This window comes from Streptomyces sp. NBC_00028 (genome assembly GCF_045041065.1).
Classification (GTDB): domain Bacteria; phylum Actinomycetota; class Actinomycetes; order Streptomycetales; family Streptomycetaceae; genus Streptomyces.
Map to the genome: position 1 here is coordinate 4,911,485 of NZ_CP108293.1, position 57,671 is coordinate 4,969,155.

The window sequence follows — 57,671 nt, forward strand, 5'->3', positions numbered from 1 at the left end:
ACGGCTGACGACAGGGCCCGTGATGGAGCACTCCCCATTTCTGCCGTTTCGGTGATAATTGCGATATGAGTACGGCAGCGTTCGTAGAAGCGGCCGCGGGGAGCGATGTGCTCAACGTGATCGCCGCATTCGTCGGTGGCGCGGTCATCGCCGGGGCACTGATCTGGGCCGTACAGTTCGGCATGCGGGTCCGGGACCGGGAACTTCCCCGGCCGCGCCCCGAGGACCAGCCCAGTCTTCCCAGCACCGGCGCGATCCACGAGATCAGAGAGATGCGGGAACCGGACGAGCTCCCGCTCGCTGAGCAGGAACGGCTCATGCCGTACCAGCTCCATCATTCGGGTACGAGACGCGGAAAGGACCAGAACCGCAAACGCTGGCTTCCGGGGTCCAGTGGAGGCTTCGGCAGCGGCGGCATCGGACACGTCTGACACCTGGCACCTGGAATCGGTGCGAAACATGAGCCAGCCTCCCCGCGTCACGCCGTGTGACGGGGGAGGCCGGCGGTGTTCTCAGGCGGTGCGGCGCGGGGGAGCGCCGGGCGCCGTCGCCAGGGCCCAGATCACGAAGAAGTCGACGGCGATCATGATCCCGGACCAGACGGGCTGGTACGGCAGGAACAGGAAGTGCAGCACCATCGCCGCCGACGCCAGGAAGATGCCGGTCATCCGGGCCCACCAGGCGCCCTTGAGGACGCCGTAGCCGACGCCCACCAGGACCGCGCCCAGGACCAGCATGATCCAGCCCCAGCCGGTCAGGCTGATCTTGTAGATGTAGTCGCCGATCCGGTCGTACACGTCGTCCGCGGCCAGCGCCGAGATGCCCTGGAGGATCGCCAGCACACCGTTGACCAGCATCAGCACACCGGCGAAGACGAGCCCGCCGGTGGCCCACTCCCCGCCGGGGCGGCCGGGCGGCGGCGCGGGCTCGGCCTGCTGGTGGCCCTGGTCCCACACGGGCGGCGTGGTGGGCGTGCTGGGCGGTGTCCTGTGCGGCTGCTGGGTCATGTCCGTACCCCGTCTCTCGCGCGGGTCCGCGCATCGGTGTCGGTGATGCTTCGACCATCCGCGCGAGAAGGGTGCGGCGCCCACGGGGGCTGAGCCGTTCGGGTGACGGCCCGCATGCGGCGGCGGGCGCGAGGACCTTCACTGGAGGACATGACCGGTCACCGGACCCACCGCGCCCCCCTCACGACCGTCGCGCTGCTCGCCGCGCTGACGGCCCTGACCGCCCTGACGGGCTGCTCCGACGACGACACGCCCTCCTCGGTGGCGAGCAAGGCGGCCTCCATCGCCTCCCAGGCCACGGAGGTGTTCGCGTCGGCCACGGCGGAGGCGGGGCAGAAGTTCGACGACGTCAAGAACGGCGTCGACGTCAAGGACGACGTGACCCTGGGCACCCCCGCAACCGGCTCCGACGGCCGCACCACGGTCGAGGTCACCGTCAAGAACACCGCCGACTCGCGGAAGTCCTTCCTGGTGCAGGTGAACCTCAAGAACGGCGACGGCGACCTGGCCGACGCCGTCGCGGTCACCGTGAGCGACGTACCGGCGGGCGGCTCGAAGAAGGCCACCGCCCGCGGCAACCGCGACCTGTCCGGCGAGGTGAAGGCCGAGGTCGCGCGGGCCGTCCGCTACTGAGCACGCCCTCGGGAACGGCTCAGGCCATCCAGAAGAACACCGCCGTCATCCGCTTCTCCTCCAGCGTCGTACCGCAGTAACCGGTCGCGCTGTGCACGAGGTTGGCGTTGTAGAGCAGCAGCCGGTTGAAGCGATGCGGGACGCTCACGTCCTCCTCGAAGGCGTCCGGCGCCACGAACCGGGTGCCGAGCGCCTCGACGAGGTTGTTGTGCGGGGCCTGCACGACATTGCCGCCGAGCCGGCCGCCGGGCAGGGACTGGCGGTAGAAGCTGGTCCCGCAGTCCTTGGGGACGTTCGGGTTGAGGTAGAGCACCGCCGCGTACCGGCACAGGGCGCGTGAGTCGGTGTGCGGGCGGGGCGTGCTCTCGCCCTCGCCGACGACCTGGACGCAGTTGTGGTTGAGGGTGCCGCCGCCGGGCGCCGACTGCACCCACAGCTCCTTGGCCCCTGTGGCCTGCCGTACCAGCCGCTCGACCCGGGCCAGCTCGCCCGGCTCCAGGCCGGGCATGGCCCGCAGCCCCGGCCAGCTCTCCGGCCGGTGCGGGTAGCCCTCGACCCAATCGTCCTTGGCGAGACACCGCTCCCGTACGGCGTGCGCGTCGGGCAGGACGTCGTCCAGGACCCAGTAGTCGCGGCCCTTGGTGGGCTTGCGGTACGGGAGAACGGGCAAGGTCTGGGAGGGGTGTGGGGGCATGCGCCGAATGTAGGGCCGGGCCGGTTATCGACTCGCCCGCGAATCGGTCCGGAGTCTGCCGCGAACTGGTCAACCGACGGTCAACCGGTGTACGGAATTCGGGAGATCAAACACCGGATTGTCCGTATTCCGGAGCCAAAGACTCGGTAATGCGCCAGTAACGCCCGCTGCCTAAGGTCGTTCCCTCGGCCCTGTTCCGAACATTGGCCAGCAGCAGGGCAGGGTCATGCCCCTCGGGACGGGAGCCGCCGTATCCCTCCTGTGGGGGGTAGGGATACACCCGGGGGTCCCGTGCGCCGATGAGGTTGCTCTTCGAGCAAGTAATGCGGGACCCCCACACCTCACTCCCGGCCACGCATCCGGCCGCGATCTCGCCGGAACAGGAAGCCGGGCTAGAGTGCCGCCCTCATGAGCAGCGGAAATGCGGGAACAGCGGACGGCACGGGCCGGCGTACGGCGCCGCCCATGCTGCGGCTGCACCTGCTCGGCGGCTTCCGTGCCGAACGCGAGGGCGGCGCCCCCGTCGCCGACCGCTGGCCCCGGCCCAGTGCCCGCCGGCTCGTCGAATTGCTCGCCGTCTCCCCGGGCCGAACCCGGCACCGGGAGGAGATCATCGAGATGTGCTGGCCGGAAACGGCCGGCACCCCCGCCGCCCTCGGCAGCCTCCGCGTCGCCCTGCACGCCGCCCGCCGCGCCCTGGAACCCGAGCTGCCCCCGCGCGCGCCCTCCGCCTACCTGGTCTCCGAGGGCGCGCTGCTGCGACTGCCGACGGAGACGGTGTGGATCGACGCCGACCACGCCGAAACCCTCGCCGAACAAGCCCTCCACACCACCGTCCGCCCACCGCACACCGAAACCCCGCCCAGGCCGACACCCCGCACCGAACACACACCACGGACAGAGAGCCTCGCCGGACGCACACCGCACTCCAGAGGCCTCACCGAACAGGAACCCCACGCCCGGAGCACCACCGCACGGCCCCCACACAGCGGCACCACCGACCAGACACCCCCTGCCGGACCCCCCGCCGACCAGTCACCCCACACCGGAAGCCCCACCGAGCGTGCACCACGCGCCGGGAGCCCCACGGAGCGTGCGCCACACGCCGGGAGCCCCGCCGAACAGACACCCCACGCCGGGAGCCCCACCGAGCGAACACCACACGCCGGGCACCCCACCGAACGCGCACCACACGCCGGCAGCAGCCCCGCGCAGACGTTCCCCGCCGGACCCCCCGCCGAACAGACACCCCACACCGGAAGCCCCACCGAGCGAACACCACCCACCGGACACCCCACCGAACGCGCGCCACACGCCGCGAGCAGCCCCGCGCAGACGTTCCCCGCCAGACCCGCCGCCGAGCGGACGCTCTACGCCGGCACCGACGCTGCCGAGCGGACGCCGTGGGCCGGGAACACTGTCGAGTTGGCGCGGGCGTTGGAGGCGTTCAGGGGTGAGTTGTTGCCCGAGCATCGGTACACCCCCTGGGTGCAGGCCCGTCGTGAGCGGCTGGACGCGTTGCGGGACTCCGTGCGGCTCGCGCTCGCCGAGGCATGGCTGGCCGACGGTGAGACCGAGCGGGCCGCGGCCGTCGCCCGGGCCGTGCTGGCCGACAGCGCGGCCGAGGAGCGCGCCCACCGGGTGCTCATCGGCGCCTCGCTCCGCCAGGGCATGCGCCGCCGTGCCCTCGCCCAGTACCACCAGTGCCGGCGCGCCCTGGACGCCGAGTGGGGCGTCCTGCCGGGCCCCGAGACGGAGGCCCTGCACCGCGCGGCCCTCGGCACGGACATGCCCCCGGTGCGACACCACCCGGCCCCCGTGCGGCCCACACCCCCGCCCGCGGTCCTGCGCTCCCTCTCGGAGGCGCCGTTCGTGGGCCGCCGGGCGGAGCTGGAACGGCTCCTCAACCCCGCCCGTCCCGCCCTGTCGGTGGTCGGGGGCGAGGCCGGCATCGGCAAGACCCGGCTGGCCGCGGAGGCGGCGCGGCGTGCGGCGGCGAAGGGCGCGGCCGTGCTGTGGGGTGCGGGCCACGACGAGGGGCCGCAGGCGCCGTACGGGCTGTTCGTGGAGGCCCTGGAGGGCTGGCTCGCCGGGCGTTCCACGACGGACCGGGCCAGGATCGCCGCGGAGTATCCCGAGCTGGCGGCGCTGCTGCCGGCGCTGGGGCAGGTCGGTCCCGGACCGGGGCGGGCCGGTGGCCCGGAGTACGAGCGGGAACGTATCTTCTCGGCGGTCTCGGGGCTTCTGACGATCGCGGCGGCCCCGGGGACCGCGGGCGGTGCCGGTGCCCTGGTCGTCCTCGACGACGTCCACGCGGCGGACCTGGCCTCACTGCGGCTGCTGGCCCGCCTGGCCCGGCGTACGCCCTCCCCCTCGGCGCCCCGGCTGCGGTTCCTGGCGACGTACCGGCCCGAGGACCTGCCGGAGACCGATCCGCGCCGCGCCCTGCTCGACACCCTGGTCCGGCAGGGCACGGCCCACCGGCTGCGGCTGCGGCGGCTCGGCCGTGGGGAGTGTCTGACGCTCGCGGCGGAGGTGATGCCTGCGGCGCCGGACACCCAGGCGGCCTTGCAGCGGGTGTGGGAGCTGTCGCTGGGCCACCCCCTGTTCGCCCTGGAGCTGGCCAAGGCCCCTGCGCAGTCACCCGCCGCGCACGAGGACCTCACCGCGCCGGAGGGCATCCGGCTGCTGGTCAACGCCCGGCTGTCCCGGTTGAGCCCCGCGGCCCGACGGGTGATCGAGGTGGTGGCGGTGGCCTCGGGCGGGGTGGCGACCCTGGCGGAGGTGGAGGAGCTGGCGGAGGCGGGAGCACCGGGATCCGCGACCGTGACGCCCTCCGCCCGCGTCGTCGACGGTATCGAGGCCGCTCTCGCCGCCGCCGTGCTGGAGGAGCGGAGTGTGCCCGCCGACGGGGTCGCCGTTCCCGGCCTGGGGTTCCGGCATCCGCTGATACGCCTGGTGTGCCGGGAGGGGCTCTCGCAGGCGCGACGGCGTCAACTGCACGCCGCGTACGCCGAGTCACTGCTGCGTCGGCGGCCCGGTGCCGTGGACGCGGTGGCCGCGCATCTCGCGGGCGCCGACGATCCACGGGCCGCCGACCATCTGCACCGGGCGGCACGCCGGGCCGCGGCGGTCGGCGCCGACGACAGCGCCGACCACTACTACGGCGAACTGACCGCCCGCCTCGACGCGGTGGCCGTGGAAGCCGCCCGCATCCGCCTCGACCACGCCGCCGTACTGCGCCGCATGGCCCGCCACGAGGACGCCGTACGGGTCCTCCACGAGGCCCTGACCGACCTGCGCCGCCACGGCACCCCCGCCGAACAGGCCTCGGCGGCGGCCCAGTTGGCGGAATGCCTCGCCAAGACGGGCGCCCCGCAGGAGGGTCTGCGCCTCCTGGACACCCACCGCCCGCCCCAGGACGCGCCTCCGCCGATCCACGCGGCCCACCACCTGGCCCGCGGCCTCCTGTGCTTCGTGACCGGCGACTACGAAGGCTCCCTGACGGCGGCGAGAACGGCGGAGCGGACAGCCGCGGCCGACGGCGAAGCCGGGGCGTCGGCCCATCTCGCCCGCGCCCTCGCCCAGCAGTCCACGGCCCTCGCCCTCACCGGCCACCTCCCCCAGGCCCGCGTCGCCGCCGACGCCGCCCTCCCGCACGCCGAGGCCCACGGCGACCCCCGCCTCCTCGCCGCCGTCCTGTCCATCCTGCGCGAGCACGCCCGCCGTTCCGGCCGTCTGCACGAGGCCGTGGCGACCGGCCGCCGCGCCCTGGACCTCGCCGACCGCTGCGGCGACCCCGAGGCCGCCGCCTTCGAGCGGGCCAACCTCGCCGAAGTCCACCTTCTGCTCGGCGAGTTCACCGAGGCCGCCGCCCTGGCCACGGAGGCGGTCGACGAGGCCCAGGCGCACGCCGGCTGGTGTCTGCCGTACGCGTTGACCGCCCTCGCCCGCGTGCAGCTGCGCGGCGGCCCCCGCCGCCCGGGCCTGCCCGGCACCAGAGAGCTGCTGACCCGCGCCGCGCACTGTCTGAGCCGCCGCCCCGACCGCCAGGCCGAGTACGAGGTCCGCACCGCCCAGGCCGAGTTGGCCCTGCGCGACGTACGCCCCGACCGCGCTCTCACCCTGCTGTCCGAGGTGTCCGGCACCGGTGTCCCCGTGCTCGCCGCCTGGGCCCACCTCACGGCCGGCGAACCGGCGCGCGCCGCCGAGGTCGCGGCGGCGGAGGCCGCACGGGCCGCCGGTGCGGGCGAGGCGGTCACCGAGTGCGAGGCCCGTACCGCCCAGGCCGCGGCGCTCGCGCTCCTGGGCCGCGCCGAGGAGGCCGCCGGCTGCGCGACCCGGGTCCGTGAGCTGGCCGAGACGCTGCCCTACCCGACGGTGCTGCGACGGGTGGCCTACGCGAAGCCGTAGCGCCGCCTCCCGTCGGCCGCGCTCACCGCCGCTTGCCCACCACCACGTAGATCTGCTCGCTCACCGCGGCGACCCCGTTGTAGGACGCCGTCGCCTGGAGCCGTCCCGGGCCGGACGGCAGCGCGGTGGCCGGTGTGCAGGACCATGTGCCGTCCCGGCCCGCCGTCGCCGTGCACACCTCGGTCCCCAGGTCAGGGCCCTGCCCGGTCACCCCGGCGTCCTGCGTGTCCTCGTAGCGGACGGTGATCTGCGCGCCCGGGTAGGCCGTGCCGCCCGCCCCCGGCCGTGCGCCGAGCGCGACACCCGAGGCGGGCCGGGTCAGGGTCGGCTCGGGCAGGCCGACGGTGACCGCGCAGCTCCCCCGTTCCTTGCGGGTGCCGCGTACGTCGGTCAGCCGTACCGCGCAGCCCTCCAGCCGGGTGCCGGGCACGGCGTCGGCGGGCACGGCCAGCACGAAGGGGAACGAACGGCCGTGCCAGGGCCGGCCCTCGACCGCTCCGGTCCAGGTGTACGACGCGCTGTCGCGGTCGGTGTCGACGGTGCCGCGGTAGCCGCCCGCCGTCAGGGGGGTGTCGGTCACCTCGGTGCCCTCGGGCGCCGTCAGGGTCAGCCGGGAACCGGGGCCGAGCCGGTCCCCCTCGTACCCGGCGATCTGCACGATGCCCGCGCGGCCGGGCAGGATCGTGACGTCGCCCCACAGTTCACGGGCGTGGGCGGTGGCGGGTGTGATCGCGCCGAGGACGGTGAGCGCGACCGCCGCGACCGCCGGGGCGAGGGTGTTCCTGAACCTGCTCATGGTGTGCGGCTCCCTGTCGAGACGAGATCGGTCGGTCGGTGCCACCCCTGGCTGCGATTGTCGCGGGCCGTCGCCGCCGGGAACGTGCGCTGTGCGGCCGTATGGCGGAAGCCGTCGCCTGATTGATGGGGGTGCCGTCCGGACGGGCGTCGGTCGTGGCCCCGGTCACAGCGTGAACAACCGTGGCTCCTCGTCCGTACACAGGGTCGTACGACCCCCGACCGGACAGGAGCCACGGTGCGCTTTTCGCGGAACGCGACGGGAACGCTCTTCGTGGGCGGTGCGCTCAGCCTGACGATCGTCGCGCTCGCCTACCCCACGATGCTCGGATTCAACAAGGTGTCCACCGCCCAGGACCGCGTGATCGCCCAGACGCAGTGGGGGCCGTTGACCGAGCAGGACCGCGACTTCGTGGTGAAGGTGCGGGCGGCGGGACTGTGGGAGTACCCGCTGGGCAAGATCGCGCAGGAGAAGGGCACGACCCCGGAGGTCAAGGAGGCAGGCCGCCACCTCATCGACGGGCACGCGGCCCTGGACGCCGCCTGCCGCAAGATCGCGCCGATGCTGAACGTCACCCTGCCGAACGTGGCGAGCCCGCAGCAGCAGGGCTTCGTGAACACCATCGAGACCAGCTCAGGCAAGCAGTTCGACTCGAACTTCGCCAACATCCTGCGCACGACGCACGGTTCGATCTTCAACACCATCGCGAAGATCCGCTCCACCACCAAGAACTCGCTGGTGCGCTCGCTGGCGGACATGGCCAACAACACGGTCCTGGACCACATCACGGTCATGGAGAAGACCGGCTTCGTCAACTTCGACCAGGCCCTCTTCCAGCAGACCACCCCGCCGAAGCTGCCCGACACCGACCTGACCCCGCCGGCCCCCCAGCCCGGCGCCCCCATGGTCGTCCTGAGCCCACCGGCGAACCCGACGTCCACCCCGATCGCCATCCCGGGCGAGGGCACGGGTGCGGGCGCGACCCCCAGCCCGACGATCGGCTGACCGTTCCAGACGGGCCTTTTCTAGGCCAGCCACACCGTGGTGTCCGGTCCCAGCAGCCCGTCCTCCAACGGGCCGCTGGCGACCAGCACTTCACTCTCCGGCAGCGCGACCGCCGTCTGCGACAGGTTCGTCACGCACCGCCAGCCGCCGTGCCGGGAGAAGTCCAGCACCCCGGCCGGGCTGTTGTCGGCCCAGGTCAGCTCCTCCCCCTCCAGCAGCTTGCGGCGCAGCTTCAGGGCCGTGCGGTACAGCTCCAGGGTCGAGCCCTCGACGCCTTCCTGCGCCTCGACGGCGTAGGCCGCGAAGCTCTCCGGCTGCGGCAGCCAGGCGCCGCCCGCGCCGAAGCCGTACGACGGACCGGTCCGCGTCCACGGCAGCGGCACCCGGCAGCCGTCGCGGCCCTTGCGGACCCGCCCGGTCTGCTCCCAGACCGGGTCCTGGAGCACCTCGACGGGCAGCTCGGCGACCTCGGGCAGACCGAGTTCCTCGCCCTGGTAGACGTACGACGACCCCGGCAGCGCCAGCATCAGCAGCGTCGCGGCGCGAGCGCGCCGTAGGCCTGCTGCCGTGTCGACGGCCGGGGCGTGGCCGCCGGACAGCAGCCAGGCGTTCTCGTCGGTGCCGGGCGGGAGCAGCAGGCGGGAGGCGTGGCGTACGACGTCGTGGTTGGAGAGCACCCAGGTGGCCGAGGCGCCGGCCTCGCGGGCGCCGGCGAGGGAGTCGGTGATGACCCGGCGCAGCGCGTCGGCGTCCCAGGGTGTCTGGAGGTACTCGAAGTTGAAGGCCTGGCCCAGTTCCTCCGGGCGGGCGTACAGCGCGCGCCGCTTCGCGCTCGGCACCCAGGCCTCGGCGACGGCCATGCGGGGTGGGCGGTAGGTGTCGAGGACGGTCCTCCAGTCGCGGTAGATCTCGTGGACCTCGTCGCGGTCGAAGAAGGGGTGGGTGCCGGGCGGGAACTCGGCGAGCGTGTCCTCGCCGCCGAGCGCGGCGGCGCCCAGGTCGCGCAGGGGCTCGGCGAGGTCCTTGGCGAGCGCGTGGGCGACGTCGACGCGGAAGCCGTCCACGCCCCGGTCGGACCAGAAGCGCAGGGTGGTGCGGAAGTCGGCGCGGACCTCGTCGTTGTCCCAGTCGAAGTCGGGCTGCTCGGGTGTGAACAGGTGCAGGTACCACTGCCCGTCGGGGACGCGTTTCCAGGCGCTGCCGCCGAAGACCGACTGCCAGTCGGTGGGCGGGAGTTCGCCGTGCGCGCCGCGGCCGTCGCGGAAGACGTAGCGGGCGCGGGCGGCGGAGCCGGGTCCGGCGGCGAGGGCCTCCTGGAACCACACGTGCCGGTGCGAGCTGTGGTTGGGGACCAGATCGACGATGAGCTTGAGCCCGAGGCGGTGGGCCTCGGCTGCCAGCGCGTCGAAGTCGTCGAGGGTGCCCAGGCGGGGATCGACGTCCCGGTAGTCGGCGACGTCATAGCCGCCGTCGGCGAGTTCGCTCGGATAGAAGGGGCTCAGCCACAGGGCGTCGACGCCGAGGGCGGCGAGGTGGGTGAGGCGTTGGGTGATGCCCTTCAGGTCCCCGAGGCCGTCACCGTCGGCGTCGGCGAAGCTGCGGGGGTAGACCTGGTAGATGACGGCCTGTCGCCACCAGTTGGGGTCCTTGGGGGAGAGGTCGGAGGTCAAGCGGAGCTCCTGGCTGTTCCGTGCGGGCGGAAAAGGCGAACAAAGGGGAATCTGTCCACACAGGTGGAAGGGCGAACCTCAGCCATGGGCGGAGTCTTCCGTTCCCCGTGTGGCGAAATTGTGATGACGGTTGAACAGAGCTTGCATTCCCGCAGGTTGACAGTGTTCCGGGCCGAGATCCACGATGGCCGCACACTGTGGCGCATGTGACCTATGAGCCCAGTGTTTTCTGAGTTCTCTCAGTTGCTCTTCTGACCACTCCACCCTGATGGGATCCGCATGTCCATAGCGAGACGTGTCACTGTGCGCCGCCTGCTGGGGACGGGCGCCGCGACGCTCGCCATCTGCGCCTTCACCGCCTCCGTCGCCTCCGCCACCGACTGCCCCGGCGGCAAGGGCTGGGACGACGGCGGCAGCTACAAGCCCGGCACGGGCGCCGGCACCGAGACCGGCACCGAGCTGTGCGAGTTCTCCCTCGACGGCAAGAACTTCTTCCCCTCCGTCAAGGTCGACGACCAGAACCTCAAGCCGACCGACGACGGCAAGGTCCACGTCACGGTCCGCACCGCCGGCAACGCGTCCACCTGCACGGCCTCGCTCGCCTCCTACCGTGCCCACGGTCCGACCTTCGCCACCTCCGGCGAGCAGGTCTTCCACGACTTCGACACCGTGACCGTCAAGGCCGGCCAGAGCGACTCCCTCGACATCGCCATCCCCGACCAGGGCTGCTACGCCCAGATCGACCTCTACCGGGGCAACACGAAGTTCGACGGCAAGCTCGACGCCAACGACGGCTTCACCCACGGCGACCTGCCCAAGGGCCCGGACCACCCGGTCATCAAGGACAAGCTGATCGCGGCCTGGAACGGCGGCACGAAGGACTGCACCTCGCAGCCGTCCCCGACGCCGACCCCGACCCCGTCCGCCTCGGAGTCCACCCCGGCCGAGGAGACCACCCCGCCGGCGTCCGAGTCCGAGACCCCGACGCCCTCCGCCTCGGAGTCCACCCCGGCCGAGGAGACCACCACCCCGTCGGCCTCCGAGTCCTCCACCGCCCCCGCGGCCACCCCGAACGGCGGCGGCGACGACCTCGCCGAGACCGGCGCCAGCAGCAACACCCCGATCATCGCGGGCGGCGCGGCGGCGCTGCTGCTGGGCGGCGGAGCGATCGTGCTCGCCACGCGGCGCCGGAAGGCCACGCGCGCGTAAGCAATGCTCGAAACGGATGCCGGGTGGGCCAGGGGACGGCCCACCCGGCATTTTCCGTCTCCGCGCCCGGCGCCGGAAAACCGTTCGCCGCTCACCCGGCCCTCTTGTTACGGTCCCCACATGAAGCGCGCCAACCCGTCTTCCACGACGACGCCGGACATGGTCCCGGCGCGCTGACACCTGAGCTGACGCGAACCCCGGGGCGAGTGCCCCGGGGTTCTTGCTGTGCGGCGGCGCTCGTCTCCCGACGTAACGACGTATGAGGAGATCGCCATGAACGCCGACAACGCCCAGCACGACCACCGCCGACTCGGCCGTGAGCTCGACCTGTTCGACACCGACCCGCTGATGGGCGCCGGGCTGCCGTACTGGCTGCCGGACGGGGCCGTCGTACGGCACACCCTGGAGGAGTACGTACGGGAGGCCGAGCGGGGAGCCGGGTACCGGCATGTGTACTCACCCGTGCTCGGGAAACGGGAGCTGTACGAGATCTCGGGGCACTGGTCGCACTACAGCGAGGACATGTTCCCGCCCATGCGGCTGGGCGGCGAGGAGGTCGTACTGCGGCCCAGCCTCTGCCCGCACCACGCCCTCATCTACCGGTCGCGCTCCCATTCGTACCGCGAACTGCCGCTCCGTATCGCCGAGTTGGGCGGCATGTACCGCTCCGAACTCTCCGGCGTCCTCGGCGGCCTCACCCGTGTCCGCGCCATCCAGCTCAACGACGCCCATGTCTTCTGCACCCTCGACCAGGCCGTCGAGGAGGCCCGCGCCGCCCTCGCCCTGATCCGCCGCGCCTACGCCGACCTCGGCATCCGCGCCGCCAAGTACCGGCTCTCCCTGCCCGGGGAGGGCGACAAGTACGTGGCCGACCCGGAGTTGTGGCGGCGGGCCACCGCGCTCCTCGAAGAGGTACTGGAGGGGGTGGAGTACGAGGCCGTGGCGGGCGAGGCGGCCTTCTACGGGCCGAAGATCGACGTCCAGATCGTCGACTCCGCCGGACGCGAGTCCACCCTCTCCACCGTCCAGATCGACTTCCACCAGCCCGAGCGCTTCGACCTGCACTACATCGGCCCCGACGGTGCCAAGCACCGCCCGGTCATGGTGCACCGCAGCGTCATCGGCAGCGTGGAGCGTGCCGTCGCGCATCTCATCGAGCAGCACGGCGGGGCGTTCCCGGTGTGGCTGGCGCCGGTGCAACTGGTCGTGCTGCCGGTGGCGCAGGAGCAGTACGAGCAGGCGGAGAAGGTCCTACGACGTGCTCTCGACCTGGGGCTACGGGCCGAGCTCGCCGGCCCCGAGCACGGCACCCTCGGCGCCCGCATCCGGGAGGCCCGGCTCGTGCCGTACGTCGCGGTGGTCGGGGCGCGGGAGGCGGCCGACGGCGATCTGGTCGCCGTACGGCTCAGGGACGGGCGGCGGCCCGGGGCGGTACCGGTGGAGGAGCTCCTCGCCCGGGCCGAGGCCGTCGCTCGGTCTCGTGGCGGCGAACTGTGGGCGGCCGCGTAAGTCTGCGTAAGGTCGGTGGCACGACGGAAGGAGTCCCCGTGACCGCCCAGCCCATTCCCGTGATCATCGACTGCGACACCGGGGTCGACGACGCGCTCGCCCTGCTGTTCGCCGTGCGCCACCCGGGTCTCGACGTGCGCGCGATCACCTGCGTGGCCGGGAACACCGACGTGGACGGGGTCGTACGCAACACGCTGACCGTGCTGGAGACGGCCGGGGCCGGGGACATCCCGGTCGCACGGGGCGCCGAGCGGCCGTTGATCGAGCCGGTCCGCACGGCCTCGCACGTCCACGGACAGGACGGCATGGGCGACCTCGGGCTGCCCGCACCGACCCGGCGCCCGGTCGACCTCGACGCGGTCGCCCTGCTGCGGCGGGAGATCCTCGCCTCGCCGCGGCCGGTGACCCTGATCCCCACCGCCCCGCTGACGAACATCGCGCTGCTGCTGCGGACCCACCCCGAGGTGACCCGCAACATCGAGCGGATCGTGTTCATGGGCGGCGCGGTGGAGGTCGGCAACGCCACGCCGGTCGCCGAGTTCAACGTGTGGCACGACCCGGAGGCCGCCGCGATCCTGCTCACCGCCGGGGTGCCGATCACCATGTACGGCCTGGACGTCTTCCGTCAGGTCATCGTGCCCGCCGCGGACGTCCAGCGGCTGCGCGGCGGTTCCGACCCCCGGCTGCGGCTGGCCGGCGAGCTGCTCGCCCACCGCGACCCGGCCACGTCCGGCGATCCCACGCCGACGGGCGGCCTCGGGGACGCGGGGGCGGTGTGCGCGGTCGCCGACCCCGGCGGCCTCACCACCGGCCTCCTGCCCGTCGAGGTCTCCCTCGCCCCCGGCCCGACCCGCGGCCAGACCATCGTCGACCGGCGCCCGCGCCCCGGGGAGGCCGAGATCCACGAGGGCGAGCGTGAACTCCCCATGGTGGACGTGGCGTTGGCCGTCGATGTCGAGCGGTACGTGAAGCTGTGGCTGTCGGTGGTGGAGGGCGGCTGAGCGTGCGGCACTGAACCGCCGAAGCGACTGCGGGGCGGGAGTGTGTAACCCATACAGCGCCGCGGGGCGGGAGCGTGTAACCCATACAGCCCGGACCGGTGGTGGCCTCCCACCCGCGATGCTCCCGTTGAGGCATGACCCGCCGCGCCCTTCTCGCCGTCGCCCTCGTCCTCCCCCTCGCCGCCACCGCCTGCTCGGCCATCCGGACGGAGAAGGCGGCCCCGGCCACCACCTCCGCCAGTCCCTCCGCCTCCCCCACCAAGACCACCGCACCCCCCACCCCCGCGTCCGCGCCCGCCCTCACCCCCTCCCAGGCGCAGGCCGCGCTCATCACCTACACGGACCTGGGGGAGCCCTGGGCCCCCACCCAGGGCGCCGCGACCTGGCGGGACGGGCTGCTCAAGGCCACCACCAAAAAGCCCGACTGCCAGAAGCTGCTCGACGCCCTCTACTCCGAGCGGCTCTTCGGCACGAGCGCCCATGTGCGGGCCGCGACCGGGCTCGACGACACCTGGGACGACGCACAGCTGCACCACCAGGTCGTCGCCGTACGGCCCGCCGACGCCGACCGGACGATGGCCTGGCTGAAGACGCTGCCCAAGAAGTGCGGGACGTTCACCGCGGCGACCGGCACCGGCGTCGTCCAGAAGGCGGCCGTCGCCGACGGCCGGCTGCCGGGGATCGGGGACGCCCGGCAGGCCCTGCGGACCACGCTGACCAGCCAGAACACGGATGGCGAGGAGACCACGCTCACCCTCGACGTGGCCGCCGTACGCATCGGCGACGACGCGCTGCTCCTCACCAACGGCGGTCTGGGCGACGTCTACGCCGAGATCACCCAGGCGGTCGCCGAACTCGCCGCCCAGCGCCTGACGGACGTACGCAAGCAGGCCCGCGTGCAGGTCTAGCGGGACGCGGGACTCAGTGCGTCGCCTCCGGTGATCCCGCCAGTACCTCGTCCGCCGTGAGCCTGCCCTCCGCGAGGTCGCGGGCCACGGCCGACACGGACCGCCGCTCCTTCTCGGCGTAGCGGCACAGCAGACCGAGGGCCTCGGCGAAAGAGACGCCCGCGTACTCCGACAGGAAGCCCTTGGCCAGCTCGACGGACGCCTTCGCGGAGACCGCCGCCTGAAGGGAGGTCAGCAGGTCGTGCGGGCGGGTGGGCGGGACCGGCCAGTGGGTGAGGGTGAGCGCGGCGATGTCGCTCATGCCCTGGGCGACCACCAGGTCGGCGTCGGGCAGGACGCCGCTCTCCCGGTTGGCGAGGGCGACCGCGCCGATCGCGCCGCCGTCCAGCCGCAGCGGCACCACGTGCACGGAGACATAACCGGCCGCCAGCGCGCTCTCCGTGTACGCGGGCCAGCGGTTGCCCGAGCGCAGATCGTCGGCGCTGACGGGTTCACCGGTGCGGAAGCAGTCCACGGACGGGCCGTCGTCCTGCTCCAGCTGGAGCAGGTCGAGGCGGCCCAGCTCGGCGTCGGAGGAGGCCATGGTGCGCAGCTCGCCCCGCGAGTCGGACACCAGCACCCCGACGCCGTCGACCGCCAGCAGCCCCAGGCAGTGCTCGCCGAACCGGGTGAACAGGTCGAGGGGGTCGAAATGCGTGCTCAGTGTGTCCGCCAGATCGACGAACGCACGCGTGAGCCGCAGTTCCCGGCTCATCCGTTCCTCCTCACGCCGCCACCACGGCGGGTTGTCGGACCCGATGCCGTGGCGTACTCAGTCACGGTCGAACCTCTTCCTGTGCGAGACCACATCGCGCGCCACCTCCAGGGCGGTGCGGTTCTGTGCGAAGGCGCGGGCGCGCAGCCGGGCCAGCGCCTCGTCCCCGCTCACCCCCAGTTGCGCCATGATCATGCCGATGGCCTGGTAGACCTCGTCATGATCCGTGGCCAGACCGCTCAGCCAGGGTTCGTCACCGTCACGTCCATTCTCCTCCCCCCGGGGCAGCGCGATAAGGGCGATCGTCATCACGCCCGCGACGAGTTGCGCGGTGCGCAGTTCGCGGTCGGCGAGCGCGCCGGGGGTGTCCCGGTAGAGGTCGAGGGTGCCGACGCACACGGCGTCGTTGCCCAGCGGGAGCGAGTAGACCGCCTGCACCCCGGCGGCCGTGGCCTGCTGGGCGAAGACCGGCCAGCGCAGCACGTCCGGGCCGTCCGTGAGGTCGGACGCCAGTACGGGGGCGCCCATCCGGGCGGCGTGGAAACAGGGCCCGTCGCCCAGGGTGGCCTGGATCTCGGCGAGGTAGGACGCCTGGTCGCTGCTCGAACTCAGCTGGACGGGCATGCCGTTGTTGCGCAGGGAGACGCTCGCGCCCGTGACCGGCAGCAGCTTGACCGCGACCACACAGAGCCGCTTCGGGATCTCCCTCGGTTCCGCGCCCCGCACCCCCTCGGCGATCACGTCGGAGGCGCGCACCCGATCCCGTTCGCGCTCCCGTCCCGACTCCCGCCCGGACAGCCTGGGGTCGTCAACCCCTCCAGACGGCCTGGGGTCGTCGCCGGAGTCGCCGGAGCGGTCGTCCCTGGGCCGCACGGCCACCGCCTCCTTCGTTCGGCGCGACCATTATCGTCCATGGGCTCCCGAAGCGGACTCACCCGGAGCCGCGGTCGCAGCTCGTGGCGCCGCCTCTCCGGGGCGCCGCCCGGCTACCCCTCGTCCGAGGCGGGAAACCCCTCGCGGCGCCCACCGAACGGCGGGGCCCGCCGGGGTGCCGGCGGCCGGACCGTCGGCGGCCGGCCGCCCACGTTCGCCACGACCGGGAAGGCGCCGAAGCGCCGCTCCTGGTCGACGTCGACGACATGGTTCGGTTCACCGGTGCGCAGGGTCCGCAGACACGGGCCCTCGCCGACCGCGTACTGCTCCTGGTCGAAGCGGTCCACGATCTCGTGGCTGGCGGCGGTGTACGGGTGGTTGCGGCCGTCGGCGGCGAGGGTGACCGAGCAGTAGACCGGGATGGGAATACGGGCCAGGACGCGCTCTCCGCGCGCCGGTCCGACGGGGTGTTCGTCCGTCACAGCGAGCCCTCCATCGAGCGGGGAATCCGCCCCGCCGACCGAGTACCCCGCAGAACCCGGACAAGCGCCCGCCCCGTAGGCGGAACCGGCGTGCGCGAAGAGGGCTTCACAGGGCGGGACCGGGTCGCTACCGTCGGTCCTGGTGAGTCAGGAAGCGGCCGCCCACGACGTCCATCCCGTGCCGGAGCCGCCCGCACCTCCCCGACCGGGGCGACCCTTCGCCGCCGGGACGGTGGAAAGAGACTCGCAAGCAGCCCGTCCCCGTACCCGTGACGCCGATCGGGGCGCCTCCCGCCGCCCCGCACGGGAGCGGGGATGTCGGGCGAGGACCGCGCAGGGGAGCCCGCGCGCCCTCGCAAGGGGCGGCCACCCCCGCCACCGGGACGGTGGCCGCCCCGTCACCCGCGCCCACGGGCCGGCCGGCTCAGCGCTTCTCGTACGGGTCCGCCGGCTGCTTCACGCGTACGACCGTCGCGGCGTCCAGCACCGGCGGCCACGCCGAGTCGGTGCCCAGCCTGCCCTCGGGGTGCCAGGTGCCGGTGACGGCGACCCAGGTGTCCGCGGGCAGCGGGTCGGCGTCGCGGATCTCGACCTTGCTGGTGGTGGCGTCGGCGGCGCAGCAGGAGACGAGGAGCCGGGTGACGTACCAGGTGCCGTCGTCGCCGTGGGTGACGAACCCGGTCAGCCGCACCGTGCGGCCCTTCAGTGACCGCCCGCTGTCGTAGATCGCCCGGGAACTGAACTCGCCCACGGTCAGCTCCACCGGGTTCCCGGCGGGCAATGCCGGGAAGGTCCCGACCCCCTGCGCGGCCCGCTGCGCGGCCTCGCGTTCGGCGCTGTAGGAGCCGAGGGCGGGCGGCGGGAAGAGGAGCAGGGCGAGCGCGGGGAGGACGAGCAGCCACGCGGTACGGGGGCCGTGGCCCCCATGACCGTCCGCGCCCCCGTGGCCTTCCTCGCGCCCGTGGCCGTCCTCGTCTCCGTGGCCTTCCTCGCGCCCGTGCCCGGTTCGTCGTACGACGGCCATCGCGACGCCCAGCAGGACCAGCGCCGCCCCGGAGATCACCAGGTACGGGCGCAGCCCTGCCCGTACGTACCGCAGATACAGCTCGCCGAACGCCGAGATCCGCAGGATCGCCGCGCCGACCAGGATCAGCAGCAGCGCGGAACCGTACCGCCTCACAGCAGCCACCACCCCACGAGCACGCTGCTCAGGACGGCGACCACCCAGGTCACCGCGGAGAACCTGACCGCGAAGGCCCGCCCGAACGTGCCCGCCTGCAAGGCGATCAGCTTCAGGTCGACCATCGGGCCCACCACCATGAACGCGAGGCGCGCGGTGGGCGAGAAGCCGCTGAGGGAGGCGGCCACGAAGGCGTCCGCCTCGCTGCACACGCACAGGACGACCGCGAGAACGGCCAGCAGCAGCACCGAGAGCCAGGGCGAGCCGGTGAACAGGTCGAGCACGGACCGCGGGACGGCGATGTTGAAGGTCGCCGCGGCCCCCGCGCCGAGCACGAGGAAACCGCCGGCGTGCAGGAAGTCGTGCTCCAGCCCGGTGCCGAACGCGCGCAGGCCCTTGCCGGAATGGGCGGGGGCCTTGGGCAGCCGCAGCCACTCCTCCCGCCCGAACCGGGCCCACAGCCAGCCCATCACCACGGCCGTCGCGAGCGAGGCGACGAGCCGGCCGAGGACCATCTCGGGCTGGGCGGGGAAGGCGAGGGAGGTGGCGACGAGCACCACGGGGTTGATCGCGGGCGCGGAGAGCAGGAAGGCGAGCGCGGCGGCCGGGGCGACCCCGCGGCGCATCAGGCTCCCCGCCACCGGCACGGACGCGCACTCGCACCCCGGCAGCACGACGCCCGCCGCGCCCGCGAGCGGTACGGCGAGGGCCTGGTTGCGGGGCAGCAGCCGGGTGAACACCCGCTCCGGCACGAACGCCCCGATGGCCGCGGAGACGACCGTGCCCAGCAGCAGGAACGGCACCCCCTGCACGGTGATCGCGGTGAACACCGTCCACCAGGCGGCGACGGGCGGGGTGTAGAGGTCCAGGGCGAGGGTCGGGCCGAGGACGGAGGCGACGGTCGCGATGGCGATGAGCGCGGCCCCGCCGACGACGGCGTACACGAGCGCGCGTACGGCGATCCGCAGCCCGTCGGCCATGTTCCGCTGGTTCTCCACACCTGCCCTCTCGTCCTCGCGCAGGCTAACCGGCGGGTCCTGTGCGCAGGATCGGGACGGTCATAGAGGAGGCTGTGCGGGTGCCGGGCCCAGGGTCGTGGTGCCCGGGGCCGTGCGGTGGCCGAGGCCCGTGCGGTAGGCGTCCAGGGCCGCCTCCACCCTGCCCTCGCGGCGGAGCAGATCGCCCAGCAGACGGCACAGGTCGGCCAGGTCGCCGGCGGCGCCCGCGCGTTCCAGCAGGCTCAGGGCGCGGACGTAGTGCTCCTCGGCGGTCTCCGGGTCGCGGGCGTCCTCGGCGATGATGCCGAGCAGCCGGTGCGCGGCGGCGGAGTGGACGGCGCCGCGTTCCGAGGACAGGTCGCCGAGGACGTCGTGGAGGAGGGCCGCGGCCTCGTCGGACTTGCCGCGGCGGTGCAGTACGTCGGCCAGCTCGACGGCGGCCTGGCTGGAGTAGAGGGCGGCGCGCTTGGCGGACAGCATGGCGAGCGCCTGCCTCAATTCGCTCTCCGCCCGCTCCAGTTCACCGTTCTGCGCGCAGACGTAGCCGCGCATCCAGTGGCAGTTGGCCAGTTCCGTGCGGAGTTGGAGGCCGCGGTAGAGCTCGGCGGCCTTGGCGAGGGAGGCGTCGGCCTCGGCGACACGGCCCTCGGCGATGAGGGTGCGGGCGACCGAGCGGTGCATCCGGGCGACCAGGGCCGGGTCGCCGGCCTGCGGGGCGAGGGCGAGGGCGAGTTCGGCGGCCTGGGCGGCGCGGGCGTGGGCGCCCATGTCCATGTACGGGCCGATGATGCTGGCGTACAGGAGCAGAAGCGCGTCGGGGTCGTGGAGACCGCCGCGGTTGAGTTCGTCGAGGGTGGACTCCAGCAGGTAGACGGCGTACCGGAGTTCACCGGCCAGGTAGTGGGCGAGGGCGCGGCCGCGCAGGGCGGGCACCCGGGCGGGCAGCGGGGCGTCGGCGAGGACCAGTTCGGCCCGCTCGAAGTACTGCCGCCCCTCGATGAGTTCACCGCTCTCCACGGCCGACTCGCCGAGCCCGATCAGGGCGTTGTAGCGCGCCTCGGCGAGCTGGAGCTCCTCGGCCTCGGCGAGCAGCGCGGCGTAGCTGCGGGTGGCCTCCTCGGTGTCACCGGTGGCGAGGGTGCGCTGGGCCTCGATGAGCCGCAGCCGCAGATCGGTGACGAGGCGGGCGGGGCGGCCGGTGGCCAGCTCGTCGAAGCCCACGCCGAGCCGGTCGGCGAGATGGCGCAGTGCCTGGTCGGAGGGGCGCACCCGGCCCGACTCCAGGGTGGAGACATAGGCGGCGGTGTAGGCGGGCTCGGCCAGCTGCCGCTGGGTCAGCCCGCGTTCGACCCTGAGGTGCTGCACCCTGCGCCCGATGGTCTCCGGGTCGTCACGATCGGACATGGGCCAACTCCCCCTGTGCCTCTTGCCGTTCGGCTGCGCCGGGCTCTAGGTTAAACGGCGTATTAAGCCTGCTTAATAGGCAGTACGTAAATAGGCGGGGGAACGCCGTAACCGCTGTCGTCACCGTCGTCACTGCGAGGTCGTCGTGCTCGAACGCACCAGCACCACCGAGCGTTACGCAAGGGGCGTCATAGCCGCCGTGGTCGCCGTGGCGGCCCTGGTCCTGGCGGCGAACGCAGGGCCGGCCCGGGCGTCGGAGGACCACCGGGCCGACCAGGTCGGCCAGGTCCAGCAGCTCCAGCGCGACTAGTTCGCGGTCAGAGCTGGAACTCCGCCGGGTTCAGGTTCAGCGCCGTGCACGCCTCGCGCAGGACCATCTGCTCGGCCTGCGAGAAGTGGCCGTCGGCGCCCGCGATGACGATGCCGGTCTGGACGACCGCGCGCGCCTCGGCCGGCTTCTTGGCGGCCTTGGCGATGTCCTGGAGCGCCTCGGACTTGCCCTGCGCGAAGTTGCGGGTGAGCTGCTCCACATGCTTGTGGAAACGGGTGCGCAGCTGCTCCGGCGGGAAGTTCTGCAGCACCTCGTTGCTGAGGATCATCGACTCCATCTGCTGCATCTCAGACGCGTCCACCTGACCGTCCGCCGCCGCGACCAGCGCGCACATCGCCATGCTCGCGTCCCGGTAGGCGCCGCTCTTCAGCTCGGTCTTGATCGAGCCGAGCTGGGTCTTGAACAGACCGACCAGCTGGGCGCGCGAACCGCCGCCGTGAGAGCCCCCGCGCGAACCGCTGCCGTGTCCACCGCTCGTGCCGTGTCCGCCGCCCTGCACCTGCTGCTGCAAGCCCTTGGCCTGGTCCTTGAGCCGGTCGAACAGTGCCATTGACGTCACCTCGGTACTCGTCTGAGTGATCTCATCCGCACAACGCCCCCGCTCCGGTAAAGGTTCCATCAAGGAGGCCGACCACCGCACACCACGGGTCTTTCGGACAAATAGGGGTGCCGGGGATTCGGTCGGCATACGCTGCCCCGCATGACCTCCGTCGCCGCTCGCACCGCGCTGGATCTGACCGCCGATCTCGGGCTTCCCGATCTGGAGGAGCTCTATCGGGATCTGCACCGTCACCCCGAGCTGTCCCGGCAGGAGCACCGCACGGCCGGGCTGCTCGCCGGGCGGCTGAAGGGGGCCGGGTACGACACCGTCGAGGGGATCGGGGGCACCGGTGTCGCGGGGGTGCTGCGCAACGGGGACGGGCCCGTCGTGCTGCTGCGGGCCGACATGGACGCGCTGCCGGTGCGGGAGGAGACGGGGCTGCCGTACGCCTCGCAGACGGACGGCGTGATGCACGCGTGCGGGCACGATCTGCACGTGACCTGGCTGGCGGGCGCGGCCCGCGCGCTGGCCGCCGGGCGGGACGCCTGGAACGGGACCCTGGTCGTCGTCGGGCAGCCCGCCGAGGAGACCGGCAGCGGGGCGGCGGCGATGGTCGCGGACGGGCTCTACGCGCGCGTGCCCTGCCCCGACGTGCTGCTCGGCCAGCACGCGGCACCCGGACCGGTGGGGCTCTACCCGCACGTCCCCGGGCTCATCCTGTCCGCCACCACCGACGTCGAGATCGTCGTGCACGGACGGGGCGGGCACGGGTCACGGCCGGAGACGACCGTCGACCCGGTGGTGACGGCCGCGTACATCGTCACCCGGCTCCAGAGCGTCGTCAGCCGGGAGATCGCCCCGCGCGAGTCGGCCGTGCTGACCGTCGGCCGCATCGAGGCGGGCAGCGCCCCGAACATCATCCCGTCCACCGCCCGGATCTCCCTCAACCTGCGCACCCAGTCCGAGGCCGTCCGGGACCGGATGCTCGCCGCGATCCGCCGTATCGCCGAGGGCGAGTGCCATGCCGCGGGCTGCCCGCGCGAACCGGAGGTGACGCTCGGCGGCTCCTTCCCGGCGACCGTCAACGACGCCGACGCCGACCGGCGGGTGGCCGCCGTGCACCGCGAGGTCTTCGGTGACGGCACGGTGTTCGACCCGGGTCCGGCGATGGGCAGCGAGGACTTCTCCCTGCTGGCCGCGGACGGGCAGCCGTACGCCTACTGGTTCGTGACGACGACCCCGGCCGCGACCTGGGACGCGGCGCCCGGCGGCGACGACCTGTTCGCGAAGCTCGACGCGATCCCCAGCAACCACAGCCCGCACTTCGCGCCGGACCTGTCGGTGGTGGGACCGGGGGTGCGGGCCCTCGTCGCGGGCGCCCTGGCCCACCTGTGACCCCTGTGCCGTCGTTGTCCGTGGCATGACTTACTCTTCGCTCACTCGCCACACGCGACGCACAGGTCCCGCACGTGACCGGCCGCGTGCGGCCTCCACATTCGTTCCGGGGGGTTCGAAACCCAAGTGCGTATGCGCTCCCTCGCGGCCGCCACCACACTGGCGGTCCTCTTCAGCTCGGCGGCCCTCACCGCCACTCCGGCGTTCGCCGACTCCGTCAGGCCCGTCTCGGCGCTCGAGGACGCGGCCGACACGGTCGTGGACGGCACCCATCAGCGGGTGTTCATCAGCGACCCGTCCACGAACCAGATCGCCGTCACCGACGGCACCGGTGCCGTCGTCGGCGCCCTCACCGGTCTGCCCCAGGTCCGCGACCTGACGCTCAGCCCGGACGACAGCACGCTGTACGCCGCCGTCTACGGCGCCGACAAGATCGTCGCGTTCGACACGGCGACCCTCGCGCAGACCGCCGAGTACGCGACCGGCGCCGGGACCATCCCCTCCCATGTCGCCTACGCCGACGGCAAGCTGTGGTTCGGCTACGGCGACCAGTGGGACTCCGGGCTCGGCGTGGTCGACCTGACCGCCGAGACGCCCACGGTCACCCTCGACCTCTCCGCGGGCCACGACTACGCCAGCCCGCCGGTGCTGCTCGCCGACCCGGACAACCCGGGCACCCTCGTCGCCCTCGACGCGGGCATCAGCTCCGGTCCTGTCATCGTCTACGACATCGCCTCCGGTACGCCGGTGATCCGCGTCCAGGACGACAAGGGCGGCTTCCCGCACGACGCGGCCCTCACGCCGGACGGCCAGAACCTGATCACGGCCGGCAGCGGCCTCGTCGAGTACCGCCTGTCCGACCTGGCCACGGTGCGCACGTTCCCGATCGCCTCCCAGCCGGAGTCGGTCAGCGTCGCCCCGGACGGCACGGTCGCCGCCACCGTCCTCGACACGGACGACGCCGGTGACACGTACGTCTTCTCCACGGACGAGAGCCGGCCGGCCAGCGTGCGCAACCTGACGAGCGAATGGATGCCGCGCGGCCACCTCACCAACTGGTCGGCGGACGGCAGCAAGCTGTTCCTCGTCACCGACACCTACTACACGCCCCAGTTCCGCGTCATCGACGAGCCCCGCAAGTACGCGCCGACGCTCAAGGTCAGCGCCCCCGCCTCCGCGCCCCGGGCCAAGACCCTGACGGTGACCGGCACGCTCACCGCCAACCTGGCCCTGCCCGCCGGCACGCCGGTCACGGTCACCCGCACCGACCTGGAGTCGCCGAACGGCAAGTCCCTCGGCACCAAGTCCCTCGGCACGGGCGGCAAGTTCAGCTTCACCGACGTCCCACCGGCCGGCGCCAAGGTGAAGTACACGGTCACGTACGCGGGCGACGCCACGCACACCGCGGCCACCGTCTCCGACACCGTGGACGTCTCGCGCGCCACGCCGACCCTGACGCTGAGCAACAACGGCAAGGTGTACTCGTACGGCCAGGACGTGAAGTTCACCGCGCACCTCGGTACGACGTACAAGAACCGCACGGTGGAGATCTGGGCCAACCCCTACGGCGCGGACAAGCCCAACACGCTGGTGAAGACCGGCACCGTCAACTCCGACGGCAACCTGTCCGTGGTCGTCGACCTCAAGCGCAAGACCGAACTGACCGCGAAGTTCGCGGGCGACGCCCGCTACGCGCCGAAGTCGACGCAGAGCACAGTCGGTGCCAAGGTGTCGATCTCCACGTCGGTCAGCGGCGCCTACAAGTCCAAGTACACCTGGAACCACACATACCTGTTCTTCCGCCAGTCCAAGGACCCGGTCGTCACCGCGACGCTGCCGCCGTACGGGGGCCGCAAGCAGCTGCTCCAGGTGCAGTACTGGTCGGGCACCGGCTGGGTGACGACGTACCGCGAGTACTTCAAGCTCGACTCGGCCGGCAAGTCCGCCGTGCAGCTCACCGGCACCCCGCCCAAGGGCGTCCGCTTCCGGGTCCGCAACTCCTATGTCAGCGGCTCGGGCGACAGCGTCAACACCACGACGTACGGCTCCTGGAAGTACTTCACCTTCACGAGCTGAGCGTCTGCAACTGACTGAGGTGCTTGTGCACATGGTCCAGGGCGCCCTCCCGGCGTCCTGGCACCCGCGCCCTCAACTCCGCCAGCGCGGGCCCCAGTTCGCGGGCCCGCGCCGGGTCGTCGATACGGCCCCACTGGTGGTGGGCGCGGTCGGCGGCTGACTCCACGGCGGGCGCGTCCGGCGCCTGCCCGGCCCCGAGCCGCGCGGTGGCCACCGCCAGCCACGCCCGGCAGCTGCGCACCGGATCCCCGGCGAACATCGCGAGATCGGCCCGCACTTCGGTCCAGTGCAGGGCTTCTTCGGAGGCGGGGCCGTGTGCCCGTACGGCGTTCAGCTCGTGGTGCGCGGCGAGCGCGTCGGCGTCGCCGTGGCGCCGGGCGGCGACGGCGGCCGAGATCAGGACGTGCGGGTCGCCTGCCTCGGGGCCCTGTGCGCTCAGGACGTAGCCGACGCTCTCCTGCGGGAGACGGCTGAGCGCCTGCTGGTGCAACTGGTCCAGCGGCGGCCGGTGCCCGCTCCTCAGGATCGTCGCGACCGCCTTCATGTACGCGGGCGTGCCCAGGCTCCGCCGGGACGGCGGCGGCGCGATCCGCCCGTACACCGCGTTGTTGCGGCCGGTCTCCAGCGGGTTGGCCCGCAGCCACTGCCATGTCTCCGTGTCGGCGTGCAGATCGAGGACGAAGGCGGTCGCGCCGGCCGGGCGCAGCCGCAGCTCGTCCTTGAACCAGTGCCAGGGGAACCCGTTGTAGCGGACCGTCGCCGGGGTGGTGCGGGCGAGGGCGAGGTGCGGCAGCCGCTGTCGGCGGTCCAGTTGGAGCTGGCCGGTGACGAAGACGGTGAGCGGTCCCGGGGCGGCCGCGGCGGCGCGCAGCCGGGTCAGCACGGCCTGCGGCTCCAACGGGTCCGCGAGCTCCACCACGTTGGCGGTGTCCGCGCCGGACAGCACGGCGGGCGGCACGGCCGCGAGGACGGGCAGGACGGACGCGGCGTCCACCAGACAGCCCTTGCCCGCCGGTGCGACGGCCAGCAGCAGCACGGTTCCGGGCATCGGTCCCTCCCCATCCCCCGTCGATCACGTACGGCAGCACCGTAACCGCTGCGGCTGCAAAGGTGGGCCTCAGGACTGCGAACGTCCCTTTCGGACGGTTCGGCCGGTCCCGGTTCGGCCGGTCCCGGTTCGGCCGGTCCCGGTTCGGCCGGTCCCGGTTCGGCCGGTCCCGGTTCGGACGGTTCCGGTTCGGCCGGTTCCGGTGCCGCTCGGCGCGGGCGGCGAGCGGCGGACCGCGAACACCGTGGTGTCGTCGGCGAGATGCCCGCCGCTGTGCCGCAGCGTGCCGTCGCGGACGTGGGCGACCAGGCGGCGGGGTTCGGTGGCCCGCGGATCGGCGGCGACGGCGTCGGCGACCTCGGCGGCGAGCGGATAGAACCGGCCCTGGGCGTCCCGCGCCTCGGTGACCCCGTCGGTGGTGATCAGCAGCGTCTCGGCGGGGCCGAGGGGGACGCGCTGTACGGGCGGCGGCCCGTCGTCGGAGAGTTCACCGAGGCCGAGCGGGAGTCCATGGCCGGCCAGCAGGTGGCGTACGCCGTCGGGGCCGACGACCAGCGGGGGCTCGTGGCCGAAGACGACGACGTCCACCACGTCCCGCTCGTCGTCGGGAAAGCCGATCAGGACGGCGGTGGCGAAGCGGTCGCCGTCGTCGCGGCCGAGGGCGGTGAGGTGCCGGCCGTGGCGCAGGATGCGGATCTCCAGGCGCTCGGCCACCGTGCCGAGTTCCTCGTGGTACGCCGCCTCGCGGAAGGTGCCGAGCAAGGCTGCCGCCGCCTCCACCGCGCCGAGCCCCTTGCCCTGGACGTCGCCGACGAGGACCCGGGTGCCGTGCGGGCCCTGCTGGACGTCGTAGAAGTCGCCGCCGACCCGGGCCTCGACGTCGGCGGCGAGATAGACGGCCGCGTGGTCGAGGCCGCCCCAGTCCGGGGGCAGCGGGCGCAGCACGGTGCGGCGGGTGGTGTCGGCGATGTCCCGCATGTGCAGCAGACGCCGCTCGCCGCGGACCCGGACCGCGCAGGCCAGGACGGCGAGGACACCGCCGACGCCGACCAGGATGAAGTCGGGCAGCGAGCTCTCGTACCGGCTCGGATAGGACGTGTCCGCGACGAGGTACGTCACGAGCGCCAGCACGGCGAAGGCCGCGGTGCCCCACACCCCGCAGATCGCGGCGGCGATACCGGGCACCAGCACCACCCAGGAGATCATCCGGAACTCGCCGGCCGTGTTGAAGTCGATCGCCGCGATCGCGACGAGCACCAGCAGCGGCGGCACCCAGGCGACGCTGTGCCCCCGGATCCGCAGCAGCTGATGGCGGCGCCGGACGTCGTACTCCCCGCCGGGCCCAGGCAGCCGGACGACCGGACCGCGCCGCCGCCCTCCCGTCGGCCTCAGCCCGTGCTTCATGCACGTCAGCGAAGCACGGGGCGACCGGGCCCGCACTCCGACTTGCCAGGCCCCTCTCCCAGGTGTGCTCTGGTAGGCGGGGGCGAGGAGAGAGAGGAGTCCTCTCATGGCTCATGCGGCACCCGCGTCCGGCGGCCCGGTCCGAATGACCGGCGGTTCGCCCGATGTCTTCAGCCCACAGGTCCACCTGGCGGCGCGGTACGGGATTCCCGTCGTCCTGGGGCTCGTCTACGGCTACTGGGCCGCCGCCAACCGGCGCGGCGGCGGCGAGATCACCGGCTGGAACATCCTGTTCGGCTTTGTGACGGCGCTGGCGTTCATCGTGCTGTGCATCGCGGTGGCGACGTTCGCCCCGCTGCTCAAGCGCGAACTGCACTCGCTGGTGAAGTCCGCGTTCGCGGGCGCGGCGGTCGGCTTCCTCTACAGCCAGACCGGCGAGAGCGTGCTCCGCTCCACGGCGCTCGGACTGGTGGTCACGGCAGGCGTCTTCGCCGTGTTCTTCTACCGCTACTACACGCGCGAGGACGGCGAGGGCAACCGCATCCGCTGACGCCTCGGCGAGCGCGGCAGAAGGGCCCGGCAGCAGCTGCCGGGCCCTTCTGTCTCCCTCTCTCCTCACCCGCCCGGGGCAAGTAGCGAGGACCCGGTCACACTCCAGCTGAAGGAGCCGGAGAAGGTCCAGGTCCCGGAAGCGGAGATGCTCCAGGAGTCGTTCTCGTACGGGTCGTCCCAGTTGGTCCAGGAACCGTCCTTCCACTGGGGACACGGATCGGAGCAGCTCGGCACCCCTTGCCCGCCGGTGTCGACGAACTCGGCGCTCGCCCATCCCTGGGCGCCGACGAGCCAGTACCAGTAAGGGTTGCCGTTCACTCTCTGCCCTTGGACCTTGCAGTCCACTCGGTCCTGGCTCCAGGGTGAGAGCTGGTCGACGACGGGCGAGTGTGTGGTGGGCGCGGCTCTCACATTGAGGTCGACGCCGGAGACGATGGTGCCCCAGATCGGACCGCCGGATCCGCCGCCTCCGCCATGTCCGTCGGCGTAGGTCGGCGGGGTGGCGGCTGCGGCCGTGGTGCCCGCTGCCGCGGCGACGAGGGTGCCGCCGGTGAGCAGGGCCGCGGCCAGGGTCCGCAGGGCCGGAGTGGTGCGCATGAATCGGCCTCCTTCTCCCCAGAACCAGGAAACACCCGTTCGGGTGAACCCTCCACCGGAGAGCGGGAGGGCTTGGGGGGACTGGCGTGGGGGCTGGGGTGGGGCTGGCGTGGGGCTGGGGTGTGGCCTGGCGTGGGGCTGGCGTGGGGCCTGGGGTGTGGCGCCGTACGCCCGGATGGAGTCACCCCGCTCGCGGCGGCCTCGCCCACGCCGTTGCCTGGAGAGGTGCGTCCACGCCTTCGCAACGCCCTCTCGGCCACGCTCATCGCCGTGGCCTGTCTGCTTGTGCCGTTCAGTGTGGTGTCGGCCTGGGCGGCGTACTGGGTGACCGTCGAGCTGGCCCAGGTCAGGCGTCAACTCACCGACGCCTATGTGCCGTTCGACCTCGCCGGTTTCTGGCTGCCCGTCAGCGCCCTGGTCCTCGCCGCCGCCGGCATCGCGGTCGCCGCCTGCCGACGCCGCGCGGTGACGGCGACCTCGCTGGGCACGGCGCTCGGCGGCGCACTGCTCGGGCTGGCGGTCGCCCTCGGCCGCCGGATGACCCTCGCCGACCTGCCCGACGACGACCATCGCGGCGCCGCCGGCGTCATCTACGACGCCCTCACCGCCACCCTGCGCACGGTCTCCTGGCTGCTGGTCGCCCTCGGCCTCACCGCGGCCTGCGCGACCTGGCTCACCGCCCGTTACGCGCGACGCCGGCGAGTGTCCGCAGCGCCCGTCGCAGATCCGGCACCGCGGCCGACGCCAGGCCGAGCCTGACCGCGTCCGGCGTCCGGTGCGGGTCCACGGCGAACGCGGGCCCCGGCGTCACGGCGATCCCGTGCGCCGCCGCGGCGGCCGTGAAGGTGTCGGCCCGCCACGGCGCGGGCAGCTCCCACCAGGCGTAATACACCTGCGGATGGGCCCGTACGGCGAACCCGTCGAGTTCCTCGCCGACGATCCGCTGCCGCAGCGCCGCGTCCGCCCGCTTCGCCGCGACGAGCCGCTCCACCATCCCGGCCGCCATGACGCGCACGGCCGCCTCCAGCGCGAACCGGCCCGCGCTCCACCCGCCGGACCGGATCGCGGCGGCGACCGCGTCGACCCGGTGCTCCGGTACGACGGCGAACCCGACGGTGAGCCCCGGCGCGACCCGCTTGGACAGGCTGTCGACGACGTGGATGAGGGCGGGGGCGTGGGCGGCGAGCGGGGTGGGGGCGTCGGGGTGCAGGAAGGACCAGATGCGGTCCTCCACGACGGGCAGGCCCAAGTGGCCGACGGCCTGCGCGAGTTGCCGCCTTCGCTCGTCGCTCATCGTCAGGGAGGTCGGGTTGTGGAGCGTCGGCTGGAGGTAGAGGGCGGACAGCGGGGCCGTGCGGTGGACGGCGAGGACGGACTCGGGCAGCGGCCCGTCCGCGTCGGCGGCCAGCGGCACCAGGACGATGCCGAGCCGGGCCGCGATCTCCCTGACCAGCGGGTAGGTGAGCGGCTCGACGCCGACCCGGCCGCCGGGCCGGACGAGGGAGGCGAGGGTGGCGGCGATGGCCTGGCGGGCGTTGCCGGTGAACAGCACGCGGTGGGGTTCGGGGCGCGGGCCGGTGGTCGCGAGGAGGCTCGCCGCGGCCTCCCGCGCGGGCGCGGTGCCGGTGGCGGCGGCCGGGAGCAGCGCCTCGGCGAGGACGTCGGGCCGCAGCAGGGGCGCGAGAAGCGGGGCGAGCAACTCGGACTGGCCTTCCGCGACCGGGTAGTTGAGCTCCATGTTCACCGGCGCGGCACTCGCCCGCTCGATGAGGGCACGGCCGCTGGGGTCGCTCGCGGCGGCCCGCACGAAGGTGCCGCGGCCGACCTCCCCCACGACCAGGCCCCGCCGTACGAGTTCGGCGTACACCCGTCCCGCCGTCGACCCGGCGATCCCGCGCCGCCGCGCGAACTGGCGTTGCGGCATGAGCCGTTGGCCGGGCTTGAGTCGCCCGGCGGTGATGTCGTCGGCCAGCCGGTCGGCGATCGCCCGATAGTCGTCCACACGTCCCCCACTTGCGCCTGCTGCCGTACCACTCGCGATTGCACCGAGGGCAAAGATCCTATTGCACCGAGGCTCGGGAGCGTCCTAGGGTCGGGATCATGACCGATCCCGCGCCTCTGGTGCTGATCCACGGCCACCCCTTCGACCACACCATGTGGGCCCCGCAGATCGAGGCGTTCTCCGGCGGTCGCCGGGTGATCGCCCCCGACCTGCGCGGCTACGGCACCTCCCCGGTCCTCCCCGGGGTGAGCGGGTTCCCCGAATTCGCCCGCGACATCGCGGCGCTGCTGGACGAACTGCGGGTCCCGGCCGCCGTGCTGGCGGGCCTGTCGATGGGCGGCCAGATCGTCATGGACTTCCACCGCCAGTTCCCCGACCGGGTCCGCGGCCTGGTCCTCGCCGACACGTTCGCAGCGCCCGAGACCCCCGACGGGGTCGAAGCCCGCAACGCGATGGCGGACCGGCTGCTGCGCGAGGGCCTGGGCGGATACGCCGACGAGGTGCTGGAGAAGATGGTCGCCCCGTACGCGAGCGCGGAGGTCAAGGCCCACGTCCACCGCATGATGACGGCGACCTCCCCCGAGGGCGCCGCGGCGGCCCTGCGCGCCCGGGCGCTGCGCCCCGACTACCGCGACCTGCTGACCCGGGTGCAGGTCCCCACCCTCGTCGTGGTCGGCACGGATGACGAGTACACCCCGGTCTCCGACGCCGAGGCGATGCACGCGGCACTCCCCGACTCCGAGCTGCTGGTCATCTCCGGGGCGGCCCATATGCCGAACCTGGAACGACCTGAGGAGTTCAACGCGGCACTGGCGACGTTCCTGACACGGATCGACGGCCGATCGTAGTCTCGGGTCCGTGACGTACCAGTCCATCACGGGGGAAACCGATGTACGCGCGATGCCGGAGAAGCGGGGCGGCAGACGGGCCGGGATCTGGCTCGGCGGGCTGCTGTTCACCGCCGTGAGCGTGGTGCTCGGCTGCCGTACCGCCGACACGGACGCCCTCACCCCCGTACCGCAGTTGCTGGCCTTTCTGCCGTGGCTGCTGGTGCCGACGGGGCTGGGGCTGCTGCTCGCGCTGCTCGCGCGATGGTGGGTGGGCCTCGTCTGGGGAGTGGCGCTGCTCGGCCTGCTGGCGTGGTTCATCGAGCCGTACGGGAAGATCAGCGAGCCCGACGGCAAGGTGCTCGCCTCGCTCCGCGTCCTCACCTCCAACGTCGAGTTCGGGCGCGGCACGGGCGCCCTGGTGGACGTCGTGCGCCGGGAGAAGCCGGACGTCGTGTTCGTCCAGGAGTGCGAGTACACCTGCGAGGCGGAGCTGAAGCGGACCCTCGGGGTCGCCTACCCGAACCGGGCGACCGTGCCGGGCGCGGGCTCCGACGGCTCGGAGATCCTCAGCCGCTACCCGCTCAGGGCGGCCTCGGGGATCACGGCGACGATGGGGATGCCGGAAGCGGTGGCGGACGTGGACGGCCACGCCGTACGGCTCCAACTCGCCCATCCGATGCCGCCGTTGCCAGGTCAGGTGGACCTGTGGAAACGGGAGCTGGGGTCCCTGCGGGAGTTCGCGGCACGGCACGCGGACGCACCGCTGCTTCTCGCCGGTGACTTCAACGCCTCCCAGGACCATGCCGCGTTCCGCCACATCCTCGACGCCGGTCTCCGCGACGCCGCGCGTCTGGCCGGCCACCCCCGCACCCCGAGCTGGCCGGCCCGCACCGCCCCGACGCTGGGCGCGCAGATCGACCACGTCCTGGTGTCGGCGGACTTCTCCTGTGCGCGGGCCCGTTTCCTGGACCTGGCCGACACCGACCACCGGGCACTGCTGGTGGAGCTGGACCTGCACCAGGGCGGATGACGTGTAATAGGCCCATGTCCAGAGAGTTCCCCATCGGCCTCACCCCTCCCGACTGGCTGGTCAGGAACCTCCGGTCCCAACCGGCCCCGGTCAACTGGGCGGCCGTGGCCCGCGCCTCGATCGCGATGACCCTGCCACTGGCCGTCGGCCTGGCCATGGGCAAGGTGGAGTACGGCGCCCTGGCGTCCATGGGCGCCCTGTCCGGCGTCATCGGCGACACGGCGGACGCGTACCGCATGCGCATCCTCAACATCGCGATCCCGCAGTTGTTCGGGGCGGTGGGCGTGACGGTGGGCTCGCTGGTGTTCGGCGAGGGATGGCTGGCGGTGGCGGTGGTGACGCTGGTCGCCCTGCTCTCCGGGATGATCTCGACGATCGGCGCGGTGGCGTCGGTGTCAGGGCTCCTGCTGCTGCTGAACTCCGTCGTCGGAGCGGGGCTGCCGATGCCGGGCGAGTGGTGGCTGGCACCGCTGCTGATGACCGGCGGCGGCCTCCTGGTCCTCGCCCTGGCGCTGCTGGCCTGGCCGCTGCGGTCCGGCGTGCCGGAACGGTCTGCGGTGGCGGCCACGTACCGCACGGTCGCGACGCTGATGGCGGCCTGCGGCAGGGAGGAGTACGACGAGGCCCGACACACCGTCACCCAGTCCCTGAACCAGTCGTACGACCTCATCCTCGCCCGGCGCGCCCGCCATCACGGCCGAAGCCCCGACCTGACCCGGCTGCTCGCGCAACTCAACGCGATCACGCCGGTGGTGGAGGCGGCCCCGGCGGCGCACGTCACGGGCGAACCGCTCCCGCCGGAGGTCCACGAGGCAGTACGCCACCTCGCCGACGCGGTGGAGACGGGCTACAAGGGCCCGATAGCCCTCCACCTGCCCACCCCCACCTCGGAGACGACCCGCGCGGTGGACCACGCCCTGCGCCACGCGGCGGAAGTGGTCAGGACCCCGGACGTCGACCCCGCCGGCCTCGACGACCGCCTCGGCCGCCCGGCGGCGCTGCGCGTCCGCGCGGCGCGGGCGACCCGCAACGTGGCGCTGTCGGCGGCGTCCTGGCGCTACGGCCTGCGCCTGGCCCTGTGCATCGGAGTGGCCCAGGTCCTGGTCTCGATCCTCCCGGTGCCCCGCTCGTACTGGGTGGCCCTGACCATCACGTTCGTCCTGAAACCGGACTTCGGCTCGGTCTTCTCCCGTGCGCTGCTCCGCGCGCTCGGCACGGTGGCGGGCCTGGTGATCGCGGCGGCGGTCCTGTCGGAGGTGCCGAGGGGCTGGTGGGACATCCCGGTGATGCTGCTCCTGGCCCCCCTGATCCCCGCGCTCACCCCCCGGGGCTACGGCTACCAGACAGCCGCGATCACCCCGGTGATCCTGCTCCTCTCGGACATCCTGAACCACCAGGGCACGGCCCTCCTCATGCCCCGCCTCCTGGACTCCCTGATGGGCTGCGGCATCGCCCTGATCGCGGGTTACCTGCTCTGGCCGGAGAGCTGGCACACCCGCGTCGGCGACCGCCTGGCGAGGGCGGTGGACGACACGGCGACGTACGTGGAATCAGCCTTCGGCAGCGACCCCACGGACCCCCCGTCCCGAGCCCGCATGCGCCGCGGCCTCTACCGCGACCTCTCGGTCATCCGCACGGAATTCCAACGCGCCCTGACCGAACCCCCACCCACCGGCCGCCGGGCTGCGGCCTGGTGGCCCCTGGTGGTGGCGGTGGAACGCATCGTCGACGCGACGACAGCGGCCCGAGTCCGCACCAAACACGGCGCACCCCTCCCGTCGGAGGCGGAGGTGACCCAAGTGGTGCTGCAACTGCGCGAGTTGGCAGAGGGAGTCCGAGAAGCGGAAACCCTCTACGCGGTCCGCACAGACCTGACAGGCCCCTCGGAAAGCGTCCTGGAACCCCTACGCCAGGAACTGGCAGCGGCCCGGGCCATCGCTTCACCGCGCTGACGGGACCGCGCCGGCGTCCTGAATCAGCCGAAGAACTTTCGCCATCCGGGGAGTCCGCGGCGAGCCGCCGGCCCGAATTCGGCATCCAGGCGACGTTCCCAGCCATCATGCTCCAGACCGCTGCCCATCAGCACGTCCCGCCAGTCATCTCGCGCATCCTGGACCGCCAGCAGAAGCGCATCCATGTTTCCCGCGGCATGCAACAACGTGGCAGCGGTGATCCTTTCCTTGTCCACATGTCTGTCCAGCGATTGCTGAAGGTCCGTGAGCATCCCTTCCACGGCCTCACGCTCACCCTCGCCAAAGTCCCTCAAGATGCGCTGCCTGATGCGAGGCGTAAGTTCCATGCATGCCACCCTTTCGCAGTGAAATAGCAGGAGAAGTAACGAAACTCATCTGGGTGCCCTCAAATAATTTCCCTCATGGAAATATCCGGCATCGAGAAGCTGATCCAGCTCACGAGACAGGACGGTCGGCCCACCCCTTCGATTCTTCAGATTCCCCTCGATCGGTGAGACGAGATAGACATCGCGCCCATTTTTGATGATCTTCTGGATCCAGGCATCATTTCTCCCAGGCGACCAGCGCCTGATCTTGAGAACCTCAAACCTCTCCACATCGGCAAGCATGTCCGTGTCTGAGATCCGCCCGATCACAGGAAGGGGACGGCATGGTGCCAGTCCAGCAGGGTCAGCTACGGTGTGAGGGGTTTCCACATAACTGACCGGGTTGGGTGACGGACCCAGTCCCAACGGGTCAGGGCTGAGATATCTCGCTGTTTCCGGATCGTAGTAGCGGAAGTAGTTGTAATGCAGGCCTGTCTCGGGATCGTAGTACTGACCGGGGAAGCGCAGAGGTGTATAGGTCTGGCTGGTCCTTGGCCACGCGGTGGTACCCCAGACAGTTCGGCGGGCGTGCCAGGCGATCTCGCCCTGTTCGTCGACGAGTTCAGTGGGAGTGCCGATCAGGTCCGTGACGATGGCGTAGAAGCGGGAGTCGATCTCCGTCTGTGACGCACCTGCCGCTGTGATGCGTTCCGTCTGAGCGACCGGGTGCAGGCCCTGGTGATCCCAAGTGAGAGTGACCGGGTTCGGGAATTCCGGGGCTGTCGTCGTCTGCTCGCAGAGCGTGCCGCCGTCCCACGCGAAGTCGACGCGCTCCTCGACTGTGTCGCCGTCCACCGAGAGGCGGACTTTCGCCGTGCGACGGCCCAGCGGATCGTACAAGTACTGCCAGTGCGTGCCGTCCGGCGTGATCGCGTATGTCAGACGGTCTTCTGCGTCCCATGTGTAGCGCCAGACGCCCGGCTTCCGCGACAGACCTGCTTTCCGGCGGACGACGAGGCGACCGAGCCCATCGTGCTCGTAACTCACCCGGCCCGCGCTCGTCACGCGCGTGCCTTCGTAGTGGCGGGTGCCCATGACGTCCTGGCCGGGTTGGGTCGTCGGCCAGTCGGCTGCTGTCTGGTTTCCGGCTTCGTCGTAGGCGTAGCGCTCCGACCAGTCGGCCGCGTGGACCGCCACTACCCGCCCGGACGCGCTCAGTTCGAAGCTGCGGCCTCCGAGGAGGCTGTCGTCGACACCCACGACGTTGCCGTCCCCTCGATACCTGTACGCCCGACTCTGAAGCCGCCCTCCCTCCATGTCCTTCAAGGTCTGGCTCGTGAGTCGCCCCAGCGGGTCGTACACCTGGTCCAGCTTCAGCGCTCCGCCGATACGGCGGGAGACTTCACGGCCGACCAGGTCGTAGCTGAAGTCGATCGACCGGCCCGCGGTCACCAGGCCCACGCGACTGCCTGCCGCGTCGTACTCGTACGTGCTGCGCACCCCGCTCGGGGTCGTGCGGGACGTACGGCGGCCTGCAGCGTCGTACTCGTACGCCATGGTGTGGCCGTTCACTGTCTCCGCGCGAAGGAGGCCCCGGTGGTCGCGAACCAACGTCAACGTGGCGTCGGGCCCGGCAGCGCGCACCAGTTGGTCCGTCGCGTCGTAAGCGAATGTCGTCACCCGGCCCGCAGCGTCCTTCCGTACCGTCCGGCCGAGGGCATCGCGCTCGAAGGTGACCGTCTGGCCCAGTGCGTTCGTCCGGGAGACGACCCGGCCTGTCGCGTCGTGCCCGTACGCGATGGTGCGATCGTCGAAGTCGGTCTCGGCGATCAGGTTGCCCGCCGGATCGTAGTCGTACGTCCATGTCAGGCCCTGCGGGTTGGTGACCTGAACGAGGCGAAGCGCGCTGTCGTGGACGAACTCATGGCGAACACCGTCCGGGCCGGTGCGGGAGGCCGGCATGTCGAAGTGCGTGTACTCGAAGTGTGTGACTCCGCCCAGTTGGTCGGTGTGGCTGGTGCAGTTGCCCTCACCGTCATACGTCCAGGACTCCGTGGTCCCGTCGGGGGCCGTACGGCGTGCCGGGCGGCCCTCCACAGTCCAGTCCAAGCGGTTGACCGCGGCCGCGGCATCGGTGATCACGACCGGACGGCCGAAGGGGTCCCGGTCATAGCGGGTGACCGCCCCGACGGGGTCCACCACCTCGATCGGCAGCCCTGCACGGTCGCATCGGATGGCCGTCGTATGCCCCAGCGCATCCGTCACAGAGGTTCGTCGGCCCTCCGAGTCGTAGGTGAAGTGGACGGTTCCGCTCGCGGCACCGGTCATTGATGTGCAGTTACCCCGCTCGTCGTACGTCCAGCGGTGGGTCCTGCCGTCGAATCCGACCATCACCGTGGGGAGCGCGAGTTCGTCGTATTCCACGCGGGCCACGCGGCCGTCCGGGCGCACGCTCACGGTGGGCCGGCCGTACTCGTCGCGGTCCGTGCGCGTGATGTGGCCCAGGGCGTCGGTTTCGGACAGGACGTGGTGGTGCCCGTCGTACGCCGTACGCGTCACCGCCCCGAGGGGGTCGATCTCGGCGACGACCTGGCTGTTGCCATGGACGACAAAGCGGGTGACGGCGCCTTCGGCAGTGGTGAGGGTGGTGATCCGGCACTCGGGCCAGGCGGGGTCGGTGCCGTCGTAGTCCAGAGTGATGGCGATGTGGCCGGCCTCACCGCCCTCCGCGACACAGCGGTCGTCCGCGTCGTATGTGTAGAAGTAGCTGCGGTCGTTGGTGTCGGTCCAGGAGGTGATGCGTAGGCGATGGTCGTAGGCGAGTCGTAGCGGCAGGTCCGAGGAGTTGATCGTCTCGGTGAGGTTGCCGTCGGTGTATCCATAGCGCTTGATCACGACGTCTGTGCCGTCCTCTGCCGCCCCGGCAAGGCTCAGAGAGGTCACGCGGCCCTCGTCCGTGGTCAGTTTGAGGTGGTAGCCGCCGGAGTGACGCAGGGCGAGCGGGGCTCCCTGCTCGTCATGGTCGAACGTGATCGTGTGGTCGTTGCGATCGGTGATACGCGCCAACAGGGCGACGCCGTCCGCCGTGGGGCGTCTGAAGTGGCGGGCCTGACCCGTCACCGGGTCGTCGATGCGGTAGTCCCCGTCTTCCAGACGGGTCAGCGGCCAGCGGGGGCCTTCGTCGTTCATTACCGGCAGGTGCGTGCCGCTCGGGTGAGGGTAGGTGAGCAGCAGGCCGTCCTCGGTGACGAAGACCACTCCGTCCTCGTCGACCTCCAGGCGTTGATCGATGCTGGAGGCCCAGGAGGGTCCGAACCACCAGCCGCATCGATAGTCGGAGGCGGCCCGCCGGGTGATGATCAGCGGCAACAGGCCCGGCAACTCCACGTCTGTCAGCGGGAGAAACATCGCACCGGTGGCCATGTCGACGGGGTCACTGCCCCTGTGGCGAACCGCGTACTTCGTCCGTTTGTAGGCACCCTCCACTCCATCAAGGACCATGTCGCGCGCGTTCTTGCCGAGGCCGCGCAAGGCCAGGCCCATGGTCTTCAGACCAGCTTTCATGCCCTTCAGCGCGGCCAGGCCCCCCTTGAGACCCTTGGCGAGGCCGCCGAGGGTGGTGAGGCCTCTGCCCCCGGGTAAGCAGTCCAGTGCCGCCAAGGTGACGTCCCACAAACTGGCTTGGCCCCTGGAGTACTTGTAGAGCGTGTCCGCGAGTAGGACGGCCGCGGCGACCAAGAGGATCGCGCCGAGGATCGGTCCCCCGATGATCATCGCGACGATGCCGACCACCGTGACGACGACCTTGGCGACCGCGACGATGTTGTCCCAGTTGTCGCCGACCCAGTCGGTGACCTCCTCCCACCAGGACCGGTTCTGGATGCCTGCGTCGGACGCCTCGTCGATCTTCGACTTCGCCTCGCGGGCTGCGCCCTCCCGCATCTTGCGAGCGTCGGCGGCCATCTTCTTCGCCGCGTCCAGGGCGTCCTGGGCGTCGTTCACGTCCGACCGGGCCAGTGTCTGCGCCGAGTGCGCGTGCTGGGCGTCTCTGGTGGCGGTGCGGACTTTCGCCGCGTCGGGCTTGTCGCCGTCGGACTTGCTGCCGGTGGGGTCGTCCTTGTACTTGTCGGCTTCCCTGGTAGCCCTGGTCACCCATGAATCGGCGGATACCAGCCGGGAGTTGGCGGCTGACAGGTCATCTTGCGCCGCCCTGGCCCTGACTAGCGCCTTGTCCGCCAGCGCCTGCGCCCGCTCCAACTTAGGCCAGAAGTCGGAGAGCGCATCCCCGCACATGCTGTACGACTTCTTGAGCTTCCTGAGGTTCTTCGGGACGTCCCCGAACTCGTCCTTGAAGACCTCGGCCGACTTGCCCGCCCACTCCAGCAGAGTGTCCTCGTCCGACATCCCCTTGACGAGACGCAGTGCGTCGGAGACATCGTCGGCGAAGTCGTGCAGCGTCTTGGCCAGATGGCGGATGCGCTCCGGGTCCCCCGGTGTCGGGTCCTTGTCCAGGTCCAGGACATGCCAGTCCGTGGGCCTATGCCCCGCCATACCGCAACCCCCGTCACGTACGCATCGTCAGCAACCGTATGCACACGTGAAGTTACACGGATCAGGGCACGTCGAGGGGATCGCTCCGGGCGCACAACTGCGGTATGGCGCAAAAGAGTCGGCAACACCGATCCGCGAAGAACGACCCCATGCCTCGTGCGGTCGTGATGAGGCCTTCCTCGCACAACGAGCGTGGGGCCTTGCCGAGACTGGACCTTGCGTCCGAGCCCTCGCCTGGATCCTGGCCCTCCGCACCGCACACCCGAACGGCCGCCAACGCCTCGGCAGGCGGGCCCGCAGACCCGATGTCGTACTCCCCAGAGCCACTTACATGCGCCTGCGCGTCATGCCGGACCCTGAGTTGACGGATCGACACCCACGACGGGCGGTTCGCGTAGCGCTCGGGGTAGCGCCGCCGCCTCGGCGACATAGCCAGACCTATTGGTTCGCACCAGCCGGAAATGGGTACGGCCGCCCTGTGCAGGAGGGCGGCCGCACCTGTGGGGGGTGGGGTCAGGTCCGGTGGGTTATTTCTGGAGGGACTTTTCCATCGCTGCCGCCAGGCCGTTGGCCCAGAGTTGGTTGACTCTGGAGCGTTCCGTGGCGTTCGGCTGGGCGTTGGTGCAGGACGTGCCCGGGCCGCCGCCGGACATGAGTTCGCTGCACGGGCCGGAGTAGTGGTCGGGGAGGCCGAGGACGTGGCCGGTTTCGTGGGCCGTGACGCGGGTGGAGTTGTACTGCTGGTTCTGGGCGTAGTCCAGGAAGATGTAGCCGCTGCCGTGGCCGTCCGTGGAGGCGTAGGAGCCTCGGGAGTCGTTGCCCTCGCGGTAGGTGAAGTCGGCTGAGGAGGCCGATCCCGACTGGAGTTTCACGTTCGATACCGCGCTGTTCCATATCTGCGTGCTGCGCGCTATCTGGGTGCTGAACGTCGGGGCGCGGGAGGCGTCGTAGATCACCGTCACGGCTGCCGTGCTGGTCGGGTTCGCGGCGCGCTTCTCCGCGACCGAGGCCAGGACCGCCTGGAAGAAGGCGTCCGTGGTGTCCGTCGTGTCCGTCGACGTGGCCTTGGGTGTGTAGCCGGGTGTCGTCGGGGCAGCTGACACTGTCGGAACTGCCATGCCCAGCGCGGCTGTTGTGAGGACCGCCGTGAGGGCGTACGTGTGCTTGCGCATCGAGGACTCCTTGGTGGGGGGTGAGTCGTCGATGTGAGTCTCGGGGGGCGTGCGGCGGTTGGGATGATGGCAATCGGTGATAGGGCCGGGCTATCGGCAACCTCTGGTGAAAGCTGTGACTCCGCTTTACGCTCCCTGGGCATGGAGCTCGAGGTGAGGCATCTCCGTGCGCTGTGCGCCATAGCCGACACCGGCAGTCTGCACCGCGCGGCGAGACAACTGGGCGTCGCACAGCCCTCGTTGAGCACTCAGTTGAGACGCATCGAGGAGGGGCTGGGCGGGGCGCTGTTCTGGCGGGAGCGTAGTGGGTGCCGGCCCACCCCGCTCGGGCGGCTCGTGCTCAGCCGGGCCCGGCCGCTCGTGGCCGAGCTGCGGTCGCTCGTCGCCGAGGCGCGGGCCGCCGCTGCCGGGGGGCCTCAGTTGCGGGTCGGGTCCACCGCCAGTCGTGCGCTCGCCGGGTGGCTGCGGCGGTTGCGGGGGCGGGGGCAGGAACCGACCCTGCACATGGACGTGTCGCCCAACGCGCTGCTGCGGATGGTCGCCGACGGGCAGCTGGACGTCGTGTTCGTGCACGAGGTGGAGGGGTCGCCGCTGCGCATCCCGGAAGGGCTGCGGTTGCGGGTGCTGGTGGAGCGGGAGCCGCAGTTCGTGTCGCTGCCCGCCGACCATCCGGCGGTCGCGAAGGCCGATGTCTCCCTCGCCGATCTGGCGCACGATCGCTGGATGATCGACCCGACCGTCGACGGCGAATGGGACGCCGTGCAGCGGATGTTCCGGGTGGCCGGAATCAACCCCCGGGTGCTGTACGGGGATTACCACACCGCCGCCGCCCTCGTGGCCACCGGCGAGGTCGTCACCGTGTGCCAGCCGTCCTGTCTGCCTCGCCCCGAGATGGCCGTACGGCGCCTCGACGGCGACCCGCTCGGGGTGCGGCTGCTGCTCGCCGCCCGTACGGAGACGGACCTCGACGGGGTGCATCCCGCGCTGGAGGAGGCGTACTGGGAGGCCGCGCGGGAGGCGCCGGCGTACCGGGAGTGGCTGGAACGGTCCGCTGTCCCCGTCCCAGCCACCCCGATGACCGGCTGACTCAGACGCCGATGTCCTCGCCGTCCCTGCGCCACACGGCGACGACCGCCGGGCGCACGATCTTCCCCGGGCCGTCGGGCCAGGTGCTGGCCGGGTTCTCCACCGTCGCGCCGGTGATCTCGCCCGGGTGCTGGACGGCGACCAGGACACGGCGGTCCTGGATGACCGGGCCACAGGTCTCCGCACCGGTCGGCATGGTCAGGAACTGCTTCAGCTCACCGCGCCGGTCCCCCTTGGTCGCGACGCCGAACAGGCCGTCGTGGGAGCCGAGCTGGTTGCCGTCGGTGGAGATCCAGAGGTTGCCGTACGGGTCGAAGGCGACGTTGTCCGGGCAGGAGATCGGGCTGACCCTGTCCTTCGGGAATCCGGCGAAGTAGGTGGCGGGGTCGGTCGGGTCGCCCGCGACCAGGAAGAGCGACCAGGCGAACCGGTCGCTCTCCGGGCGGTTGCGGCGCTCGGTCAGCTCCAGGATGTGCCCGTGCTTGTTGGCGCTCCGCGGGTTGGCCTCGTCGGCCGCCGCGTAGCCGGTGAGGCCGCGGTTGGTGTTGTTGGTGAGGGCGACGTAGACCTTGCCGGAGACCGGGTTGGGCTGGATGTCCTCGGGCCGGTCCATCTTCGTGGCGCCGACCTTGTCACCGGCGAGACGCGTGAAGACGAAGACCTCGTCGGCGGTCATGCCGTCCACGTGCGAGACGGCGCCCTTGGCGGTCGCGGTGGCGAGCGGGATCCACACGCCGCTGCCGTCGAACTCACCGTCGGCCGGGAGCTTGCCGGTGCCGTCGATCTCGATGGTCGGGGAGTCGCCGGTCAGCTGGGCGACGTACAGCGTCCCCTCGTCGAGAAGGGAGAGGTTGTGCTCACGGACGGCGCGTGAGGTCCCCTTCCGCACCTTCTTGCTGCTGACGAACTTGTAGAAGTAGTCGAAGCGCTCGTCGTCGCCGGAGTAGACGACGGGGCGTCCGTCGGCGGTCAGCCGAACCGTCGCGGCCTCGTGCTTGAAGCGGCCGAGGGCGGTGTGCTTGCGCGGGGTGGACGTGGGGTCGTACGGGTCGAACTCGACGACGTACCCGAAGCGGTGCACCTCGTTGGGCTCCTGGGCGACGTCGAAGCGCTGGTCGAACCGCTCCCACTTGCGCTCGCTCGCGCCGGTACCGACGCCGTACCGCTTGTCCGTGGCGCGGCCGCTGTTGGCGAAGTACTGGTTGAAGTTCTCCTCGCCGTGCAGCGTCGTGCCCCAGGGGGTGGTGCCGCCGGAGCAGTTGTTCAGCGTGCCCAGCACCTTGGTGCCGGTCGGGTCGGCGGAGGTCTTCAGCAGGTCCGAGCCGGCGGCGGGGCCGGTGAGCCGGAACTCGGTGGTGGCGGTGACGCGCCGGTTGAGGGGGTGGCGGGGCACGGCGGTGAGCTTGCCGCTCTTCCGGTCCTCCTCGACGACGACCGCCGACAGTCCGTGCGCGGCCCAGGCGATCTCGACCTGCTCGCGGGTGGGGTTGGCGGCGTCGTAACCACGGAACATGAGCACCTCGTCGGTGTACTCGTGGTTGGCGACGAGGAGCTGCTTGCCGTGGCCGAGCGGGAGCAGGGCGAGGAAGTCGTTGTTGTAACCGAACTGGCCGGCCTGCGCGGCGGCCGTCTGCTTCTCCGGGTCGAACGCGGGCGCCCCCCGCAGAATGGGCTCGCCCCAGCGGATGACGACATTCTGCGCGTAACCGTCGGGGACGGTCACGGCGTCGGCCGTGTTGGGGGCGACGGGGGTGTAGCGCAGACCGCGGGCCGCCTTGCTGCCGCGACCCGGCTTGTACGAGGTGGTCGGCGCCGTGCCGGTCGCGGCGTGGGCCTGCGGGGCGGCGGCGACGCTCGCGCCGGCCGCGGCGGCCACGGTGACGACGGCGGCGGTCCGCATCATGGAGCGGCGGCTGAGGGCACCGGCGATGACATCACCGACGTACTCGTTGGCGCTGGTGTTGGGCACCTCGTGGAAACAGGCGTTGCCGCACCGGTAGAGGCAGGTCATGGCGGAACGGCCGCCCTGGTGTCCGTCGGACGACGGCGTACTGATCAACGGCAGCGGTATACGCACTTTGTCTTCCCCTTGCTTCCCCATGGACTCCCCTTGAATCCGCGCCTCGGACGCTAGGGGGGTGGGGGTGCGGGAGCGGGGACTGGTGGTGAACGCGCGGTGAATCCGGAGTTGCCGGGTGGGAGTTGGGGATGGGTTGCGCAGTAAGACCGAATACGGGCCTTGACGGGAGCGGCCTCCGGTGCCCTCCCCGGCCCAAGATCTCCATCCGGGGCCGCTAACCTTACGTGTCCGTCCTGGCCAGGGATTTACGGGCATCAACTCATGCGAAGGGTTGCGCACATGGGCATTCTCACTCTCCTGCGGAACGCGTTCGGCCGGTCACGCAAGGGGCGTACCGCCGAGGCAGAGGGTGCGGAGGGGACGCAGCCGACAGCTCAGCCGACGGTGCCGGAGCCTGCGGCGCCTGAGCAGGTGGTCAAGGCTGAGGTTCCGGAGCAGCGGCCGTCGGCGGCCACGTCGGTATCGACGTTCACTTCGACGTCCCTGTCGACCAAGGACGAGCACGATCTGGTCTCGGCGGCGTTCGACAAGGTGACGGTCCCGAAGCCGGCCGCACCGGTGGAGGACGCTACGCCGGTGGTGCCGGAGGCGGCGACGCCGGTGGTGGCTGAGGCCGTCGCGGCGGAGCCCGTCGCGGAGGAGCCCGTCGCGGAGGCGGCGCAGGCTGAGGCTGAGGCTGAGGAGCTGACGCCGGTCGCCGAGGAGCCGGTGGCCGAAGAGGCGCCCGCCGCTGAGGACGAGCCGGTGGCCGCCGCGGAGCCGGTCGCGGAGGAAGCCCCCTCCGCTGAGGAGGCGGTCGCGGAAGACGCCGCCCCGGAACCGGCTGCGGAAACGGTGGCGGAATCCGTGGCGGAGGCAGCGTCGGAGCCCGCCGCCGAGGAGCCCACGCCCGAGCCCGCCACGGCATCCGAGGCCGAGGGTGTCGCGGAGACCGAGGCCGCCGAGCCGGTCGCCGAAGCCGAGCCCGTCACGGAGACCCAGCCGGAGTCGGATGCCGCCCCCGCCGACGAGCCCACGGCCGTCCAGGAGCCCGTCACGGAGGAGGCGTCCGCCGCCGAAGAGCCGGAGCCGATCGCCGAGGTCACCCCCGAGGCGGAGCCGGTTGCCGAGAGCGAGCCAGTCGCCGAGGCCGAGACGGAACCAGTGGCCGAAACCACCCCGGAGCCCGAGGCCGCCCCGCAGCCCGAGCCGATCGCCGAGGCCGAGTCTGCCGCGGACACCCAGCCCGAGGCCGCGGCGGAGCCGGCTGCCGCCGAGGAGCCGGAGCCTGTCGCCGAAACCATCCCCGAGCCCGAGGCCAAGCCCGAGCCTGAGCCCGAGGTCACCCCTGAGCCCGAGGTCGCCCCGGAACCCGAGGTCGCCCCCGCCCCGGTCGCCGCAGCCGCCGACGGCGAGTCCGCCCCGCAGGGGCCACCCGCAGCTGACGACGAAACCGTCACGGGTGGTGCGGGTGGGAACACCGGCGCCGAAGGCGGAGCCGAGGCGGACGCGGCCGGCACCGCCCTCGCCAAGGCCGGCCTCACCACCGCCCGCGCCAGGACCTACCTCGTCCTCGACCGCTCCGCGAGCATGCGCGCGTACTACAAGGACGGTTCCGCCCAGGCCCTCGCCGACCAGACGCTCGCCCTCGCCGCCCAGCTCTCGCCCGAGGACCCCTCCGTCCACGTCGTCTTCTTCTCCACCGAGGTCGACGGCACCATCGACCTCACCCCCGCCTCCCCCAAGGACGCGATCGACGAGGCGCACGCCGGCCTCGGCCGCATGGGCCGTACCAGCTACCACGCAGCCGTGGAAGCCGTACTCGCCCACTACGACAAGACGACCACCCCCGACGCGAAGGCCCCCGCCCCCGCCCTCGTCGTCTTCCAGACCGACGGCGCCCCCGACGCGAAGACCCCCGCCACCCAGGCCCTGACCGAGGCCGCGAAGAGCCACCCCTCCGTGTTCTTCTCCTTCGTCGCGTTCGGCGAGCACGAGAACAAGGCCTTCGACTACCTCCGCAAGCTGAAAACCGACAACACGGCCTTCTTCCACGCGGGCCCCACCCCCAAGGAGCTCACGGACGCGGAGCTCTACGACGGCGTACTGATCGACTGGCGCCCGTAACAACACTCGTAGCAACACTCATAGCGACACCCGTGCCGCCCGCTTCTCACCCCGTAATACGGGAAGCGGGCGGCATACACATGTCGGCTACGATTTCAAGGTTCGAAAACCCGAAACAGAACCGACCTGGGAGCAGCCCCCGATGGCTCGACACCTCATCACCAGCGCCCTTCCCTACATCAACGGGATCAAGCACCTGGGCAACATGGTGGGGTCCATGCTCCCGGCGGACGTGTACTCCCGGTACCTCCGCCAGCGCGGCCACGACGTCCTCTACATCTGCGCCACCGACGAGCACGGCACCCCGGCGGAGCTCGCCGCGAAGGAAGCCGGACTCAGCGTCGCCGAGTTCTGCGCCCAGGCGCACGACGCGCAGAAGGCGGTCTACGACGGCTTCGCGCTCGCGTTCGACTACTTCGGCCGCAGCTCCAGCGAGCAGAACGTCGAGATCACCCAGCACTTCGCCCGCCGCCTCAACGAGAACGGGTTCATCGAGGAGCGGGCGATCCGCCAGGTGTACAGCCCCACCGACGGCCGCTTCCTCCCGGACCGCTATGTCGAGGGCACCTGCCCCCACTGCGGCTACGACAAGGCCCGCGGCGACCAGTGCGAGAACTGCACCCGTGTCCTCGACCCCACCGACCTGATCAACCCGCGCTCCGCGATCTCCGGCTCCACCGACCTGGAGGTCCGCGAGACCAAGCACCTCTTCCTCCTCCAGTCGAAGCTCCAGCACGAGGTCGAGGAGTGGGTCTCCCGGCACGAGGCGGAGTGGCCGCAGCTGGCCTCCTCCATCGCCCGCAAGTGGCTGACCGAGGGCCTGCACGACCGTGCCATCACCCGTGACCTGGACTGGGGCGTCCCCGTCCCCGCCGACACCTGGCCGGAGCTGGCGGCCGAGGGCAAGGTCTTCTACGTGTGGTTCGACGCCCCGATCGAGTACATCGGCGCGACGAAGGAGTGGTCGGACCTCGACCCGGAGAACCGGGACTGGAAGTCGTGGTGGTACGAGGCGGACTCCGGCGAGAACCCGGTCCGCTACACCGAGTTCATGGCCAAGGACAACGTCCCGTTCCACACCGTGATGTTCCCGGCCACGGAACTCGGCGTCCGTGAGCCCTGGAAGAAGGTCGACTACGTCAAGGCCTTCAACTGGCTGACGTACTACGGCGGCAAGTTCTCCACCTCCCAGAAGCGGGGCGTCTTCACCGACCAGGCCCTGGAGATCCTCCCGGCCGACTACTGGCGCTACTTCCTCATCGCCAACGCCCCGGAGTCGGACGACTCGTCCTTCACCTGGGAGCACTTCACCGCCACGGTCAACAAGGACCTCGCCGACACCCTCGGCAACTTCGTCAACCGTGTCCTGTCCTTCTCCCGCAAGCGCTTCGGCGACGACGTCCCCGAGGGCGGCACCCCGGGCGAGGCGGAGGCGAAGCTGGGCGAGGAGATCGCCCGCCTCCTCGCCGAGTACGAGACCCAGATGGAGGCCCTCCAGTTCCGCAAGGCCGCGTCGGCGCTGCGCGCCCTGTGGTCGGCCGGCAACTCCTACCTGGAGGAGAAGGCCCCCTGGCTGGAGATCAAGACCGACAAGGACGGCGCCGCGCTCACGCTGCGCACGGCGATGAACCTGATCCACCTCTACTCGGTGGTCTCGGAGCCCTTCATCCCCGCGACCTCGGCCGCGATGCGCCAGGCCTTCACCCTTGCCGACGACACCGCCACCTGGATCACCGAGGCCGAGGCCAAGTCCCTCACCGCGGTCCCGGCCGGCACCCCCTTCACCGTCCCCCCGGTCCTCTTCGCCAAGCTCACGGACGAGGACCTGGAGACGTACAAGGAGCGCTTCGGCGGCACGGCGGAGTAACAGAGGGGCGGGGGCGTGCTGAAGATCTTCCTCTGCCATTCGTCGGGGGACAAAGAAGACGTACGGCGCCTGCGGACGCAACTGCTGTCCGCGGGCTTCCAGCCCTGGCTCGACGAGGAGGACATCCTCCCGGGCCAGGACTGGGACCGGGAGATCCGCCGTGCGATCCGCGCCTCCGACCTGGTCCTGGTCTGCCTGTCACGCGCGTCGGTCACCAAGACCGGATACGTGCAGAAGGAGATCGGCCTCGTCCTCGACTTCGCCGACCACCAGCCCGAGGGCACGATCTACGTCATCCCGGCCCGCCTGGAGGACTGCGAGGTCCCGGAGCGGTTGCAGAGGTGGCACCGGGTTGATCTGTTCAGGGAGGACGGGTTCGGCCGGCTGCTGCGCTCGCTGGCGCTGGTCAAAGGCGCCGACGTCGGGGTCCGGTACGACGGGTTCTACGCCAAGCCGGCGACGGACGAGGGGTACACGGAGTTCCTCAGGTTCTACCCGGAAGGCACCATGCTGGAGGTGACGACCAGCGGGTCCGCCGAGCAGATCATCACGTGGTTCAACCGGGAACATCCGGACCTGGGGACGGGACTGTACGAAATCGTCGGTGACCGCATCAAGTTCGCGGCCACGACCTTCTACGGCGGCCCCATCGAATACGACGGCACCATCCGCGAAGAGGGTGCGGAGCTGCACCTCCACACCCTCAGCCGCATCAACGGCCATCAGTCCGACGGCGTATGGCGGTTCGTGCCCGTGCAGCTCACGAAGTGAGCACCCCCGCCCCCGCCGTCTTCCCCAGCGACGTCGGCAGGTTCGTCACCGCCGAGCCCGACTCCAGGCCCGCCGTCAGCGTCGGCGTCCAGTTGACGGTCGTCTTCAGGTCCTTCGACGACGCGGCGTTGTAGGCGGCGACCAGGTCGGTCACCGTGCCGTTGACCAGGTTGCCGGAGCCCTTGATCGCACCCGTGCCGTCGCCGCTGAGCAGCTTGGACACCTTCACCGAGGACGGGACCTTCCAGTAGTTGTTCTCGGCCACGACCTGCGCCTTCGCCCGCGAGTTGATGCTGTACTGCACCGCGTATCCGTTCAGCGGCGTGACGTCGTAGTAGTTGTTGTAGATGTGGATCTGGCCGACCCGGGAGAGCGGGGCGCGCTGGACGATGCCCTTGTAGACGTTGTGGTGGAGGGTGACGCGCAGCTTGCCGGCCGGCTCGCTGTCGCTGCTGCCGATCAGGGTCGTCTTGTCGTGGTTGGAGAAGACGTTGCGGGAGATCGTCACCAGGTCCGAGCTCTTCGTGACGTCCAGCTCGCCGTCGTGGATCTGGTACTCGCGGCCGTAGTACTTGGGGTTCGCCGAGTCCAGGTGCGGGGTGTCGGTGAACGTGTTGTGGTCGGCCCAGACATGGGTCGCGCCGCGCAGGGTCAACGCGTCGTAGTTGGAGTTCCAGTTGCCGTCGTCGCCGTCGGTCGGGTCCCACTGCGGGAAGCAGTCCTCGGTGGCGGCGAAGGTGAGGTTGCGGACGATGACGTTGTCGACGTTCTGGATCTGGAGCATGGCGCCGCTCAGACCGGGGTTCGAGCCGGGGACGCCGACGATCGTCGTGTTCGCCGGGACCTTGAGGACGACGTTCTTCGCCTGCTTGGTCTGGGCGGCGGCGCGGGCCTTTTCCTGGGTGCCGGAGGGGAGCTTCGAGCGGCCGTAGGTCGAGGGGTCGTACGCCTTCAGGTACGAGGTGAGCGAGTAGCCGGTGCCCGAGGCGTAGTCGGCGCAGGTCAGCTTCTTGCCGGCGTCGTCGGTGTTGGCGTCGATCGTGCCCTTGACCTTGATGATCCGGGGGGTGGTGTCCGACGCCGAGCCCAGCGCCTTCACCAGCTGGGCGCGGGTGGAGACGGTGAAGGTGTGCGCGGCGTCGGCCTTCGTGCCGCCGGTCGTGCCGGTGCCGGAGGACGCCCAGCCGTCCTTCGCGGCGAGCGTCTGGTGGTACAGGTCGGCGGCGGCGGTGGTCCCGGCGTTCGCGTTCATCACCACGACACCGGCGCCGACGCCCGCGGCCACGGCGGCGGCGGTGATGACGAGGGAGCGCCGCTTGCGCAGGGAACGGCGGTGGGAAGGAGCAGCCACAGGTGAGTCCTTACGTACTTGGGGGGTACTTCCGACTGTTCTGTGGTCGTGGAGATCCAAAAGGTTGCCGTAAAACTTTGGCTCTGTCGGTGATCAAGTTGTGGCCAGGGGGCGGAACTTGCCAGGAAACATACGTATGGTTTGCGCCATGGCAGTACCTGGCATCATCCCGATCGCCTACGAGCCGCACGGCCGTACCGAGGCCATCGGGCTTTACACGGAGGGGCAGTTCCTGGGGTCGGTCACCTACGCCTTCCCCAAGGGCTTCCGGCCGGACGACGGCTGGGAGGAGCAGAAGCGCCTCTACTCCGTGCTGCACACCTTCGACGCCGAGGGCGGTTACCGCGACTCGGAGATCTGGTGTGCCGGGACCTGGGCCGAACAGCAGCGGGACGCCTCCGTGCTGGCGCGCGCCCGGGCCCATCTGGCGACGCGGCTGCGCAGCCTGCCCCGGCGGACCTACACCGACATCGCGATACGGCCCTTCGAACTCGTCGTGGACGGCGTGCTGTTCGGGCTCGTCACCGGCGAGGAGGACGGGGAGGGGTGGGCCGAGCTGTATCCCGACCGGCTGGGCTTCGGAGCGCCCTGGGACGGGAGTTACGACGCGTGACGATCACTAATCCTCCACATGTTCTAGGCAGGGACCCGGGCGACGCGCTATACATGCCCGAAGATCACTAGTGGGGGGTTTCATCCATGGCACTTTTCGGCAACGCGCACACCATCGACCCGGGCCAGGCGGCCTCGGACTTCGCCAAGCTGCTGGGCGCGGGTGAGGGCGTGCAGGCGGCGTACCAGCTGGTGCGCGACGTCATCATGTTCACCGACCGCCGGCTGATCCTGGTCGACAAGCAGGGCATCACCGGCAAGAAGGTCGAGTACCACTCCGTCCCGTACCGCAGCATCACGCACTTCGCGGTGGAGACGGCCGGCACCTTCGACCTCGACGCCGAGCTGAAGATCTGGGTCTCGGGCCAGTCGGTGCCGATCCAGAAGACGTTCACCAAGGGCGTCGACATCTACGAGGTGCAGGCGATCCTCACGCAGTACGTCGCGCGCTGACATCCGGCTCGCGTGCCCCGACGCCCCCGAAGTCCTCTTCGGGGGCGTCGGCATGTACCCGGGTGAGGTCGGGTCAGGGGCACCGCGGCGACTTTAGGAAGTCTTGGTAATATCCGGCCACTTGTGCGAGGGCAGGGGCTCTCGCAGGGGAGGGAACCTCACGTGGGCAGACACGCCCTGAGACGGGGCGGTCTGGCCGCTGCCGTCTCCTCGCTCGCGGTCGCCGTCGCGGCCGCATCCGTGGTCGTCCTGTCGGAGGGCGGCGATTCCGCGGAGGCGGCCGAGGCCGCCGGCACCACCACGGTCACCCTGACCGACCCGAGCTCCACCACACCGCGCACCGACCGCCCGTACGTCGACGGCGACACCGGCTTCCTACACCGGCAGACCGGCCGGAGCGGGCTGCTGTGGACCGACTTCGCGACCGGCACGACGGTCACGGTCGAGAACGCCGACGGCGTCTACACACCGGGCACCGGCTGCACCGTCATCGGCTCGGAGTGCCGTACGGCCTGGTACGGCGTGGACGCCGACCTGGTCGCCCTGCCGGCCACGGCCACCGACGCGTACGCCACCCTCTGGGACCCGGCGACGGCCACCTCGAAGAAGGTGAGCTGGAACGGCTCGCTCCAGTACGGCCAGGGCTACTACCGGGCGCTGGCCGGCGACACGATCGTCACCACCAACTCCCTGATCGACCGGGTCGACGGCGAGTGGCGCACCCGCAAGGTCACCGGCGACACGGTGAACATCCAGTCCGAGGGCGTCCTCGCGGCCGACGCCTCCGGGCTGCTCGTGCAGAACAGCACCTTCGGCTCGCTGCACTACATCGACCTCGCGTCGGCCGTGAGCACCCAGGCCTTCGAGAGCGGCACCAGCGACGCGACGTACCTGATGAGCGGGGACCGCGTCGGCTGGTACTACAACGGCACCGCCGAACTGCACCTGAAGTCCCGCACCGACCTCAGCGCCGCCGAGCAGGTGGTCACCCTGCCCGCCCACCCCGGCGCCCTCGACGGCGACCCGGTCCTGGTCGGCGACTGGCTGGTGCTGCCGCTGTCCTCCAGCGCGCTCGGCTCGAAGCTGATCGCGGTGAACATCACCGACCCCACCCAGCAGCGGACGCTGCTGGAGAGCGCCGGCGCGTACACGCTGGCCGCCGGTGACGGCACCGCGCTGGTCAGCGGTGGCACCGACGCCACCGACTGGTGGGTGCGGCGGGTGAGCCTGGCCGAGGACGGCACGCCCTCCCTGGAGAAGGTGTCGCAGGCCCCGGCGCTGGAGAACGCCAAGACCGGCATCGCGCTCGGCCGCGGCAGCCTGCGCGTCGCCGAGTCCGACCGCACGACGTCCGTGCGCGAGCTGTCCACCAACGGCTCCACCGCGCTGAAGGCGTACGACGCGACCGCCGACGCCTCCTACAACTCCATGGCCGTGTGCCCGTACGCCGACACCACCTGCGCGCCGCTGTGGGGGAACGTCGACGGCGAGGACGTCTACCTCGACACCAACGGCGGCACCGACGAGGGCGAGAGCCTGGGCGACGACCGGCTGGTCGCGATCGGCGGCCACGAACTGGACTTCGGCGGCCGGGACGGCGCGATCGTGGACGTCTCCGACGACTACGCCGTCTACAACTCCGGCGGTACGTCGCCGGTGCAGTACGTCGGCGAGTTCGGCCAGGGCGAGAAGCTCAAGCGGTCCGTGCGGGCCGCCGCCCTGGGCGGCTCCACCCTCTGGAGTGCCACCAGCACCGCCGGCAAGCTCACCTCGTACAGCATTCCGCTGGCGAAGACGCTCTCCACGGTGACCGTGCCGGGCCTGGCCTGTGTGCCGAGCGAGCTCCAGGCGGCGGGCCGCTGGGTGTACTGGGCGTGCGGCACGGACTCGGCGGGCGTGTACGACACGAAGGCCGCCACGGCGACCGCGGTCACCCCCGGTGACGTGCTCCTCGGCGACGGCTTCACGGTCCGCCACGACCACACCGCCGGCACCCTGGTGCTCACCGAGGCGGCCACCGGCACCACCCGCACGGTCGCCTCCGGCCTGCCCGACAACGGCCTGACCGTGGACCGGCGGTACCGCTGGACGGTGGACGAGTACTCGGGCCTGGTGGCCTGGTTCGACGAGTACGAGCGCACCCATGTCGCCACCGCGGGCGTCACCCCGTCCGCGCTGACGGTCTTCGAGACGCAGACCGGCGACTACGTCTCCTCCGGGACGAAGTTCGAGGGCCTGTGGCTGCTGTCCCGCCCGGTCAGCTCCTGGTCGGTGACCTTCACCTCGGTCCAGAGCGGCGCGAAGGGCAAGGTCAGCACCACCGTCAAGGGCGCCGGGGCCAAGGCGTGGGTGACGACCGACTGGTACGGCACCACGGTGACCGGGGACCGCTTCCCCAACGGCGCCTTCACCTGGACCCTGAAGGGGACCGCGCTCGGCACCTCGACCGAGGTCACGGCGGCCACCGGCAAGGGCTTCCGGCAGAACGGGGCGGCGGTCCGGCGCGACTTCGTCAGCCCCGACGGCCCCGACGGCCGCGGCGATCTGCTCACCCTCAACTCCTCCGGCGGCCTGACCTTCCAGTCCGGCACCGGCACCGGCAAGTTCGGCGACAAGTACACGGGCACCGGCTGGGCCACCTCCGTCAAGGCGATCCCGTTCGGTGACCTGAGCGGCGACCGCTGCAACGACGTCCTGGTCCGCTACAGCTCCGGCGCCCTGCGCCTGTACAAGCCGGGCTGCGGCAAGGCGGTCAAGCCCTCGACCTCCTACACCACGCTCGCGACCAGCGGCTGGACGCAGTACGACGTGCTGACCTCACCCGGCGACATCAGCGGTGACGGCCGTCCGGACCTGATCACCCGCAACGCGTCGACGGGAACCGTGTACCTCTACAAGGGCACCGACACCGGCAAGCTGTCGTCGCGCGTCAAGCTCTACGACAACTGGAAGGGCTACAAGAAGATCGTCGGCGCCGGCGACCTCAACGGCGACGGCATCGGCGACCTCCTCGCCCAGGACAAGTCCAACGTCCTCTACCGCTACGACGGCAAGGGCGACGGCACCTTCAAGGCCCGCGTGAAGCTCTTCACCGACTGGGGCGGCTCGTACAACGTCGTGGTCGGCGTCGGCGACATCACCGACGACGGCAGGGCGGACATCGTGTCCCGCGACACGAGCGGCAACCTGTACCGCAACAGCGGTGACGGGAAGGGGTCGTTCGGGGCGCGGGTGAAGATCGCGACCGGGTTCGGCGGATACAAGTCCCTTTCGTAGCAGCACAGTTCACAGGTTGAGGCGCCCGGGGTCCCTGCGACCCCGGGCGCCTTTACACTGCGCCCGTGACTCACAGACATGGATGGGGCCTGGCCGCTGTCGCGGTCGCGGGTCTGATGGGGAGCACCCTGGTGTCGGCGGTTCCGGCGGCAGCGGTGCACGGTGGGGTCCCGGGGGACTTCAACGGGGACGGCTACAAGGACGCGGTGCTGCCCGCGCCGGGGGCGGACGTGGCCGGCAAGGAGGCGGCGGGGGCGGTGGTCGTGCTGTACGGCTCGAAGACGGGCCTGGCGGCGAGCCACCGGAAGACCCTCACGCAGAACAGCTCGGGGGTGCCGGGTACGGCCGAGAAGAACGACATGTTCGGATACGCCACCGCGACGGCCGACCTGAACCGCGACGGGTACGCCGACCTGGTCGTGGGGTCCCCGTACGAGGACACGACCGGGGGCACCAACCGCGGCGCGGTCACGGTCCTCTGGGGCAGCGGTAGCGGGCTGACGAGCGGCACGAGCCTGCCGGCCTCGGCTTACCAGGGCCTCGAGCCCCTCTATTTCGGCCTGGACATCGCAGCGACGAGCGGCTCTTCGGGTGCGAAGACAGAAGTCCTGGTGGGCAGTTGGCACGGTTCCGCCCTCTTCACCGGCCCGTTCAGCCGCACCGGCTCCTACGGCGCCTCCGCGGTCGCGGACTACTCCTGGGCCGGCTCCGTGGCGCTTGGCGACTTCGACGGCGACGGAGCCCAGGACCACGTGAACGTCACGTTCGGCCAGAGCGGTGAGACCGGCGGCCAGGTCGTCATCGACCCGGAGGACGACGACCTGTCGGATGACCTTCCCGTCTATCAGACCGAGGGCAACGGCCGTATCCCCGCCACCGGCGACCTCAACGGCGACGGCTACGCCGACCTGGTGGTCGGCGACCCCGAGGACCCCGACACCCCGGGCGTGGACGGTGCGTTGGGCGGCCGGGTCCTGGTCTGGTACGGCTCGGCGCGCGGCATCGCGAAGGATGCCCCGCCCGTGCAGATCACGCAGAACACCCCCTCGGTTCCCGGCGCGAGCGAGGAAGGCGACTCTTTCGGCGCGGGACTGGCCGTGGCCGATCTGAACCGCGACGGCCTCGCGGACATCGTCGTCGGCTCGCCCTACGAGGACCTCGCCGAGGGCCGCGCCGGTCAGGTGACCGTCATCCCAGGCCGGGCCACCGGCGCCCTCGGTACCGGCTCGTACTCCTTCTCCCAGGACACGGCGGGGGTGCCCGGCGCCTCCGAGGACGACGACTTCTTCGGCACCACCGTCTCGGTCGGGGACGTGAACAAGGACGGCAGGCCGGAGCTGTTCGTCGGCGCGGCCGGCGAGAACAACTACACCGGCGCCGTGTGGGTCTTCCCCGGTGGTTCGTCCCGTCCGGTGGCCACTGGAAGCAAGCTGTTCACGGCTGCGTCCGTCGGTCTCACCCAGCAGAGCGGCACGCTCCTGGGCGGCAACGGACTGCTCTGGGTGATCTGAGCCTCAGGCCGCCGCCAGCGCCGGGTTCCACCACGGCACGCTGTACCACCCGCCCGGAACCCGGCGCCCGTCGACGACCCCGCCCGCGTAGTAGTACGGCGTCACCCCGCTCCGCCACCGGTTGGAGACGGTGTACGTGCGGTCGGCCACGATGACGCGACCGTCGCGGGCGGTGACGGCGGGTGTGCCGAGGGCCGGGAGGGCCGGGCCCGGGTCGAGGGCGAGGACGACCCGGGCGCCGCGCACGTAGTGCAGGCCCTCGACGGCGGTCGACCCGGCGGTCTCGTACCGGGCCGCGGCCAGCTGCTCCTTGGCGGCGCGGTACCGCTCGGTGGCGTCCGCGAGGGCCAACACGGCCGCCGTGTCGCCGGCCGCGTCGATCCCGGCCAGCCCCGCGCCGAGCCGTTCCACCCACCGTTCGGCCTCGCCCCGCCCGCCGGGCTCGGGGGCGGGAACGGGGACGGGGACCGGTGCCTCGGCCGCCCGCACGGGCACCGACACCATCGCCGCCGGTCCCCGCCCGCCGTGTCGGCGCTGCGCGACGACCGCGAACACCGCTCCGACGATCAGCAACAGTGCGAGCGGCACGGCGACAACCATCGCTACCTCCAGCGCTTCCGGTGAGTGCGTACGTCTCCATCAGACCCACGGCCGCTGTGCGCGGACGTCGGGACGCCTGTACGGCTCCTGTGAGCCCGCCATGATCGACGACCTTGGCGGGTACAGGCCGCCGGCCCTGAAGATGAAATGCGGGTGAATAGCCGAAGGGGCCCGGAACCGTGTGGCGGTTCCGGGCCCCTTCTGTGTGGTGCCGGTGTGGACTAGGACCAGCCCGGGTCGGTGACCGTCGCGGTCGCCACGGTGGTCGTCTGCGCGTCGGCGCCGGAGTCGCTCGCACCGAGGACGGCGATCAGGGCGGCGGCGGTGACGGCGACGATCGTGGCGAGCATGCGGCGCATTTGGTTCCCCCAAGTATTGGTGTTTTAGCGGGAGTTGGGCCGTTCCGGGCGGTTCGGCGTGACTCCATACTGGGGTTCGAGTGATCCTCGAGTCGCGTGTTTTCCGTGGCACGAAACGATCTGGCACATGTGTGCCAGTGGGCGGCCCGGACGGCCCGGCGCGCGGACACGGGATCTTCACACCTTCCCGGGGTGATCTTGGTGAACCGCCACGAGCATGATCACGTCATGCTGCTGACCTGCGCGTCCACCCCCCGGACAGGCTTGTGGTGGGACCCCGCGGAGCGGCACAATCCCTCCGCATGACTTGACCCACGGAGTGGCCGCGCCGGGGCTGGGACGAGCCCGTTCCCCAGGTGCCGCCAGCGTTGTCGGGACCCGCTGCCCCTCCGTGACACGAAGCTGGGGGGCTTGCGTGCTGGTTTCTCTCGGACTGACCGAGCAGTCCGACCGTCTGTACCGCGCCATTCTCAGACGGCCGGACCTGGCCGTCGCGGATGCCGCCAAGGAACTCGGCGTCACCGAGGACGTGGTGCGCGAGGAGCTGGAGGAACTGACCCGTCTCTCCCTGCTCACCCCCGCCTGGCGCCGGGACAACCGGCTGCGGGTGGTCGCCCCCAAGGCGGCCCTCGACTCCCTGCTCGCCCACCAGCAGGCCGAGATCGTCGAGCGGCAGCGCGCCCTCGCCGAGAGCCAGGCCGCGGCCGACGCGCTGCTGACCCAGTACGCCGAGCTCCACCCCGAGGAACCCGAGCACGAGGCGGAACGATTCCTCGGGGTCGAGGCCGTCCGCGCCAAGATCACCGAGCTGACCGCCGACGTCCGCACGGAGATCATCAGCTTCCACCCCGGCGGCCCGCAGCCCGCGGCCCAGTTCGAGGCCAGCGAGCCGATCACCACCGGGCTCCTCGACCGCGGCGTCACGGTCAAGGGCGTCTATCAGGACTCCATCCGCAATGACCAGGTCAGCGTCGAACACGCCCGCTGGCTCACCGAGCGCAGCGGCGAACTGCGCACCGTCCCCGCCCTGCCGATGCGGATGATCATCCTGGACCGGCAGAAGGCCCTGGTGCCGATCGACCCCGACGACAGCTCCCTCGGCGCGGTCCTGCTGCGCGAGCCCGGCGCGGTCGCCGCGTTCTGCGCCCTCTTCGACGCCGTGTGGGACACGGCGACGCCGTTCGGTGAACCGGCCCGCCGTAGCCTCGACGACCCCGGCTCCCAGCCCCGCGAACTGCTCCGCCTGCTCGCCCAGG

General features: G+C 71.5%; 47 protein-coding genes (1 of these 47 cut by a window edge). 25 read left to right on the plus strand and 22 right to left on the minus strand.

What is annotated here, in order from left to right:
- Nucleotides 1–65: 65 nt before the first annotated feature.
- A complete protein-coding gene (locus OG885_RS22060; protein WP_405734245.1) occupies nt 66–431 on the plus strand; it encodes a DUF6479 family protein in 366 nt (121 codons plus the stop codon).
- A gap of 81 nt (nt 432–512) precedes the next feature.
- On the opposite strand, the gene OG885_RS22065 is transcribed toward OG885_RS22060, so the two are convergent.
- Complete coding sequence (locus OG885_RS22065; RefSeq protein ID WP_405734247.1) at nt 513–1,007, minus strand: hypothetical protein; 495 nt, start codon at nt 1,005–1,007, stop codon at nt 513–515.
- A gap of 150 nt (nt 1,008–1,157) precedes the next feature.
- Here OG885_RS22065 and OG885_RS22070 point away from each other — a divergent pair, with 150 nt between their 5' ends.
- On the plus strand, nt 1,158–1,640 hold the full coding sequence (locus tag OG885_RS22070; RefSeq protein ID WP_405734249.1) for a hypothetical protein: 483 nt from the start codon (nt 1,158–1,160) through the stop codon (nt 1,638–1,640).
- Nucleotides 1,641–1,659: 19 nt separating this feature from the next.
- Here the strand turns inward: OG885_RS22070 and OG885_RS22075 are convergent, their stop codons facing one another.
- Nucleotides 1,660–2,334 carry a DUF6445 family protein gene (locus OG885_RS22075; protein ID WP_405734251.1) on the minus strand — a complete coding sequence of 225 codons (675 nt, stop codon included), beginning with the start codon at nt 2,332–2,334 and terminating at the stop codon, nt 1,660–1,662.
- Between the two features lie 408 nt (nt 2,335–2,742).
- Between OG885_RS22075 and OG885_RS22080 the strand changes: the two genes are divergently transcribed.
- On the plus strand, nt 2,743–6,747 hold the full coding sequence (locus OG885_RS22080) for an AAA family ATPase (RefSeq protein ID WP_405734252.1): 4,005 nt from the start codon (nt 2,743–2,745) through the stop codon (nt 6,745–6,747).
- A gap of 22 nt (nt 6,748–6,769) precedes the next feature.
- Here OG885_RS22080 and OG885_RS22085 read toward each other — a convergent pair whose 3' ends face one another.
- The gene (locus tag OG885_RS22085; RefSeq protein WP_405734254.1) at nt 6,770–7,543 is read right to left on the minus strand and encodes a carboxypeptidase regulatory-like domain-containing protein; all 774 of its coding nucleotides are present in this window, start codon (nt 7,541–7,543) and stop codon (nt 6,770–6,772) included.
- A 273-nt stretch (nt 7,544–7,816) separates the two neighbouring features.
- Here OG885_RS22085 and OG885_RS22090 point away from each other — a divergent pair, with 273 nt between their 5' ends.
- Complete coding sequence (locus OG885_RS22090; protein WP_405742811.1) at nt 7,817–8,548, plus strand: DUF4142 domain-containing protein; 732 nt, start codon at nt 7,817–7,819, stop codon at nt 8,546–8,548.
- A 20-nt stretch (nt 8,549–8,568) separates the two neighbouring features.
- Here the strand turns inward: OG885_RS22090 and OG885_RS22095 are convergent, their stop codons facing one another.
- The gene (locus OG885_RS22095) at nt 8,569–10,218 is read right to left on the minus strand and encodes a glycoside hydrolase family 13 protein (RefSeq protein WP_405734256.1); all 1,650 of its coding nucleotides are present in this window, start codon (nt 10,216–10,218) and stop codon (nt 8,569–8,571) included.
- Nucleotides 10,219–10,497: 279 nt separating this feature from the next.
- On the opposite strand from OG885_RS22095, the gene OG885_RS22100 reads away from it, so the two are divergent.
- The 4 genes from OG885_RS22100 to OG885_RS22115 all read left to right on the plus strand — a co-directional run bounded on the left by OG885_RS22100 (nt 10,498) and on the right by OG885_RS22115 (nt 14,845).
- The gene (locus tag OG885_RS22100) at nt 10,498–11,427 is read left to right on the plus strand and encodes an LAETG motif-containing sortase-dependent surface protein (protein ID WP_405734258.1); all 930 of its coding nucleotides are present in this window, start codon (nt 10,498–10,500) and stop codon (nt 11,425–11,427) included.
- A gap of 273 nt (nt 11,428–11,700) precedes the next feature.
- On the plus strand, nt 11,701–12,936 hold the full coding sequence (thrS, locus tag OG885_RS22105) for a threonine--tRNA ligase (protein ID WP_405734260.1): 1,236 nt from the start codon (nt 11,701–11,703) through the stop codon (nt 12,934–12,936).
- A gap of 38 nt (nt 12,937–12,974) precedes the next feature.
- Nucleotides 12,975–13,937: a nucleoside hydrolase gene (locus OG885_RS22110; RefSeq protein ID WP_405734262.1), complete on the plus strand. Its 963-nt coding sequence runs from the start codon at nt 12,975–12,977 to the stop codon at nt 13,935–13,937.
- Between the two features lie 134 nt (nt 13,938–14,071).
- Nucleotides 14,072–14,845, plus strand: a complete 774-nt coding sequence (locus tag OG885_RS22115; RefSeq protein WP_405734264.1) for a hypothetical protein — start codon at nt 14,072–14,074, stop codon at nt 14,843–14,845.
- Between the two features lie 13 nt (nt 14,846–14,858).
- Here OG885_RS22115 and OG885_RS22120 read toward each other — a convergent pair whose 3' ends face one another.
- The 6 genes from OG885_RS22120 to OG885_RS22145 all read right to left on the minus strand — a co-directional run bounded on the left by OG885_RS22120 (nt 14,859) and on the right by OG885_RS22145 (nt 20,536).
- Entirely contained in the window at nt 14,859–15,599 is a 741-nt protein-coding gene (locus tag OG885_RS22120; protein WP_405734266.1) for a GAF and ANTAR domain-containing protein, read from the minus strand.
- A gap of 57 nt (nt 15,600–15,656) precedes the next feature.
- Entirely contained in the window at nt 15,657–16,397 is a 741-nt protein-coding gene (locus tag OG885_RS22125; protein ID WP_405742813.1) for a GAF and ANTAR domain-containing protein, read from the minus strand.
- 188 nt (nt 16,398–16,585) lie between these two features.
- Nucleotides 16,586–16,954 carry a hypothetical protein gene (locus tag OG885_RS22130; RefSeq protein ID WP_405734268.1) on the minus strand — a complete coding sequence of 123 codons (369 nt, stop codon included), beginning with the start codon at nt 16,952–16,954 and terminating at the stop codon, nt 16,586–16,588.
- Nucleotides 16,955–17,378: 424 nt separating this feature from the next.
- Nucleotides 17,379–18,134, minus strand: coding sequence for a TIGR03943 family putative permease subunit (locus OG885_RS22135; RefSeq protein WP_405734270.1), 756 nt, complete (start codon nt 18,132–18,134; stop codon nt 17,379–17,381).
- A complete protein-coding gene (locus OG885_RS22140) occupies nt 18,131–19,114 on the minus strand; it encodes a permease (protein ID WP_405742814.1) in 984 nt (327 codons plus the stop codon). The genes OG885_RS22135 and OG885_RS22140 overlap by 4 nt, the downstream gene beginning before the upstream one ends.
- A 78-nt stretch (nt 19,115–19,192) precedes the next feature.
- Nucleotides 19,193–20,536: a tetratricopeptide repeat protein gene (locus OG885_RS22145; protein ID WP_405734272.1), complete on the minus strand. Its 1,344-nt coding sequence runs from the start codon at nt 20,534–20,536 to the stop codon at nt 19,193–19,195.
- Between the two features lie 145 nt (nt 20,537–20,681).
- Here OG885_RS22145 and OG885_RS22150 point away from each other — a divergent pair, with 145 nt between their 5' ends.
- Entirely contained in the window at nt 20,682–20,846 is a 165-nt protein-coding gene (locus OG885_RS22150) for a hypothetical protein (RefSeq protein WP_405734274.1), read from the plus strand.
- Between the two features lie 7 nt (nt 20,847–20,853).
- Here OG885_RS22150 and OG885_RS22155 read toward each other — a convergent pair whose 3' ends face one another.
- Nucleotides 20,854–21,417, minus strand: a complete 564-nt coding sequence (locus OG885_RS22155) for a tellurite resistance TerB family protein (protein WP_399952944.1) — start codon at nt 21,415–21,417, stop codon at nt 20,854–20,856.
- Nucleotides 21,418–21,567: 150 nt separating this feature from the next.
- Between OG885_RS22155 and OG885_RS22160 the strand changes: the two genes are divergently transcribed.
- Together OG885_RS22160 and OG885_RS22165 are read left to right on the plus strand one after the other, a co-directional pair.
- Nucleotides 21,568–22,803, plus strand: coding sequence for an amidohydrolase (locus tag OG885_RS22160; RefSeq protein ID WP_405734276.1), 1,236 nt, complete (start codon nt 21,568–21,570; stop codon nt 22,801–22,803).
- A 132-nt stretch (nt 22,804–22,935) separates the two neighbouring features.
- Entirely contained in the window at nt 22,936–24,879 is a 1,944-nt protein-coding gene (locus OG885_RS22165) for an Ig-like domain repeat protein (RefSeq protein ID WP_405734278.1), read from the plus strand.
- Here the strand turns inward: OG885_RS22165 and OG885_RS22170 are convergent.
- Together OG885_RS22170 and OG885_RS22175 are read right to left on the minus strand one after the other, a co-directional pair.
- Complete coding sequence (locus tag OG885_RS22170; protein ID WP_405734280.1) at nt 24,869–25,927, minus strand: hypothetical protein; 1,059 nt, start codon at nt 25,925–25,927, stop codon at nt 24,869–24,871. The two genes, OG885_RS22165 and OG885_RS22170, sit on opposite strands and share 11 nt — an antisense overlap.
- A gap of 69 nt (nt 25,928–25,996) precedes the next feature.
- A complete protein-coding gene (locus tag OG885_RS22175) occupies nt 25,997–27,331 on the minus strand; it encodes a PP2C family protein-serine/threonine phosphatase (RefSeq protein ID WP_405734282.1) in 1,335 nt (444 codons plus the stop codon).
- Between the two features lie 106 nt (nt 27,332–27,437).
- On the opposite strand from OG885_RS22175, the gene OG885_RS22180 reads away from it, so the two are divergent.
- Nucleotides 27,438–27,881, plus strand: a complete 444-nt coding sequence (locus tag OG885_RS22180; protein ID WP_405734284.1) for a hypothetical protein — start codon at nt 27,438–27,440, stop codon at nt 27,879–27,881.
- A 65-nt stretch (nt 27,882–27,946) separates the two neighbouring features.
- Here the strand turns inward: OG885_RS22180 and OG885_RS22185 are convergent, their stop codons facing one another.
- Nucleotides 27,947–28,480 carry an SH3 domain-containing protein gene (locus tag OG885_RS22185; RefSeq protein WP_405734286.1) on the minus strand — a complete coding sequence of 178 codons (534 nt, stop codon included), beginning with the start codon at nt 28,478–28,480 and terminating at the stop codon, nt 27,947–27,949.
- Between the two features lie 225 nt (nt 28,481–28,705).
- Here OG885_RS22185 and OG885_RS22190 point away from each other — a divergent pair, with 225 nt between their 5' ends.
- A complete protein-coding gene (locus OG885_RS22190; RefSeq protein WP_405734288.1) occupies nt 28,706–29,239 on the plus strand; it encodes a hypothetical protein in 534 nt (177 codons plus the stop codon).
- Here OG885_RS22190 and OG885_RS22195 read toward each other — a convergent pair.
- A complete protein-coding gene (locus tag OG885_RS22195; protein WP_405734290.1) occupies nt 29,154–30,482 on the minus strand; it encodes a PLP-dependent aminotransferase family protein in 1,329 nt (442 codons plus the stop codon). The genes OG885_RS22190 and OG885_RS22195 overlap by 86 nt on opposite strands.
- A gap of 98 nt (nt 30,483–30,580) precedes the next feature.
- On the opposite strand from OG885_RS22195, the gene OG885_RS22200 reads away from it, so the two are divergent.
- Genes OG885_RS22200 through OG885_RS22210 form a run of 3 tightly spaced genes read left to right on the plus strand, consistent with a single transcriptional unit; the run spans nt 30,581 to nt 34,294 of the window.
- Nucleotides 30,581–31,330: an alpha/beta fold hydrolase gene (locus OG885_RS22200; RefSeq protein ID WP_405734292.1), complete on the plus strand. Its 750-nt coding sequence runs from the start codon at nt 30,581–30,583 to the stop codon at nt 31,328–31,330.
- 52 nt (nt 31,331–31,382) lie between these two features.
- Nucleotides 31,383–32,342, plus strand: coding sequence for an endonuclease/exonuclease/phosphatase family protein (locus tag OG885_RS22205; RefSeq protein ID WP_405742816.1), 960 nt, complete (start codon nt 31,383–31,385; stop codon nt 32,340–32,342).
- A 14-nt stretch (nt 32,343–32,356) separates the two neighbouring features.
- Nucleotides 32,357–34,294 (plus strand): FUSC family protein, encoded by a 1,938-nt coding sequence (locus OG885_RS22210; protein WP_405734294.1) that lies wholly within the window; start codon nt 32,357–32,359, stop codon nt 34,292–34,294.
- Nucleotides 34,295–34,317: 23 nt separating this feature from the next.
- Here the strand turns inward: OG885_RS22210 and OG885_RS22215 are convergent, their stop codons facing one another.
- From OG885_RS22215 to snpA, 3 genes are all read right to left on the minus strand, one after another.
- Nucleotides 34,318–34,641, minus strand: coding sequence for a hypothetical protein (locus OG885_RS22215; protein WP_405734296.1), 324 nt, complete (start codon nt 34,639–34,641; stop codon nt 34,318–34,320).
- Between the two features lie 45 nt (nt 34,642–34,686).
- Complete coding sequence (locus OG885_RS22220) at nt 34,687–39,171, minus strand: RHS repeat-associated core domain-containing protein (RefSeq protein WP_405734298.1); 4,485 nt, start codon at nt 39,169–39,171, stop codon at nt 34,687–34,689.
- Nucleotides 39,172–39,698: 527 nt separating this feature from the next.
- Nucleotides 39,699–40,343 carry a snapalysin gene (snpA, locus tag OG885_RS22225; protein ID WP_405734300.1) on the minus strand — a complete coding sequence of 215 codons (645 nt, stop codon included), beginning with the start codon at nt 40,341–40,343 and terminating at the stop codon, nt 39,699–39,701.
- A gap of 141 nt (nt 40,344–40,484) precedes the next feature.
- Here snpA and OG885_RS22230 point away from each other — a divergent pair, with 141 nt between their 5' ends.
- A complete protein-coding gene (locus OG885_RS22230) occupies nt 40,485–41,429 on the plus strand; it encodes a LysR family transcriptional regulator (protein ID WP_405734302.1) in 945 nt (314 codons plus the stop codon).
- 1 nt (nt 41,430) lies between these two features.
- Here OG885_RS22230 and OG885_RS22235 read toward each other — a convergent pair whose 3' ends face one another.
- Nucleotides 41,431–43,506 (minus strand): PhoX family protein, encoded by a 2,076-nt coding sequence (locus OG885_RS22235; RefSeq protein ID WP_405734304.1) that lies wholly within the window; start codon nt 43,504–43,506, stop codon nt 41,431–41,433.
- Between the two features lie 282 nt (nt 43,507–43,788).
- On the opposite strand from OG885_RS22235, the gene OG885_RS22240 reads away from it, so the two are divergent.
- The 3 genes from OG885_RS22240 (at nt 43,789) to OG885_RS22250 (ending at nt 48,253) form a co-directional block, all read left to right on the plus strand.
- The gene (locus tag OG885_RS22240) at nt 43,789–45,615 is read left to right on the plus strand and encodes a VWA domain-containing protein (RefSeq protein ID WP_405734306.1); all 1,827 of its coding nucleotides are present in this window, start codon (nt 43,789–43,791) and stop codon (nt 45,613–45,615) included.
- Between the two features lie 142 nt (nt 45,616–45,757).
- Nucleotides 45,758–47,482: a methionine--tRNA ligase gene (gene metG / locus OG885_RS22245; RefSeq protein ID WP_405734308.1), complete on the plus strand. Its 1,725-nt coding sequence runs from the start codon at nt 45,758–45,760 to the stop codon at nt 47,480–47,482.
- A gap of 15 nt (nt 47,483–47,497) precedes the next feature.
- Complete coding sequence (locus tag OG885_RS22250; RefSeq protein WP_405734310.1) at nt 47,498–48,253, plus strand: toll/interleukin-1 receptor domain-containing protein; 756 nt, start codon at nt 47,498–47,500, stop codon at nt 48,251–48,253.
- On the opposite strand, the gene OG885_RS22255 is transcribed toward OG885_RS22250, so the two are convergent.
- A complete protein-coding gene (locus tag OG885_RS22255; RefSeq protein WP_405734312.1) occupies nt 48,243–49,604 on the minus strand; it encodes a polysaccharide lyase family 1 protein in 1,362 nt (453 codons plus the stop codon). The two genes, OG885_RS22250 and OG885_RS22255, sit on opposite strands and share 11 nt — an antisense overlap.
- A 148-nt stretch (nt 49,605–49,752) precedes the next feature.
- Between OG885_RS22255 and OG885_RS22260 the strand changes: the two genes are divergently transcribed.
- From OG885_RS22260 to OG885_RS22275, 4 genes are all read left to right on the plus strand, one after another.
- Nucleotides 49,753–50,217, plus strand: a complete 465-nt coding sequence (locus OG885_RS22260) for a hypothetical protein (protein ID WP_405734314.1) — start codon at nt 49,753–49,755, stop codon at nt 50,215–50,217.
- Between the two features lie 86 nt (nt 50,218–50,303).
- Nucleotides 50,304–50,669, plus strand: a complete 366-nt coding sequence (locus OG885_RS22265) for a PH domain-containing protein (protein ID WP_329336908.1) — start codon at nt 50,304–50,306, stop codon at nt 50,667–50,669.
- A 162-nt stretch (nt 50,670–50,831) separates the two neighbouring features.
- A complete protein-coding gene (locus OG885_RS22270; RefSeq protein ID WP_405734316.1) occupies nt 50,832–53,945 on the plus strand; it encodes an FG-GAP repeat domain-containing protein in 3,114 nt (1,037 codons plus the stop codon).
- 65 nt (nt 53,946–54,010) lie between these two features.
- Nucleotides 54,011–55,456: an FG-GAP-like repeat-containing protein gene (locus tag OG885_RS22275; RefSeq protein ID WP_405734318.1), complete on the plus strand. Its 1,446-nt coding sequence runs from the start codon at nt 54,011–54,013 to the stop codon at nt 55,454–55,456.
- 3 nt (nt 55,457–55,459) lie between these two features.
- On the opposite strand, the gene OG885_RS22280 is transcribed toward OG885_RS22275, so the two are convergent.
- Both OG885_RS22280 and OG885_RS22285 read right to left on the minus strand, forming a co-directional pair.
- A complete protein-coding gene (locus OG885_RS22280; protein ID WP_405734320.1) occupies nt 55,460–56,056 on the minus strand; it encodes a hypothetical protein in 597 nt (198 codons plus the stop codon).
- A 221-nt stretch (nt 56,057–56,277) separates the two neighbouring features.
- Nucleotides 56,278–56,415 carry a hypothetical protein gene (locus tag OG885_RS22285; protein WP_399953006.1) on the minus strand — a complete coding sequence of 46 codons (138 nt, stop codon included), beginning with the start codon at nt 56,413–56,415 and terminating at the stop codon, nt 56,278–56,280.
- A 415-nt stretch (nt 56,416–56,830) separates the two neighbouring features.
- Here OG885_RS22285 and OG885_RS22290 point away from each other — a divergent pair, with 415 nt between their 5' ends.
- A protein-coding gene (locus OG885_RS22290) for a DUF6879 family protein (protein WP_405734322.1) crosses the window boundary here: on the plus strand, nt 56,831–57,671 show its 5' portion. Its footprint extends 143 nt past the window's final position; only the first 841 of its 984 coding nucleotides appear in the window; it begins with the start codon at nt 56,831–56,833; its stop codon lies off the right edge, out of view.

What these genes read in the sequence shown, in the direction of transcription:
- OG885_RS22060 (WP_405734245.1), top strand. Translation starts at nt 66, where the DNA reads ATGAGTACGGCAGCGTTCGTAGAAGCGGCCGCGGGGAGCGATGTGCTC.
- OG885_RS22065 (WP_405734247.1), bottom strand. Translation starts at nt 1,007, where the DNA reads ATGACCCAGCAGCCGCACAGGACACCGCCCAGCACGCCCACCACGCCG.
- OG885_RS22070 (WP_405734249.1), top strand. Translation starts at nt 1,158, where the DNA reads ATGACCGGTCACCGGACCCACCGCGCCCCCCTCACGACCGTCGCGCTG.
- OG885_RS22075 (WP_405734251.1), bottom strand. Translation starts at nt 2,334, where the DNA reads ATGCCCCCACACCCCTCCCAGACCTTGCCCGTTCTCCCGTACCGCAAG.
- OG885_RS22080 (WP_405734252.1), top strand. Translation starts at nt 2,743, where the DNA reads ATGAGCAGCGGAAATGCGGGAACAGCGGACGGCACGGGCCGGCGTACG.
- OG885_RS22085 (WP_405734254.1), bottom strand. Translation starts at nt 7,543, where the DNA reads ATGAGCAGGTTCAGGAACACCCTCGCCCCGGCGGTCGCGGCGGTCGCG.
- OG885_RS22100 (WP_405734258.1), top strand. Translation starts at nt 10,498, where the DNA reads ATGTCCATAGCGAGACGTGTCACTGTGCGCCGCCTGCTGGGGACGGGC.
- thrS (WP_405734260.1), top strand. Translation starts at nt 11,701, where the DNA reads ATGAACGCCGACAACGCCCAGCACGACCACCGCCGACTCGGCCGTGAG.
- OG885_RS22115 (WP_405734264.1), top strand. Translation starts at nt 14,072, where the DNA reads ATGACCCGCCGCGCCCTTCTCGCCGTCGCCCTCGTCCTCCCCCTCGCC.
- OG885_RS22120 (WP_405734266.1), bottom strand. Translation starts at nt 15,599, where the DNA reads ATGAGCCGGGAACTGCGGCTCACGCGTGCGTTCGTCGATCTGGCGGAC.
- OG885_RS22140 (WP_405742814.1), bottom strand. Translation starts at nt 19,114, where the DNA reads ATGGCCGACGGGCTGCGGATCGCCGTACGCGCGCTCGTGTACGCCGTC.
- OG885_RS22145 (WP_405734272.1), bottom strand. Translation starts at nt 20,536, where the DNA reads ATGTCCGATCGTGACGACCCGGAGACCATCGGGCGCAGGGTGCAGCAC.
- OG885_RS22155 (WP_399952944.1), bottom strand. Translation starts at nt 21,417, where the DNA reads ATGGCACTGTTCGACCGGCTCAAGGACCAGGCCAAGGGCTTGCAGCAG.
- OG885_RS22160 (WP_405734276.1), top strand. Translation starts at nt 21,568, where the DNA reads ATGACCTCCGTCGCCGCTCGCACCGCGCTGGATCTGACCGCCGATCTC.
- OG885_RS22165 (WP_405734278.1), top strand. Translation starts at nt 22,936, where the DNA reads ATGCGCTCCCTCGCGGCCGCCACCACACTGGCGGTCCTCTTCAGCTCG.
- OG885_RS22170 (WP_405734280.1), bottom strand. Translation starts at nt 25,927, where the DNA reads ATGCCCGGAACCGTGCTGCTGCTGGCCGTCGCACCGGCGGGCAAGGGC.
- OG885_RS22175 (WP_405734282.1), bottom strand. Translation starts at nt 27,331, where the DNA reads ATGAAGCACGGGCTGAGGCCGACGGGAGGGCGGCGGCGCGGTCCGGTC.
- OG885_RS22180 (WP_405734284.1), top strand. Translation starts at nt 27,438, where the DNA reads ATGGCTCATGCGGCACCCGCGTCCGGCGGCCCGGTCCGAATGACCGGC.
- OG885_RS22185 (WP_405734286.1), bottom strand. Translation starts at nt 28,480, where the DNA reads ATGCGCACCACTCCGGCCCTGCGGACCCTGGCCGCGGCCCTGCTCACC.
- OG885_RS22200 (WP_405734292.1), top strand. Translation starts at nt 30,581, where the DNA reads ATGACCGATCCCGCGCCTCTGGTGCTGATCCACGGCCACCCCTTCGAC.
- OG885_RS22205 (WP_405742816.1), top strand. Translation starts at nt 31,383, where the DNA reads ATGCCGGAGAAGCGGGGCGGCAGACGGGCCGGGATCTGGCTCGGCGGG.
- OG885_RS22210 (WP_405734294.1), top strand. Translation starts at nt 32,357, where the DNA reads ATGTCCAGAGAGTTCCCCATCGGCCTCACCCCTCCCGACTGGCTGGTC.
- OG885_RS22215 (WP_405734296.1), bottom strand. Translation starts at nt 34,641, where the DNA reads ATGGAACTTACGCCTCGCATCAGGCAGCGCATCTTGAGGGACTTTGGC.
- OG885_RS22220 (WP_405734298.1), bottom strand. Translation starts at nt 39,171, where the DNA reads ATGGCGGGGCATAGGCCCACGGACTGGCATGTCCTGGACCTGGACAAG.
- snpA (WP_405734300.1), bottom strand. Translation starts at nt 40,343, where the DNA reads ATGCGCAAGCACACGTACGCCCTCACGGCGGTCCTCACAACAGCCGCG.
- OG885_RS22230 (WP_405734302.1), top strand. Translation starts at nt 40,485, where the DNA reads ATGGAGCTCGAGGTGAGGCATCTCCGTGCGCTGTGCGCCATAGCCGAC.
- OG885_RS22240 (WP_405734306.1), top strand. Translation starts at nt 43,789, where the DNA reads ATGGGCATTCTCACTCTCCTGCGGAACGCGTTCGGCCGGTCACGCAAG.
- metG (WP_405734308.1), top strand. Translation starts at nt 45,758, where the DNA reads ATGGCTCGACACCTCATCACCAGCGCCCTTCCCTACATCAACGGGATC.
- OG885_RS22260 (WP_405734314.1), top strand. Translation starts at nt 49,753, where the DNA reads ATGGCAGTACCTGGCATCATCCCGATCGCCTACGAGCCGCACGGCCGT.
- OG885_RS22265 (WP_329336908.1), top strand. Translation starts at nt 50,304, where the DNA reads ATGGCACTTTTCGGCAACGCGCACACCATCGACCCGGGCCAGGCGGCC.
- OG885_RS22280 (WP_405734320.1), bottom strand. Translation starts at nt 56,056, where the DNA reads ATGGTTGTCGCCGTGCCGCTCGCACTGTTGCTGATCGTCGGAGCGGTG.
- OG885_RS22285 (WP_399953006.1), bottom strand. Translation starts at nt 56,415, where the DNA reads ATGCGCCGCATGCTCGCCACGATCGTCGCCGTCACCGCCGCCGCCCTG.